Source organism: Microbacterium sp. NPDC059771 (assembly GCF_042732495.1).
GTDB lineage: Bacteria > Actinomycetota > Actinomycetes > Actinomycetales > Microbacteriaceae > Microbacterium > Microbacterium sufflavum.
Window position 1 is genome coordinate 1,802,542 of the sequence record NZ_JBHWHK010000001.1, and the last position, 56,674, is coordinate 1,859,215.

Here is a 56,674-nt window from a genome sequence, read left to right on the forward strand (position 1 = left end):
TCCGCCGGGTCGCGGAGGCCGGGACGGTCGTGACGCAGCTGCTGGCGGCGCGAGCGACCCCCGGTTCGCGCACCCGGTTCGCCGACCGCGTGCGCGAGCGGTTCACCGCCGCCGGCGTCCTGGCGGAGGAGGAGCTGACGCACCGCGAGCGCATCGTGCTGGCCGCCCTGTGCCGCAACGCCACGCTGCGGGAGATCGCCGCGCAGGAGTACATCTCCCCGAACACGGTCAAGACGCACGTGCGCAACATCTACCGCAAGCTCGGCGTGTCCGACCGCGAGGGGGTGACGGCGGCCGCCCACGCGCTCGGCATCGGGTGATCCCCGACTCGTCGCGAGGCGGTCACAGCGGTCCCGCGTCGTTCCCGTTCCCGCGCTCCGGCTGCGGCGACTCAGAACGCGGCGATGCCCTTGCCGATCATCGACACGCCGATGACGAGGAGGAGCACGGCCATGATGACCGCGTTCTCCTGGGCGAGCCAGCCGCGCAGGGCGTCGAGCGGGCCCCGCAGCCGCTCGGCCGCGACCAGGTACCCCACCACCGGTACGAGGACCGTCGACGCGGCGATCAGCGTGAACACGCCGATCACCACGACCAGGGCCCCGCCGTCCAGGCCGGCCGCGCCGATGTCCACCCCCGCTCCCGCCGCCATCAGCAGGTTCTTCGGGTTCACGGCGGAGAGCAGGAATCCGAGCCCGAGTGCCATCGGGAACCGCATCGTGTCGATCGCCTTCATCCACGCCGGCATGCTGGCGGTGCGACCGGCGCCGGGGCGACGGCGCCACTGTCCCACCGCGAGCAGCAGCAGGCCGACGCCGAGCAGCAGCTGCACCGTGCCGCGGATGGGTCGCGAGGCGTCGGGGTCCTGCTCGGGGAGCACGGCGGACAGCAGCGTGAACACGCTCACGGCGACCACGATGCCCGCGATCCAGCCCAGGAGGAAGCCCACGCTCGTGACGCGCGCCTTGGGCGACAGCAGCATCAGGATCGCCGCGATGATGGGGATCGGGCTGATCGCGATGCCGAGCGCGAGGGGGAGGACACTTCCGATGGCGGCTCCCATGGGTCTACCTCTCGTCGGGCGCCGGCTCGGGGGCCGACGCGGTCAGGGCGGCGATCGCCGCGCGGTTGGTGGCGTGCAGCGGCTCGCCGTCGAGCAGGTCCAGCTCGGACAGCCGCCGCCAGGTGTTCGCGCGCACGCGGCTGAACGACAGCGAGATCGAGCGGTCGGCGAGCCAGCGTTTGAGAGCGGCGAACGACTCGGCGCCCGTGACGTCGACGTCGGTCACGGCCTCCATGTCGACGACGAGGTGCTGCACCGCGCCGTCGCCCGCGGCCCGGATCGCCTCCTTCACCGCGGACGTGAACACCGTGCCGTTGGCGAAGAAGAGCGGCGCGGCCAGGCGCACCACGATGATGCCCGGTGCCGTCGTCGTTCCGGACGGCGCGTCCTCCAGCAGCGACTCCGCCGGATCGCCCGAGGCCTCCAGCACGTCGATCGCGGGGGAGGCCGCGCGCTTGGCGAGGTTGATGAGGGCCAGCACGAACGCGACGAGGATCCCGGGGATCGAGCCGATCAGGAGCGTGACGAGGAAGCAGACCGCGCCGATCAGGAACTCGAACCGGTCCTTGCGCCACAGGTCGATGAACTCCCGCACGCCCAGCAGCGGGATGATCGCGACGCCCACGATCGCCCCGATCGCCGGTGAGGGGATGTCCTCCAGCAGCGCCGTCCCGAACAGCAGCAGCAGCAGGGTGCCGACGGCGAGCACGACCGAGGGCAGCTGCGTGCGCGAGCCCGCCTGGTCCATCGCGGCCGTGCGCGACGTGGACGAGCCGACCGCGAAGCTGCCCTGCGCGCCGGCTGCGACGTTCGCGACCCCGAACGCGAGCAGGTCGCGGTTGGCTCGGAACGGGTACCCGTGCTTCTCCGCGTACGACCGCGACACCAGCAGGCCCTCGGCCGTGGTGACCAGGGTGAGCGCGATCGCGGACGGCACGAGCGCCAGCCACGTGCCCCAGTCCAGCACGGGCCACGTCAGCGCGGGGGGACCGGCGGGGACGGCGCCCAGCACGTCGACCCCGCGGTCGTCGAGTCCCGCCAGCAGCACGAGCACGGTCGTGAGGATCAGGACGACGAGTGCCCACGGGACCGCGCGCAGGAAGGCCTTCCCGATCAGAAGGACCGCGACCGAGCCGGCGGCGATCAGCAGGGACCAACCGTTGAGCGTGGGCAGTCCGCCGATCAGCGCAACTGCCTTCTCGGGGAACTCGGCACCGGAGTCGATCTTCACGCCCAGCATCTTGGCGATCTGGCTCACCATGATGTCCAGCGCGAGGCCGCCCAAGAAGCCGACCAGGATCGGTTTCGACAGGAAGTCGGCGAGGAAGCCGAGCCGGAACACCGCCAGGAGCACGAACATCAGCCCGGACAGCACGGCCTGCGCGAGTGCGAGCGTGGCGTAGTCGGCGCTCCCGGCCACGGCCAGCCCGCCGACGGACGAGGCGACGAGCGCGGCCGCCGCCGCGTCGGGAGAGGCGACGAGCTGCCGCGACGACACGACCAGCGCGTACAGCACGGTGGGGACGATCAGCGCGTAAAGCCCGGCGGTCGCGGGCAGCCCGGCGATCTGGGCGTATCCGATGTTCAACGGGATGGCGATCGCGAGCAGGGTGACGCCCGCCGTCAGCTCCGTGAGGGCGTTGCGCGCCGTCAGACCGGCGAGCGGTCGTTGCATCCCCGCCTCCTCTCGCCGCGGCACCGAGCGCCGCGCGTCCACCCTTCCACCGCGGCGTGTGCCCTCGCCAGCGGGATCGGTCAAGCTCCCCCTGGTGATTTCCGGTCGGGCTCTGCGGCGGCGTCGGGCTCCGGTCGTGCGGGAACGGTCGGGGGCGGAGCGGCCGAGCGGTCGCCGGACAGCCAGCGCAGCCAGGTGCTGCCGGGGTCGACCTCCAGCACCAGGGTGCGTACGACCAGCGTGAGCGGCACGGCGAGGATCGCCCCGAGCGGACCGATCACGAACGTCCAGAACACCACCGAGAAGAAGCTCAGCGTCAGGCTCAGGTCGACCGCGTCGCTCACGAACTTCGGCTGCACGAGAACCTGCAGCACGACGTTGACGACGCAGTACACCGCGACGACGGCGAGAAGGAGGGGCCAGCCGCCCACCACGAGCGCCAGCACCGCGGGCGGGATGAGGCCGAGCACAAACCCGATGTTCGGCACGAAGTTCGTCACGAACGCGAGGATCGCCCAGACGAGCGGCGCTGGCACGCCCATCCACCACAGGGCGAGCCCGTCGATCACGGCGACGATCGCGCCGAAGATCGCGTTGACGACGAAGTAGCGGCGCACGCCGCGGTTCAGTCGGGTGATGCGCTCGATCGACGCCCGACGCGTCGTCCCGAACACCTCGCCCGCCCGCTGGTATCGGGCCGCGTCGACCGCGAGGAACACGATGTACGCGCACACGAAGAACAGTGCGGTCGCGACGCCGACCACGGTGCCGCCCACCCGGCTCGCGGCGGCGAGGAGCGTCTCGGGGTCGAGGACGGAGGCCGCGGTGTCGGTCGCGGCGTCCTCGAGCCCGAGCGACTGCAGCAGTGCGACCAGGTCGTCGGCCGTGCGACGGAGGCTGCCGTCCGTCGCGAGGTCGCCGATCAGCCCGGCGAACTGGATCCCGGCGAGCCACAGCAGGGCGCCCATCGCCACGAGGATCGCGATCGACACCACGATCACGGCGGTGGATCCCGTCCACGCCGGCCAGCCGCGCCGCCCGAAGGGACGGCGCACGGGATCGCACACCACGACGATGACGACGGCGAGGGCGAGGGGGCTGAACACGTCCCGCGCGACGGAGAGGCCCGCGAGCGCGACGGCACCGGCGGCGAGGGCCAGCAGGACGCGCAGGGAGGGGGACAGGGAGCCGTCGATGACGCGTTCGGGGGAGGTGGGGGAGGTGGTCACGCGGTCAGCGTAGCCGCGCGCGGGGGCGTGCGCCGTGGCCCGTCCTTCTCATCCGGGTGAGAATCCTCGCGGTCCGCATGCGGTCGCGCGGCCGTCACTAGGGTGACTGCCATGTCGTCCCCCCTGCGTCAGACGAGTCCAGGGCCGACCATGCGGTTCCGGCCGCCGGGCCCGCAGCCCGGCGTGCTGCGACGCGACCGGGTGACCGAGGCACTGCACGCGGCGGTCGCCGGCGCGCCGGTCACCGTCGTGAGTGCTCCCTCCGGTTTCGGCAAGACCACGGCCGTGGCGCAGTGGGCGACGAGCGTGGACCGGGTGGCGTGGCTCGCGCTGAGCCCGTTCGACGTCGACCCCGCGCGGCTGACTCGCGGCGTCGTCGAGGCGCTGCGGGCGACCAGCGGCGACGCCTCCGAGCGCGACCTGCCCGCCCTCACGAACCCGGAGCGTGCGTACGAGGAGATCTGCCGGGTCTTCGGCGACCGCGACGCGCGGGTGCACCTGGTGGTGGACGACGCGCACCAGGCGGGGGAGCGGTGGCGCCACGGCCTTCTCGGCATGCTCGCGGAGCAGCCGCCGGACGGTCTGCGGCTGGTGCTGGTGGGGACGACGCTGCTCGAGCTGACCCTGAGCCGCCAGCGCGTGACCGCCCCGGAGGGGTTCCTCGGGGCCGACCTTCTGAGCTTCACGCGCGAGGAGGTGGCGCGGCTCGCTCCCGCCGCGCGAGAGGGCCTCGGCGCGGACGCGATCGTGGAGGAGACGGGCGGGTGGCCGATCGCCGTCCGGCTCATGATGATCGGTGGTGCCCGCCCGGAGCGGAGCGCCCCGAGCGCGTCGAGCTTCCTCGGCGAGTACGTGCGCGAGCACGTGCTGGGTGCCCTGCCGCCGGAGGTCGCCCGTTTCGTGCTCGACGCCACCGTCTGCGCCGAGCTCACGCCCGAGCTCGCCGCGCAGGTGACGCAGCGCGAGGACGCCGCGGAGCTGCTGGAGGCATGCGTGCGACTGGGGCTGTTCCTCGACCGGTTCGACGGACCGCACGGCCCGGTCTATCGCTGGCACCGCACGTTCGCCCGCCGCTGCGGTGAGATCGCGGCGGGCGATCGCGACCGGCTCGCCGGCGTGCACCGTCGAGCGGCCGCGACACTGGCCGAGTCCGATCCGGTCGCCGCGATCGGGCACGCCCTGCGGGGCGGTGAGCCCGACGTCGCGCGCACCATCCTGGATCGACACTGGCTCGGGCTCGTCGTGGGCGGGAGCGCCGCCGAGGTCGAGCACGCGGTGACGGAGCTACGGCGGCACGACCCCGACGACCCCGACCTCCTCCTCGTGCAGGCGTGCGCGTGCGATGCGCTCGGCGAGCGCCACGTGGCACGCGAGCTGTTCCAGCGGGCGCACGCGCTGCGGGACCGCGACGGGGTGCCGACGTCGACGGTCGTGCCGGTCGCGCGGCTGCTGCTCGCGGACGACAGCGCCGACGTGGTGGAGGCCAGCGCGCAGGTGCACGCGCTGCTGCACGACGCCACGGCGGTGGAGGTCGCAGACCGCACCGCGCTCGACTACCTGCTGGGCTGGAGCGAGATCCGTCATCGCGGCGACCCCGCACTGCCGGTCGAGTACTTCGCCGCCGCGGCGCGGGAGGCCGAGCGCTCGGCCGACCCCGAGCGCGTGCGTTGGTCGCTCGCCCAACTCGCGTTCGGACAGGTCTGGGCCGGTCGCGTGGTCGACGCTCGCGACACGCTCGCCAGCATCGCCCCGCACGTCTCCGATGAACGGCATCGGGGAGGGACCGAGGCTGCCGCGGCCGGGTTCGTCGCCTACTGGTCGGGCGACAGTGCGGACGCGACGGAGTCGTTCTCCGCGGTCCTCGACGGCGGAGAAGCCGATCGGGTGGTCGCCGGGCTGTCGAGGATGATGATCGCCTACGCGGCGGCCGAGACCGGCGACGTGGCCGCGTGCCGTCGCGCGGCGATCGCGGTGCAGGAGATCCCGCTGGAGGTGATCCGCGGGTTCAGCTGGGCGGCGCTGCGGGAATCGGCCGTGGCGCTGCTCGACGAGGCCGTAGGCAGTGGCGAGCGCGCCCGCCGGATCGCGGCACGCTCGGTGCAGCGTCCCGACCTTCCGCTGGTGAACGTCGCGCTCGCCGGCGTGCTTCGTCGCGCGGAGGAGTACCCCGCGGCGCTGGAGTCGCTGCGCTCGCTGCGGGGGTACGCCGAGGTGTCGTACGTCAAGGCGTCGACGCTGATCACGGCCGCCGTGATGCGGCGGCACGCGGGGCGGCACGAGGAGGCGCACGAGCTGTGCGAGGCGGCCGTCGCTGTCGCGTCCGGCGAGGGGATCCGCGTGCTGTTCGGGCCGCGCGAGGTGGCCGTGCGGCGGCTGCTGCACGAGCACGTGCACTTCGGCACGCAGTTCGAGGACTTCATCGGCCGCTGCCTCGCGATGGACGCGGCGGGCTCGCTCGCGGATCGGCTGTCCGAGCGGGAGCGCGAGGTGTTCCAGCAGTTGCAGACCGCACGGACGCTGCCCGAGATCGCACGGGAGCTGTCGGTGTCCGTCAACACGGTCAAGACGCATCAGCGGGCGATCTACCGCAAGCTCGGGGTGTCGTCGCGCCGGGAGGCCGTGCGCTCAACGGTGTGAACGGGGGCGCCGCGTTCGACGGCCCCGTCCACCCGGGTCAGGCGAGGGCGCGCGCCTTGATCGCGGCAAACTCGGCGTCGGTGATGGTGCCGGCCGCGAGCAGTTTCGAGGCCTTCTCGATCTCGTCGGTCGCGCTGGTCCCTGCGACGCTGCGGATGTACGTATCGGCGGCGTCCTGCTGCTGTCGGTAGGAGGCGGCCGCACGTTCGGCCATTCCCCGCCCGCGCGCGATCAGGTAGATGAGCGCGGTGAGGAAGGGCACGAAGATCAGGAAGATGATCCACACGGCCTTCCACCAGCCGTTCAGCGCGTGGTCGCGGAACAGGTCGGCGACGATGTTGAACAGCACCATGAGGTAGGAGACGAATACGAACACCCAGAAGAACCACCAGATGATGTCCCAGAAGCTTTCCCAGAACGACACGTCGGACCCCTTTCGTCGATGAGCAGGTGAGGTGATCGTGGCAGCGACCACGGTGCCGGCCGTGGCGGTGGTCACCCGATCCGGGCGAGTCGCCGTCGTCGCAGCTCACCCCGCCCGGGTGATCCCCTCGTGAGGGCCACGCGACGATGGTGCGAGCATGACGCCGTTGATCCGCGCGAGGAAGGCGGTGCCATGAATGATTTCCGGTTCGGCCCGGTCGAGCTCTATCTGGTGGGGTTCGAGGGCGATCGACCCGACCCCGGCACCTTCCGTGCTCTCGCCGACGTCGCCGAGAGCGGCGTCGTCCGGATCCTGGACATCGTGCTCGTCGGCAAGACGACCGACGGGGACATCGAGATCCTGGAGCTGGAGGACGACGCCGAGCAGCTCGGGCTCGCCGGGTTCGCCCCCATCGTCTCCGGTCTCGCGGGGGAGGAAGACGTGGAGCTGTTGGCCGGCGAGCTCGATCCGGGTCGTTCGGCGGCGGTCGTGGTCCTGGAACTCGCGTTCGCCCGCGTGCTCGCGCACGACCTCGCGGCCGCGGGTGGACGGGTGCTGCGCACGGAGCGCGTCCCCGCACCCGTGGTGAATGCGCTCATCGACATCCTCGACCAGGAGGGGGACTGACATGCCTCTGCGGAGATTCGGACGGCCGGGACTGCTGGGCCTCGCCGCGCGCACGGCCGTGGTCGCCGGCACGGCGACGGCCGTCACCGGGGCGGCGCAGCGGCACCAGGCCCGCCGGGCGCAGGAGGAGTACGAGCAGCAGCAGTACGAGGCCGCGCAGCAGCAGGCGCAGGTCGAGGCGACCGTGCGCGACGCCACGGCCCCCGCCACGCCACCCGCGCCACCGACGGCTCCCGCCGGCGACGACCTGATCGCGAAGTTGCAGCAGCTCGCGGCGATGCAGCAGGCCGGCGTGCTGTCGGCGGAGGAGTTCGCGGCGGCGAAGCAGCGGCTGCTCGGCACCTAGCCGCCGGTGCACCACGACGACGATCGAGGAGGACCGATGGGCGAGCTCGACGAGCTGCGGGCGCGGGTCGAGCTGCTCGAGCGCGAGAACGAGGCCCTGCGCACGCCGCGCCGTCGGCCCGCCGCGCGCAGCATCCTCGCCGGGGTCGTGCTCGCGGTGGCGGTGCTGCTCGCGCCCGTCGCCGTGCTCGGAACCTGGGCCCGCCTCCAGCTCGTGGACGCGGACCGCTTCGTCGCCACGTTCGGGCCGCTCGCAGACGACCCCGACGTGCAGGACTTCGTCGCCGACCAGGTGAGCGCCGCGATCGACGAGCAGGTCGACCTCGACGCCGTCGTCGGCGAGCTGTTCGACGGGCTGCGCTCGCTCGACCTGCCGCCCCGCGCCGAGTCCGCGCTCGCGCTCCTCCAGGCTCCGGCGGCGTCGGGGCTGTCGTCCCTGATCGACGGCGTGGTGCACGACGTCGTGTCGTCCGCGCAGTTCGCCGACATCTGGGCGCAGTCGCTGCGGGTCGCGCACGAGCGTGCGGTCGCCGTGCTGCAGGACGAGCCGGGGACCGCGCTGCAGCTGGCCGACGACGGGGTGCTGTCGCTCGACCTCGGTGTGGTGATCGAGCGCGTGAAAGATGCACTGGCGGAGCGCGGTGTCGGCGTGGCAGACCTGATCCCGGTGATCGACCGCTCCATCCCGATCGCCCAGGCCGATGCCCTCGTGCTCGTCCGGGCGCTGTACCAGGTCGCGGTCGCGGCGGGTTTCTGGTTGCCGTGGGTGTTGGCGGGGCTCGTGGTGCTGGGGGTGCTGCTGGCCCGCGACCGACCACGGGCGCTGCTGTGGACGAGTGTCGCGCTCGCCGCGGCCTTCCTGTTGCTGGCTGCCGGCCTGGGCATCGGCCGCTCGTTCTTCCTGGGCGCGGTGAGCCCGTCGATCATGACCGCTGCGGCGGCGGCGTCGCTGTTCGATGAGGTGACGGCGCTGCTGTCCTCGACGGTCGCGGCGCTCGCCCTGTCGGCGGTGCTGGTCGCGCTGTGGGCCTGGGTCGCCGGGTCGTCCCGCGCCGCGGTGCGCACGCGGACGGCCGTGGAGAGCGGTGTCGCCGCGCTCCGGGGCGTCGCGGAGCGTCACGGTGTCTCCACGGGGCGGTTCGGTGTGGCGGTCGACCGGTACCGCGGGCCGATCCTGGTCGCGGGGCTCGTCGTCGCGCTCCTCCTGCTGATCGTCCTGCGGCCGGTGTCGTTCGGTGCCGTGGTGGGCGTCGCGGCGGGCGTACTGGTGCTCGTCGTGCTGGTGGAGCTGCTGCGTCGCCCGCCCATCGCGCCGATGGCACCGGAGGAACACCCATGAGAGAAGGAGTGGACATGTCGGACTTCAACGCGGACTTCACCGGAGAGATCCGGCTCGATGTGCGGGACTCGACGCCGGACTGGTCGCCGTACGAGCTGCGGACCGCTCCGGACGGCGCGCCGAACGTGCTGGTGGTGCTGTACGACGACACGGGCCTCGCGTCCTGGTCGCCGTACGGCGGACGCATCAGCATGCCGACCATGGACCGGCTCGCGCAGAACGGACTCACCTACACGCAGTGGCACACCACGGCGCTGTGCTCGCCGACGCGGTCGACCATGCTCACCGGCCGCAACCACCACGTCAACCGCGCCGGGGTGATCATGGAGGGCACCACGGGGTTCCCGGGCTTCGCGGGACGGCTGCCCGCCGAGTGCGCGACGATCGGGCAGGTGCTGCAGGACAACGGCTACTCCACGTTCTGGGTCGGCAAGAACCACAACGTGCCGGAGGAGGACATCGCCCCGGGTGGCAACCGCTCGATGTGGCCGCTGCAGCTCGGCTTCGACCGGTTCTACGGCTTCCTCGGCGGCGAGACGAACAACTGGTACCCGGATCTCGTCGAGGACAACCATTTCATCGACGCCCCCGCGACGCCGGAGGAGGGGTACCACCTGTCGAAGGACCTCGCCGACCAGGCGCTCACGATGATCCGCAACCAGCAGGCGTCGAACCCGTCGAAGCCCTGGTACCTCTGGTTCTGTCCCGGTGCGAACCACGCCCCGCATCACGCGCCGCAGGAGTACATCGACAAGTACAGGGGGATGTTCGACGACGGCTACGACGCGTACCGGGAGTGGGTGCTCGCGCGCATGATCGACAGGGGCGTGCTGCCCGAGGGCACCGCGCTCACCCCGTTCAACCCGATGCCGGACGACGTCGCGAACCCGGCCGATCACGTGCGGCCGTGGTCGGAGCTGAACGACGACGAACGGCGCCTGTTCTCCCGCATGGCCGAGGTGTTCGCCGGGTTCAGCGAGTACACCGATGCGCAGGTCGGCCGCATCATCGACTATCTGGAGGAGACCGGACAGCTCGACAACACCCTCGTGTTCTACTGTGCCGACAACGGCGCATCGGGGGAGGGCTCGCCCGACGGCTCGGTCAACGAGAACAAGTTCTTCAACGGCTTCCCCGACGACCTCGCCGAGAACCTGGCGATGATCGACCACCTCGGCTCCGCGGACACCTACAACCACTATCCGACCGGGTGGGCAGCGGCGTTCTCGACGCCCTTCCCGATGTTCAAGCGCTACTCCCAGTACTCGGGCGGCACGTGCGACCCGATGGTGATCCACTGGCCCCAGGGCATCGCGGCGAAGGGAGAGCTGCGCCACCAGTACCACCACTCGGTCGACATCGTGGCGACCGTGCTCGACGTGATCGGCGTCGAGATGCCGGAGACCTACCGCGGGGTGACGCAGCGTCCGCTCGACGGCGTCTCGATGAGGTACAGCTTCGACGCGGCTCCCGACGGCCCGAGCGAGAAGCACGTCCAGTACTACGCGATGCTCGGCACGCGCGGCATCTGGAAGGACGGGTGGAAGGCCGCCGCCGTGCACGCACCGCTCACGGGCACGGGGCACTTCGAGGACGACGCGTGGGAGCTGTTCCACGTGGCCGAGGATCGCGCGGAGGCGCACGACCTCGCCGCCACGCATCCGGAGAAGCTCCGCGAGCTCATCGACGCGTGGTTCGCGGAGGCCGATGCGAACTTCGCGCTGCCGCTGGACGACCGGTCCGCCAGGGAACTGCTGACCGTGCAGCGCCCGCAGGCCGAACGGCCCCGCGAGCGGTACGTGTACTACCCGGGCACGGCCGCGGTGCCCGAGAGCGTCGCGGTGAACGTGCGCGGCCGGTCGTTCAAGATCATCGCCGACGCGGTGCTCGAGGACGGGGCGCAGGGCGTGCTGTTCGCGCACGGCTCCCGGTTCGGCGGGCACTCGCTGTTCGTGAAGGACGGCCGGCTCACCTACGTGTACAACTTCCTGGGCATCCCGCCCGAGCAGACCTTCACGTCGGAGCCGCTCACGCCGGGCCCGCACACGCTCGGCGTGGAGTTCGTGCGGGAGGGGGCGGGTGAGCACGGGGAGTCCGTGGGCACCGCGACGCTGTACGTCGACGACCGGGCGGTGGCGTCCGGGCCGATGCGGGCGCAGGTGGGCAAGTTCACCCTGTGCGGGGACGGCCTCTGCGTCGGCTGGGACAGCGCCGACCCGGTGAGCCGCCAGTACGGCAGCGCGTTCCCGTTCACGGGCGGCAAGCTGCTGGGCGTGGGGATCGACGTGAGCGCCGAGCAGTACCTCGACCTGGAGCTGGAGGCGGCCGCGATGCTCTCCCGCGAGTAGCGGCCGCCGGAGTCGCCCGGCACGGCCCGGCCCCGCGGACGGCCCCTACGATGAAGGCATGGTGGCGATGATCGAGGTTCCCGGTGGCACGCTGCGCATGGGTTCCGACGAGTTCTACCCCGAGGAGGGCCCGGTTCACGAGCGCGAGGTGGCGTCGTTCCGTCTCGACGAGCACCCCGTCACCAACCGCGACTATGCGGAGTTCGTCGACGAGACCGGCTATGTGACGGTCGCCGAGAGGCCGATGGACCCGGCCGACTATCCCGGCGTGCACCCCGACGACCTCGTTCCCGGCGCCATGGTGTTCACACCGACGTCGGGCCCGGTCGACCTGCGCGACTGGCGGCAGTGGTGGCGGTGGGAGCCTGGTGCGTTCTGGCGGCGTCCGTTCGGGCCGGACTCGTCCATCGACGACCGTCTCGACCACCCGGTGGTGCACATCGCCTATCCGGATGCGGCCGCGTTCGCCGCGTGGGCGGGCAAGCGGCTGCCCACCGAGGCCGAGTGGGAGTGGGCGGCGCGCGGCGGACTGGTCGGCGCGCGCTTCGCCTGGGGCGACGAGACGAAGCCGGACGGCGTGCTGATGGCCGACACCTGGCAGGGTGCCTTCCCCTACCGCAACGACGGGGCGGACGGCTGGGTGGGCACGGCGCCCGTGCGCAGCTTCGCCGCCAACGGCTACGGCCTGTTCGACATGATCGGCAACGTGTGGGAGTGGACGGCGGACTACTGGACCCACCGGCACGTGCCGCCCGGCACGGTCGCGGTGGATCCCGGTCGCCGGGCGAGCCTGCTGTCGGCCGAGCCGGGTTCGCCCATCCCGCGGCGCGTGCTCAAGGGCGGCTCGCACCTGTGCGCCCCCGAGTACTGCCTGCGGTATCGCCCGGCCGCGCGGTCGGCACAGGCGGAGGACACCGCCATGACCCACATCGGCTTCCGCTGCGCCCTCTGAGCGCCGGGGGCTGAGCGCCGGGGGCTGAGCGCCGGGGGCTGAGCGGTCAGGAGGGCGCGGGGAACACGCTCGCCCAGTCGTCGCGCACGCTCACGACCGTATACCCGCGCTCGCGTGCGGCGGCGAGGGCCTTGTCGGCGCCCGCGTCGTACGGGGCGTCGTCGCGGTCGTGGTCGTCGTGGTGGATCAGCAGCGCGAGACCCCGGCGGGGGCCGCGCCGTGCGTGGTCGAGCATCGGCATGTCGCCGTTGGAGTTGCCCGCGGCGAGGAGAGGGCGCCGGCCGATGCGGCTCCAGATGCGCACCGGCTTCTCGGGTCCGTCGTCGAAGAACGCGAGCGCGGGGGAGTAGCGCACCGATCCGGTCGCCTCGTCGTACGTGAGCCCCAGCGCCGAACCCACGACGCGTTCGGGCGGGATGCCGTAGATGGACTGCGTCAGGGGGCGCAGGAAGTCGCGCTCGCCGCCCGAGACGATGTAGCACGTGAAGCCGTGCCGTTCGAGGTAGCGCAGCAGCTCGACCATCGGCTGGTACACCAGCTCGGTGTAGGGGCGGTGGAGCACGGGGTGGCGCGCGGTGCGGAAGAACGCCGACACGGCGGCGGCGTACTGCTCGACGTCGAGTCCGTCGGTGAGGCCGACGAGGGCGGCGATGATGGTGCCGAGGTCGGAGTCGTCCCCGGCGTAGTGCTTCTCGACGGCCGCGCCGAGCCACGCCAGGTCGCCCGTGACGGCCGCGCGGTAGGGCTGCGTGTCGGCCAGGGAGGGATCCGCCAGGGCCACCTCCCGCCAACGCTCCACCACGTAGTGGAGCTGCGTGGGCATCGGCTTCTCGGTCCACAGCGTTCCGTCGTTGTCGAACACGGCGACGCGCTCCTCCGCGGGCACCGCATCCGGTCCGGTCGCCACGCCCGTCACGAACGCCTCGATGGCGCGTCGGGTAGGGGTGTCCCTCCAGGAGGGGAGCGTCGTGTCGTCCATCTGTTCAGGGTGCCAGGCGGGCCGGGCGCCGGGGGCGGACGCTCACCCCGCCGGGGCGAGCGTGGTCCGAGCGGGGCGTTCGGCGGTGTCGGGAATACCCGTGATGGGTATAGGGTTGTCGCCAGGGAGTACCCCAGGGGGGTATCCTGACAGCGGAGAGGAACGACGATGAACACGAGCGAGTACCAGGTGACCGGGATGACGTGCGGGCACTGCGAGATGGCCGTCCGCGGCGAGGTCTCCCGCATCCCCGGGGTCGACGGCGTCGACGTCAGCGCGCAGACCGGACGCCTGGTGGTCCACAGCTCCGCCCCGGTCGATGACGCCGCGGTGCTGGCCGCCGTCGACGAGGCGGGCTACGAGGCGGTGCGGTCATGACCGATACGCGATCCGTGCCCGACGAGACCAGCGTCGAGCTGGAGATCGGGGGCATGACCTGCGCGTCGTGCGCGATGCGGATCGAGAAGAAGCTCAACCGCATCGACGGCGTGACCGCGAGCGTCAACTACGCGACCGAGAAGGCCACGGTCACCGCGCCGGCCGGCCTCGACGCGGCGGTGCTCATCGCCGAGGTCGAGAAGACGGGCTACACCGCCGCTGTCCCCGCGCCTCCGGCCCCGACCACCGAGGACGCGACGCCGGAACGGGCCGACGACGGGCTGGCCGCACTGCGCCAGCGGCTGATCGTGTCGATCGTGCTCACCGTCCCGGTGATCGCGATGGCGATGATCCCGGCGCTCCAGTTCACGTACTGGCAGTGGCTGTCGCTCGCGCTCGCCGGACCGGTGATCGTGTGGGCGGCGTGGCCGTTCCACCGCGCCGCGTGGACCAACCTGCGCCATGGGACGGCGACCATGGACACGCTCATCTCGATGGGCACGCTCGCGGCGCTGCTCTGGTCGCTCTACGCCCTCTTCTTCGGCACGGCCGGGATGCCGGGCATGACGCACCTGTTCGAGCTGACCGTGGCACCGAGCGACGGGGCGGGCAACATCTACCTGGAGGTGGGCGCCGGGGTGACGACGTTCATCCTCGCCGGACGCTACTTCGAGAAGCGCTCCAAGCGGCAGGCGGGGGCGGCGCTGCGCGCGCTGCTCGAGCTCGGCGCAAAGGAGGTCGCGGTGCTGCGCGGCGGTGTGGAGACCCGGATCCCCACGACCGAGCTGGCGGTGGGCGACGAGTTCGTCGTCCGTCCGGGGGAGAAGATCGCCACGGACGGCGTCGTCGTCTCGGGAACCTCCGCCATCGACGCCTCCCTGCTCACGGGCGAGTCCGTCCCGGTGGAGGTGCGCGAGGGCGACGCCGTGACCGGGGCGACCGTGAACGCGGGCGGACGTCTCGTGGTGCGGGCGACCCGCGTCGGCTCCGACACGCAGCTGGCGCAGATGGCCCGGCTCGTGGAGCAGGCGCAGACGGGGAAGGCCGAGGTGCAGCGCCTCGCCGACCGGGTATCCGGCATCTTCGTGCCGATCGTGATCGTGGTGGCGCTCGGCACGCTGGGCGTGTGGCTCGGCCTGGGGTTCCCGGCCGCCGCGGCCTTCACCGCGGCCGTCGCCGTGCTCATCATCGCCTGCCCGTGCGCGCTCGGACTCGCCACGCCCACCGCGCTGCTCGTCGGCACGGGTCGCGGCGCTCAGCTCGGCATCCTGATCAAGGGCCCCGAGATCCTGGAGTCCACGCGCCGGGTCGACACGGTCGTACTCGACAAGACCGGCACCGTCACCACGGGGCGCATGACTCTCACGGCCGTGCACACCGCGGAGGGCGTGGAGCGCGCCGAGCTGCTGCGCCTCGCGGGAGCGCTGGAGGACGCCTCGGAGCACCCGATCGCCCAGGCCGTCGCCACCGCGGCGACGAGGGAGCTGGGCGCGCTGCCCGCGCCGGAGGACTTCACGAACATCGAGGGCCGCGGCGTGCAGGGCGTGGTCGACGGTCACGCCGTGATAGTGGGTCGAGCGTCCCTGCTCGCGGACTGGTCGCAGCATCTGCCGTCCGCGCTCGCCGAGGCGAAGGCGGAGGCGGAGCGCCAGGGCAAGACCGCGATCGCTGTCGGCTGGGACGGCGCGGCGCGTGGCGTGCTCGTGGTGGCCGATACGGTCAAGGCGACGAGCGCACAGGCCGTGGCCCAGCTCGTCGGGCTCGGGCTCACCCCCGTCCTGCTCACGGGCGACAACCGCGCGGTCGCGGAGCAGATCGCCGCTGAGGTCGGCATCGACGAGGTGATCGCCGAGGTGCTTCCGGCCGACAAGGTCGCGGTGGTGCGCCGGCTGCAGGACGAGGGCCGGGTGGTCGCGATGGTGGGCGACGGCGTGAACGACGCCGCGGCCCTCGCACAGGCCGACCTGGGGCTCGCGATGGGAACAGGGACCGATGCGGCGATCGAGGCGAGCGACATCACCCTCGTGCGCGGCGACCTGCGCAGCGCGGCCGACGCGATCCGTCTCTCCCGCCGCACGCTCGGCACCATCAAGGGCAACCTGTTCTGGGCGTTCGCCTACAACGTCGCGGCCATCCCGCTCGCGGCGCTCGGCCTGCTCAACCCCATGCTCGCCGGCGCGGCGATGGCGTTCTCCAGCGTCTTCGTGGTCGGCAACAGCCTCCGCCTGCGGTCGTTCCGCAGCACGGCGGTGGACGCCCAGTGACCCCGAGAAAGAGGAGTACCGACATGTCCGATTCCCCCGCAGGATCCTGCTGCAGCGTCCCGGCCGCCGGCGGTGTCGCCGCCGAGGGGCGCCCCGACCTGCTGGCGTCGAACGCCGAGGGCATGACCACGTGCCCGGTGATGGCCGGCAGTCCCGTGGTCATCGCGCAGGCCGAGGCCGCAGGGCTGTTCCGCGACTACGAGGGCACCCGCTACCACTTCTGCTGCGCGGGCTGCGGTCCGGCGTTCGACGCCGACCCCGCGAAGTACATCGCGGCCGCCTGAGCGGCCGCACCGTGCGGGGCTGCCCGACGGCGGCCCCGCACGGCATCATCGACGTTGGAGGGAACACCATGAGCACCCCGCACCACGACCCCGCCCCCGCGGACGCCCGTCACGACGCGCACGATGAGCACGCACGTCACGACGCGCACGCGGCTCACGAGGCCCACGCCGGTCACGCGGACCACGGCGGTCATGACGCGCACGCGGGTCACGACGCGCACGAGGCCCATGCGGGTCACGAGGCCCACGGCGGTCAGGATGCGCACGCGGGTCACGAGGCCCACGCCGGTCACGACGCGCACGCGGGCCACGGCGGTCACGGCGGTCACGGGGACCACGTCGGGCAGTTCCGGCGGCTGTTCTGGATCATGCTCGTGCTGGCGGTTCCGACGGTTGCGCTGTCCGGCATGTTCGCGATGATCCTCGGCTACTCGCTGCCGGATGTCCCGGGTCTGGCGTGGGTGTCTCCCGTGCTCGGCACCGTCATGTACGTGTGGGGCGGGCGGCCGTTCCTGGTGGGCGCCGTCAGCGAGCTGCGGGCGCGCAAGCCCGGGATGATGCTGCTGATCGCGCTCGCGATCACGGTGGCCTTCGTGGCGTCGTGGGGTGCGAGCCTGGGGCTGCTGCACCACGAGCTCGACTTCTGGTGGGAGCTCGCGCTGCTGATCGTGATCATGCTGCTCGGGCATTGGATCGAGATGCGGTCGCTCGCGCAGACGACGTCCGCGCTCGACTCGCTGGCGGCCCTGCTGCCGGACGAGGCCGAGCGCGTGGAGGGCGACCAGGTGGTGCGGGTGTCTCCGGCCGACCTGCGGGTGGGCGACGTGGTGGTGGTGCGGCCGGGCGGCAGCATCCCCGCCGATGGTCGCATCGTCGACGGTCGTGCCTCGATGGACGAGTCGATGGTGACGGGGGAGTCGCGGACGGTGTCGCGCGGTGCGGGCGACCCGGTCACGGCGGGCACCGTGGCGACCGACTCGGGGCTGCGCGTCGAGATCACCGCGACCGGAGACGACACGACCCTCGCGGGGATCGAGCGGCTCGTGACGGAAGCGCAGAACTCGTCCTCGCGGGCGCAGCGCCTCGCCGACACGGCCGCGGGCTGGCTGTTCTGGTTCGCGCTCGGAGCGGCGGCGATCACCGCGGTCGTGTGGACGCTGGTCGGTCTGCCCGACGACGCGGTCGTCCGCACCATCACGGTGCTCGTGATCGCCTGCCCGCACGCGCTGGGGCTCGCGATCCCGCTGGTGGTGTCGATCGCCACCGAGCGCGCGGCCCGCGGCGGCGTGCTGGTGAAGGACCGCCTGGCCCTGGAGAGCATGCGCACGGTCGACACGGTCCTTTTCGACAAGACGGGCACGCTCACGAAGGGCGAGCCGGTGGTGTCGGAGGTGTCGACGGTCGGCGGGGACGACGCCGATGCGGTGCTCGCCCTGGCTGCTGCGGCCGAGGCGGACAGCGAGCACCCGCTGGCGAAGGCGATCGTGCGGGCCGCGCGCGACCGTGGGCTGACGGTGCCGGCGAGCCGCGACTTCTCGTCGTCGCCCGCGGTGGGCGTCACAGCGACGGTCGACGGTGCCACGGTGCGCGTCGGCGGCCCGCACCTGCTGACCGAGGAAGGCGCGGAGGAGCTGCCGGCGGCCGAGGGGTGGCGCGCGCACGGCGCGATCATCCTGCACGTGCTGCGCGACGGCCGTGTGATCGGTGCGCTGGCGCTCGCCGACGAGGTGCGGCCGGAGTCGCGGGAGGCGGTCGACGCGCTGCACGCCCGCGGGGTGCAGGTCGTGATGATCACGGGCGACGCGGAGGCGGTGGCGCAGACCGTCGCGTCCGACCTCGGCATCGACCGGGTGTTCGCCGGGGTGCGACCCGAGGACAAGGCCGCGAAGGTGCAGGAGTTGCAGCGCGAGGGTCGCCGGGTGGCGATGGTGGGCGACGGCGTGAACGATGCCCCCGCCCTGGCGCAGGCCGACGTGGGGCTCGCGATCGGCGCGGGCACCGACGTCGCGATCGCATCGGCCGGGGTGATCCTGGCGGGCGACGATCCGCGGTCGGTGCTGTCGGTGATCGAGCTGTCGCGGGCGTCGTATCGCAAGATGAAGCAGAACCTGTGGTGGGCCGCCGGCTACAACCTGCTGTCGGTGCCGCTGGCCGCCGGGGTGCTCGCCCCGATCGGCTTCGTGCTGCCGATGTCGGTCGGCGCGGTGCTCATGTCGCTGTCGACGATCGTGGTCGCCCTCAACGCGCAGCTGCTGCGCCGACTCGACCTGCGCCCCGAGGTCACGACCCGCGAGATCCTCGACCGCTGACCGCCCGCAGACCCCGGCCCGACGCCCGTGCGCTCAGGCCGGGGTCTGCTGGTGCACGGCGAGCAGCCACCGTCCGCCCTCGCGCACGTACGTCGACACCATGTCCGCCGTGTAGGTCTGTGCGCCGCGGCGTCCCTCGAAGCGATACGCGATGGCGGCGGCGTCGGTGCCAAGCTCGCGCACCTGCACCGCGCTCAGGTCGAACGAGTCCCACGGGTCGGCGTGCTCGAGTCCGGCGATCGCCTCCTCCCGTGTCGCGACCATGCCCGGCATCACGAACAGGGCGTCGTCGCGGCAGATGTCCCGGTAGTACGCGAGGTCGCCCCGGGAGAGTCGTTCCTCGCTCGTGCGCAGGTCCTCGATCAGCGTCATGCCCCGCACCCTACTCCGGCGTCGCTTCCCGCGGAACGCCCTGGCTCACGGCTCGGACGGCGAGCCCGTCGCCCTCTCGGACGTTCCGCAACCCCGTATGGTTGCCCTTGTGCCTCTGCAGCCCCCCACGCTGAAGCCCATCGTCGGCGACCCGAGCCGTATGCGGGTCGAGCGCTTCCCCGTCACGATCCTGCTGGGTATCCAGCTGGCGGCGATGGTGGTCATTCCTGCTGCCCTGAAGGGGACACAGCCGTTCGGGCTGATCCTCGCGATCTGTGCCGTCACGATCGCCGTCGCCCTGTTCATCGAGCTGATGGTGCAACCGCTGAAGATGCCGGAAGCCACCGCGAAGCCGATCACCGCTCGCGCGGCGTTCACCGTATTCGCCGTGGGCGTGGCCGCCACCGTGATCTCCACGCTCGGGGGACGCGGCTCGTATGCGGTGCAGATCGGTGTCGCCTCCGAATCGCCGATCGTCTCGATCGCAGCGCCCTTCACGCTCTGGGTGCTGTTCGGAGTGTCTCTCGTCCTCTGGCTCTTCCGGCAGGGGCAGGTGACGCGCGCGACCGCGCTCTGGGTGTGTGCGATCGCCGCGGTGGTGTTCCTGTGGGAGGGGCTCATGCGCGCCATCCTCGGGCAGTCCGCAGCGCTGATCCTCACCGTGGTGATCCTGGCCCTGTTCGCCAAGCTGATCCGCCTGCGGACGCTCGTGATCGTGCTCGCAGCCATCCCGATCCTCTGGCCGCCGATCTACGACTTCCGCGACTCCCTGCGTCGAGCATCCGTCTCGGGCCCGGGCGCGGTGAGTGCGGATGCGCCGCTGGAGCGCCTTCAGCTGGACACGCAGATGGCTCTCATCGCCCGATTCGTCCCCAGGCCGGCAGGTCTTGAGGTCCTCGACATCCCGACGCTGTTCCGCATCGGTCTGATTCCTGGGTTCCTCGACCCGGATCGCCCACCACTGGACACGGGCTCGCAGATGAGCATCGCGCTCGGCGGTGCGCCGACCAGCTCGCAGTCGGCCACCATGCTCGGCAACGTCTACATCTTCGAGGGCTGGATAGGGATCGTCGTGTTCGCCGTGGTGCTGACGCTCGTCATGGGCTTCCTCACCCGCCGGGACAACCCGTGGGCGCTCGCGGGAATCGGCCTCGTGTACTCCTACGGCATCTCGTTCAACGCGTCGTATCCGGACGTGATCCCGCGCATGCTGCAAGCGCTGATCTCGCTCGCCGTCGCCTACGTCCTGGTGCGGATCCTGTCGGGCCCGAAGGCCCGCGCCGCGTCCGAGGCGCGGGTGCTCCGGCGCGCGGAGGAGCGTCAGCGGAAGCAGCCGAAACGCCCCGGACGCGCCTCCGCGCGCCGCTAGGCCGTCATACCTCCGCTCGCCGCGAGGCCGTCATGCCTCCGCCCGGTCCCGCGCAGCGCTCCGGGCCCGCCGACCGCGCAGCGCCAGGACCACACCGCCGAGCACTGCCGCGACGAGGGACCCGACCAGCACCCCGATCTTCACGTGATCGTCGGCGACGCTGCTGCTGCCGTAAGCCAGCTCGCCGACCAGGAGAGACACGGTGAAGCCGATCCCGGCGAGCAGCGACATGCCGGCCAGGTCGGGCCAGCGCAGCGTCTCGTCGAGACGCAGCGCCCGAACGCGGCTGAGGAGGAAGGTCGTCAGCAGGATGCCCACCGGCTTGCCGACGACGAGTCCCACGACGATGCCGACCGTGATCGGGTCGGTCAGCGCGGAGACGAGGCCGTCCATTCCACCGACGTCGACTCCCGCGGCGAAGAACGCGAACACCGGCACGGCGAACAGCGTGGCCACGACACCCCAGCGGTCGGCGAAGTGCGCCGCCAGCCCGTCGTACACCGGGGCGCCGTCCGCATCGGTACCGGTCTGCACGCGCGTGCGTGCGGTGGCTCGCACGGGCACGAGGAACCCGAGCAGCACACCGGCGACCGTGGCGTGCACCCCCGAGGCGTGCACGCACACCCACACGGCCACCGCGAGGGGGAGCAGCAGCCACCAGGAGCGCACGCCGTTCTGCACCGCGAGCGCGAACCCGGCGAGCGGCAGCAGCGCGAGGATGAGCCACGGCGCCTGGATCGTCTCGGTGTAGAACGTCGCGATGATCGTGATGGCGATGAGGTCGTCGATGATGGCGAGGGTCAGCAGGAACACGCGCAGCGCCGGAGGGAGGAACCGGCCGACGACGGCGAGCACGGCCACCGCGAACGCGATGTCGGTCGCGGTGGGGATCGCCCAGCCGCGCAGCACCTCGGGGCCGGCCGCGGCGTTGACCGCGAGGAACAGCAGCGCGGGCACGACCACCCCGCCGACGGCTGCCGCGATGGGAAGCGCGGCGCGGCGCGGGTCACGGAGTCGCCCGGCGACGAACTCCTCCTTGAGCTCCAGCCCGACGACGAAGAAGAACACGGCGAGCAGCCCGTCGGCGGCCCACGCGCCGACGCTCAGCTCCAGGTGAAGCTCGGGGATGCCGAAGCGCACGTCGCGCACGGCCTCGTACCAGGGCGCGGCGGGGGAGTTGGCGAGGATCAGGGCCGCGACGGTCGCCGCGAGCAGCAGCGCACCACCGAGCACCTCGCTGCGGGCGGTGGAGCGGATACCGCGCCACAGCTCATGGGGCGCGAGACGGAAACGGGCAGGGGACGACGAAGACACAGGGGTACCTCACGGGAGAGATGGGCGGTCGATGCGAGGAGGCCGCGCCATCCGGCGCGGCTAGCCGCGTGGCGGCGGGCAGCCCGCGATCTCACCGTGCGAGAGGGTGCCCCACACGCTCGTCCACCCGTTCGTCCCCGGGTGCAGCACGACGCGCATCCACTCCGTCATCGGCGTCGCCGACGACAGGCGCTGCGGGGCGCGCGTCGAACCGGCGGAGACGAGGGAGGGCACCCGTCCAGGCTACCGTCTGTCATCCGTACTGCCCCGAGACGTCTCGCCGGAGGTGTCGCCGGAAGGCCTCAGCTGTCGGATTCGATGGCCAGCGTGTTCCCGTCCGGGTCCTCGACCCAGGCGATCCGCCCACCGCCCGCCCGAGGGCCGATGCCGTCCGCGTTCTGGCCGAAACCGTCGTAGCGGACGAACTCGGCTCCCGCAGCCGTCAGCTCCGCCACGACCGCATCGAGGTCGTCGACGTACCACGTGGCGACTGTCGAGCGCGTCGACCCCGCGGTCGGCGTCTCGAACACGTTGAGCATGGTCCCGTCGCCGCAGGCGTAGAACCGAGCGCCCTCCGCGATGCCGGCGCTCGGTCCGCTCCGCCCGGCGGCGAGGCCCAGCACCCCTTCATAGAAGGCGGCCGCTCGTCCGATATCGGTGACGCCGATGGAAGCCCTCACCGGGTAGTCCGCTAGTCCCATGTCAGACATCGTGCTCTCGAACCGCCGGCACGGCAATCGCCGACGTCCGCGCGACGCAGGCCGGCGAGCTCTCGCCGACCAACGACGAAGGCCGCTCCGAAGAGCGGCCTTCTGCTGATGTGGGTTGTACGCGGAAGGTGTTTTGCCGCGTGATTCCGGGGAACTTCACGGCCCTCCGAGGTGTCAATCCTCTGCTGTCTGTTCGGTAATCCTCTACTCCGGTGCGCTGATCATGTCGCAGCGGGGTGCGCTGCAGAGTGCACGATACGAAGCGGTCCCGCGACTCAAGCGTCGGGCCGAGTGCCGTTGATGGCTCTAGCCGAGTACCGGGCGGACACGCACTCGGCTTAGCTCATCCCCACAGTGCGAAACGGAGAGCTTCGAAACCTGGAATCGCACTCGTCTTGACCGGGTTCGCAGTAGCTGCCTGTACCGCGGCGCTGACCACCATCTTGGCCTTCGTCAAGTTTTCGGCATCTGGGCCAACTACCCCCAGGGCGCTGGCGGCGAGGGTAAAGCTCTGACTCCACTTCTTGTGAGGGTCGGCAAAGTGAGTTTCCTTGAACTGCCGCCCGAATTCTTGTTGCAGGGCGTCTAGATAGACGGACGGCTGGATGAGGTCCTCTATCTCCGATGGCTTGTGGGTAGGCTCGCGCAGGATGAAGATGCTCTTCGGGTCTAGGAAACCGCCGGTGTTCAGATTCTTCGCTTCGAGCTCGCCCGCATCGTCGTTGTCGAGCACCACGATGATGCGGCAACCTGTCGACTTCTCGCGTTGCAGATAAGCGCGGAGCTTTCCGGTTCCCCTCGTCGGTTTCAGGACGATGCGCCCGGTAGAGAGGTCTTCCGCAGCCCCCGCATGCATGTGCTTCATTACCGCGCCGATGATATCGGCGTCCGTAACGCCTTCGGTGAGTACCACCGTCTCTGCTGAGTCGAGATTGTCAGCGAGTTGCACGCCTAGTGTCTCTCGGATGTTGCTCACCGACCTGGCAGGCGACGCACTGTTCTGTTGAACGAGAACGTTGGCGCCAACTACTTCGCGGTTCACGAAAACGGGATTGTGTGTCGCCAATACCACTTGCTGTCGCTGCGACAGCTTCGTGAACAGCATTTGTAGGTCATGAACCGCCCGTGAGTGCAGATGTGCTTCGGGCTCGTCGACGAGCAGGATGAAGCTGTCCTTCGCGTCGTCCATTCGTTCGCGCGCTAGGTGCTGAATCAGAGCGAGCGCGAACAAGCTCTTGACACCATCTCCCTTCTGAGAGAGTGGTGTCGCTGAGCCGTCGTCGATCACAATCTCACCGATGGCGTCGGACTGCAGCACGCTGCGGGTCTGAACCTCTACCGCCTCGATACTCGGTAGATAAGTTGAGATCGACTGCTGAAGATCGTTCTGAACCTCCTTGACTGCTTCATTTCGCAGCTCATTCACCTGTTGTAGTGCGAGTTTGTAGGCGTCTGACTCCGCGAGCGCGGACAGCCGTATGCTGGCCAACTCATTCAGCAGAGAACGCGCCTGTTCCATAGTTCGCACGGCTGGAACGAGTACGTGCGTAACGCGGTCGGCGATGAACTTCGTGATGCGGTGCGCGTTCGCTTGATACTTCGAGCCGCTCGGACCCTGCTTGAGAATGCCGATGGATGTCGTTGTTCGGGAAAGTTGCAGGAGAACTGGTAGATCCCCGTTGATCTGGAGTCCCGTCTGCGACTTGAACTCGTCACGCTCATGATCATCAAGCTGAAACTTGAGCCGCAATTCGGTCGGGCGTGCGGACTTCGTGGACTGCTTACTCAACGGGTAATCTTGCTGCCACTCGAACGGCACATCGACATTGGGGTCGCCGCGGCGACGCGATGGGTGGGCTTGATAGACGAGCGCGACCCTGGGACCAGACAGTTCACCGGTCTTCGTCGTTTCCTCCGGCAGCTCACTCCAGGTTCGGATCATCCGCATGCCAAGTGCCAGAGCGCGAAGAAGGTTCGTCTTGCCCTCGTTGTTGGGGCCAATGAGGGTGGTCAGCTCATGCAGGCGAAACGTAGTTTTCTTGCCAATGGATCGGTAGTTGGATACCGACACTTCTTCGAGCCGCATCCGTGCCTCTTTCCTCGCTCGACTTGGTTCATGATCACACATGCGAGTAAAGCGGCGAACCAGAGGTGCCTCCTCGCTACGTCGAGATTGCGGGATCTGACCGCGCTCGCTGGTGCGCTACGTTGAGCCAATGACTAGCGACACGGTGCAGGCCGGTTGGCATCCCGATCCCTCCGGGCAGTTCGAGCAGCGTTACTGGGACGGTGCGACGTGGACGGAGCACGTTTTCGCCGGCGGCGTGCAGCTTGTCGCTCCGATGGCTCGCAGTCGCGCCGAGGCTCGCGCGTTCGCTGCTCAAGTCGCCGTCGACCCGCGCACGGATCGTGAGCCCTCGGCGAATACGGCAGCAGTCGCGCCGCTGTCGGTGAGTTCCGGAACTCAGAACGCGTTGGTGCTGGAGAACATCCCGCTGGTCGGCGCGCGCAAACACGCGGAGAAGCTGCGCTCGGAGGTCGCGCGGCTCCAAGGGCTCATCGACCAGTACGGGCTCCAGGACGTGGCCGCCCTCGATGACCTGAAGCGCCACCTGAATCAGGAAGTCGATGGCGCGCGCGGGCAAGTAGCAGCCGCCGCGGCGGAGCTGGCTTCTCGTCAAGCGGAGATCGCGTCGACCGAAGCGTCTCTCCTCGACCTGCGCGGCGCCGTCGAGGTCCAGGAACTTGGCCTCTACGACTACGAGCACCCCGCCGAAGACTCCGTCGCTCTGGCCACGCAGCTCGAGGCGCTGCGTGCAGACATCAAGACGGCCGTCCGCACCGGTCGCGCGACACAGGCGACGAGCAACTTCACCTTCAACAACAGCACGGCCAAAGGTGCGAAGTTCGTTCGAGACATGTCGAAGCTCATGCTCCGCTCGTACAACGCCGAAGCCGAGAACTGCGTCAAGGCTGTCCGCGCCGGGAACCTGGCCACGGCGCAGAAGCGTCTCACCACGGCACAGGAGCAGATCGCTCGTCTCGGCACGATGATCGACCTGAGCATCACGTCGTACTTCCATCAGCTCCGGCTGCGTGAGCTCGAGCTCGCCAACCGTCATCTCCGCGCTGTCCAGGCGGAGAAGGAAGCTGACCGTGCACACCGCGAGGAACTCCGCGAGCAGCGCAAGGCGGAGAAGGAGCTGGCGGCCGAGAAGGCGCGCCTGGAGAAGGAGCGGGGACACTACGCGAACACCATCGCGGCCCTCGAAGCCAATGGTGACCTCGAAGGTGCAGAGCGCATGCGGGCGCGGCTCGCTGATGTCGAGCATGCAATCGAGAACGTCGACTACCGCGCGGCGAACATCCGTGCGGGATATGTGTACGTCATCAGCAACGTCGGATCGTTTGGACCCGACGTCGTGAAAATCGGGCTTACCCGACGTCTCGAACCGATGGACCGCGTGAACGAGCTCGGCGACGCGTCCGTGCCGTTCCGGTTCGATGTTCACGCCCTGTTCTTCGCGGATGACGCCGTCAGCATCGAAGCGATGCTTCACCAGCACTTCGCCGATCGCCGCATCAACCGCGTGAATATGCGGCGCGAGTACTTCCGAACGACTCCGACCGAGGTCCGAGAAGTACTGAAGGCGCACTCCGTCGAGCTCCTCGACTTCAAGCTGGAGCCGGCCGCTGAGGAGTACATGGCTACCCGCGCGATGCAGGGCGCGGTGTAGCCGGACTACCTGGGCCCTGCGCGCAATCCCTGTGTAACGCCGCTCGCTGAGGTGGGAGTTGCAGCGAGCGGGCGTAGGGCCCATGGCGCGGGAATAGCATGCTGTCTGCGAGTACACGAAAAGCCGTCTGGATCAGACGGCTTTTCGTGAACTTCTAGTGCCCCCGACAGGAGTCGAACCTGCGACCTACGGTACCGGAAACCGGCGCTCTATCCACTGAGCTACGGAGGCGTACCGATCGACCTTATCACTCGTCCGGGGTGGTCTCCGACCCGCCCGCTTCGGTGACCGGGGCGGCCCGCAGCTCGTCGAGCGCGGCGGCCAGCTTCTCGGCGAGGTAGCGGTGGCCCGCGGTCGACGGATGCTTGCGTCCGACCTCCACGTCGATCACGGAGAGGTAGTTCTGCTCGGTGATCCAGTGCTGCTGCACGGGGGAGATGTACCACCAGCCGCGGGCGGCCGCGAGCTCGGACAGGTCGTGGTCGATGCGGGCGGTCTGCGTGCCGACGGGGAGCTCGTGCGGGGCGGGGCCGAGCACGACGATCGCGGCCTCCGGGTACAGCGCGGTGAGCGCGTCCCAGGCGGCGGTCACGGCGTCGCGGTAGCCCACCTCGCCCTGGGCGCGGTCGTTGATGGAGCCCTGCACGATCACCAGGTCGGGGTCGATCGCGGGGTCGAGGGCGGCGATCCGCTCCCCGAACGTGGGGCCGTCGAGGCCCGGCTTGAGGTAGCCGCTGCCGCGCACGCCGTTGACGACCGTGTGCCCGTGGATCAGGTCGGCGAGCACGTACGCGTACCCGAGCGTGGGATCCGTGGCCGCCGAGCCGTAGGTCCACGAGTCGCCGAAGACCAGCACGGTGGGGTCGTCGGGGAGCGTGAGGGGAGCCGGAGCGATGGCCGCGGTGGCGGTGTCGTCACCGGCGGCGACGGGCGCGGCGGAGGGAGCGGGAGTCCATGGCCGCCACACACCCAGAACGCCCGCCGTGACGGCGAGCACCAGTGCGGTGGCGACCCCGGCGGCACGCAGTCGGCGGCGGGTGGCGGGGGCCTTCATGGCATGAGAGTAGATCACGGTCGGCCGAACGCAAATTCGGCGCGACGCACGGGGGCGGAGATCACCCGTCCGCGCCCGTAAACTGGGGAGTCTATGAACCCCGAAACGCTCGCCTCCGCCATCCTCGCCGTCCTCGCACCGATCGCCGAGGCTCGACGTCCCGGCGAGCCGCTCGGGGTCACCGCCGCCGACGTGGTGCTGGAGCGTCCGCGCAACCGCGACCACGGCGACTGGGCCTCCAACATCGCGATGCGCCTGGCGAAGCCGCTCGGCACCAACCCGCGCGAGCTGGCGCAGGAGATCGCCGACGGACTCGTCCGCGTCGACGGGGTCGCGAGCGCCGAGGTCGCCGGTCCCGGGTTCCTCAACATCCGTCTCGACGCAGCCGCGGCCGGCGCGCTCGCGAAGGTCATCGTCGATGCCGGTCCCGCGTACGGCACCAACTCCTCGCAGGAGGGCGTGAGCGTCAACGTCGAGTTCGTCTCGGCCAACCCCACGGGTCCGCTGCACATCGCGCACACGCGCTGGGCCGCGCTGGGCGACGCGATCGTGCGCCTGCTGCTGGCGAGCGGCGCCCATGCGGTGCGCGAGTACTACATCAACGACGCCGGCGTGCAGATGGACCGCTTCGCGGGCTCGGTGCTCGCCGCCGCGAAGGGCGAGCCGACCCCCGAGGGCGGCTACCCCGGCGAGTACATCACCACGCTCGCCGGCCGCGTGCTCGAGGCCCGCCCCGACCTGCTCGACCTCCCCGAGGCCGAGCAGCTCGACGTCGCCCGCGAGCTCGCGTACGAGTACCAGCTCGCCGAGATCACGCACTCGCTCGACCGCTTCAACGTGCCGTTCGACGTGTGGTTCTCCGAGCGCACGCTGCACGCGAAGGACGCGTCGGGCCTGAGCCTGATCGACCGTGCCGTCGACCGCCTCCGCGAGCAGGGGCACGTGTTCGACCAGGACGGCGCGGTGTGGGTGCGCACGACCGACTTCGGCGACGACAAGGACCGCGTGATCCGCCGCTCGAACGGCGAGTACACGTACTTCGCCGCCGATGCCGCGTACTACCTCGACAAGGGCGACCGCGGCTTCCGCGACAAGATCTACCTGCTCGGCGCCGACCACCACGGCTACGTGCACCGCCTCAAGGCGGTTGCCGGTGCCGCGGGGGAGGACCCGGAGAAGAACGTCGAGGTGCTGATCGGCCAGATGGTGTCGATCAACGGCGCCCGCCTGAGCAAGCGCGCGGGCAACATCATCGAGATGGACGACCTGCTCGACTGGCTCGGCACCGACGCGCTGCGCTACTCGCTGGAGCGCTCGCCCGCCGACTCGCCGCTCGACCTCGACCCCGAGCTGCTGCAGAAGCGCACCAACGACAACCCGGTGTTCTACGTGCAGTACGCCCACGCGCGCACGCACAACGTGGCCCGCAACGCCGCCGACTCCGGTGTCGACCGCTCCGAGTTCGCGCCGGAGACGCTGACGCACGAGAGCGAGGCCGCCCTGCTGGGCGCGCTGCAGGAGTTCCCGCGCATCGTGGCGTTCGCCGCTCAGGTGCGCGAACCCCATCGCGTGGCCCGCTACCTGGAGGAGCTCGCGGGCCTGTACCACCGCTGGTACGACAACTGCCGCGTGATCCCGCTCAGCGACGACCCGGTCGAGAGCGTGCACCGCACCCGCCTGTGGCTGAACGACGCCGCCGGTCAGGTGTTCCGCAACGGCCTCGGCCTGCTGGGCGTCTCGGCTCCCGAGCGCATGTGACCGGCCGCCCGTGCGGCAGGATGACACCATGAGCGACGACAACCACACGCTGCCGTACCCCGAGCCGTCGCGGGAGCACCCGACGCTGGTGATCCCCGACGCGGCGGCGCCGCAGCCGGAGAAGGCCAGGCGACGGCCGCGGTGGCCGTGGGTCGTGCTGATCGTGGTCGTGGTGCTCGCGGTGCTCGTCGTGGCGGCGGAGCTCATCGCCCGCGCCGTGCTTCCCGGCGTGGTGCGGTCGATCGTGATCGAGCAGCTCGACCTCCCGGCGGATCAGCAGCTCGACGTGGAGACCACGGGCCTGCTCCTGCCGCAGCTCATCGGCGGACGCCTCGAGACGTTGCACCTGTCCACCGACGCGGTGACCCTGGAGGGCATCACCGGCGCGGCCGACGTGACCGCGACCGGCGTGCCCCTGCGCGGCGGCGACCTCGGCGGCGCCGACGGCACGATCCGCATCGACCAGGAGCAGTTCACGGCGCTGCTGGCCACGACCGACCTCCCGGTGGATTCCGTCGAGCTGGACGAGCCGAATGCCACGCTGGGCGGCTCCTTCGACGTGCTGGGCACCGCGGTGCCGGTGTCGATCACGCTCACCCCGGGCGCGGTCGACGGCGATCTGGAGCTGACCCCCGTGGCGGCGAGCGTCGGCGGGATCGACATCGACCTGTCCCGCGTCGGCTCGTCCCTGGGCGGACTGGGCGAGGGCCTCACGGAGCCGCGTCGCGTCTGCATCGCGGATCAGCTGCCGGCCGGGCTCACCCTCACCGGGCTGCAGATCTCCGGTGATGCCGCCGTGATCGACGTGGATGTCGACGGCGCGATCGTCACCGACGAGGCGCTGCAGGAGAAGGGCACCTGCCCGCGCTGACCGGCTACCCGGTCTCGGCGCGCGGTCCGTCCATCCGGGCCCGCAGGAGCTCGGCGAGCCACTGGGGCCGCTGCAGCGGGATGCCGTGGCCACAGCCGTCGACCGTGACCAACGTGCTGCCGGGGAGCGCGCGGTGCAGTGCCGCGGCGGAACGGTGCATGAGCTTCTTCTCGTTCTGTCCGACGAGGACGAGCGCCGAGCCGGGGAACTGCGACCACGCGGGCGGCGGAGCGAAGCGCAGGTTCTCCGCCACCGCGGTCACCAGGGTCTCGCGCGAGATGCCGGCCGAGGTGCGCAGGTAGGCGGGGAGCAGGTCGTCCGGCACGAACAGCTCCCGCGCCTGCAGCCGGGCGAAGTGCTCGTTCTTCGCCAGCCCGGCGGTCGCCCGCAGGAGCGCGAGGGTCGGGCCGATCGCGCGCGCCGGTTCCGCCTGGGCGCTGATGACCACCGCGTCGGAGACCAGGTCGGGGCGCTGCGCCGCGAGCAGCACGGTCAACTGCGCGCCGAGCGAGAACCCGACCACGGTCGCGGGGGCGGACTCGTGCTCCAGGAGCCGGGTGAGCGCGTCGACGGTCGCGGCGTGCGACACGTACGGCTCGGTCGCACTCGCGCCGTGGCCGGGCAGGTCGGGCACGATCACCCGCTGCTGCTCGCCGAGCCGGGCGCGCACCGGGTCCCACATCCACCCGGCGACCCCGCCACCGTGCAGCAGGAGAAGGGGTCGTGGGCCGGCGGGGCCGGAAGTCTCGTGGTGCACGTCACTGCCTCTCGAACGTGGCTGCCATGCGGCCGATGGTGTCGATCGTGCTCTCCAGTCGATCGCGATTGAGGGGGCCGAGCAGCCGCGCGGCCGACAGCAGGCCGAGCGTGGCGCTCGACAGGGCGAGGGCGAGCGACTCCGGCGCCACGTCGGCGACGACGAGCCCGCGTCGCTGCAGGTCGTGCACCCACGCGATCACGCGCTCGTGTCGTTCCCGGTACCGTCCGTCCTGCTCCTCCGCGACGTGCGCCCCGAGCACGCCGGTGTCGTCGAGGAACGCCGCGGTCATCAGCTCGTCGTCGAGCAGCGCGCGGGCGGTCGCACGATATGCGGCGGCGAGCGAGGGGTGCGCGCCGAGCTCCTGCTCCACGCGCGCGGCGATGCGGGCGTTGCCGCGCTGGAGCAGGGCGTCGCGCACGTCGCGCTTCGACGTGAACTCCCGGTACACGGCGCCCTTCGCGATCCCCGCGTCCTCCGCGACGGCGGCGATGCTCATGGCGTCGAAGCCGCGGGCGAGCACGAGCCGCTCGGCCGCGTCGAGGATGCGGTCGCGGCGGTGGGGGATGAGCGGTCTAGGCATCCGCCCGCCCGTCGAGGTGTTCGAGCAGCGCCGCGGTGACGACGTCGGGACGATCGCGCTGCACCCAGTGGCCGGCGCCGGGGACCACGACCAGACGGGCGTCGGGCAGCAGGCGCGCAGCGGTGCGGATGCGGTCGAGGGGCACACCGGAGTCGCGGTCGCCGTGCACCAGCAGCGTCGGCGTGTGCACGGACGGCAGCCGGTCGGTGTACACCGTGCGCAGTCGGTTCCACCGCACCTGGTCGCGCTGCCACTCGCCGAACGTCGCGAGCCCGGTGCCCGTGGCGGCCTCGGAGAGCACGGCTTCGACGAGCTCGGGCGTGCGCGCCTCCGGGCTGCGCACCAGGTCGGCGAGACCCTTCTCCATCGCGGTGGCGTTGCGCGCGTACGAGCGCGTCATCGCGGAGAGCAGGCCGGAGCGCAGCAGCAGGAAGGTGGAGAAGTGGGTGAGGGCGCCGAGCGGACCGTCGGCCAGCCGCGGCATCAGCCCGTAGCAGCCGAGCAGGGCGGCCGCGCGTGCCTGCCCGGGGCGGTCGAGGAGGTGCCCGACGGTCAGACCACCGCCGAGGGAGAGCCCGGCGACGGCGTAGTCGCTCAGGCGCAGCGCGTCGACGAGCTCGCCCACGTAGTGCACCAGCCGCTCCTGCGTGAGCCTCCACTCCGGACGGGGACTGTGCCCGAAGCCGGGGTGGTCCGGCGCGAGGACCCGGTGCCCGGCGGCGGCGAGCTGCGGGCCGATGCCGCCCCAGGAGAGCTCGGCGCTGTCGGCTCCGCCGCCGTGCAGCAGCAGGAGGGGCGAGCCGGATTCGTGCGTCGGGGTCCATTCGCACAGTGAGACCTCGGCGCCGGGGAGGCTGATGCGCGTCCGCGTGGGAGTCATGCGTGTCCTCTCGTTGTGACCAAACTAGCAGTTCTGGTCACAACGAGGGTCGCGCGGTCAGCGGTCCTCGTGTGCGGCGCCGGTCCCGGCCTCCTCTGCGGCGGCGCGCTGGGCCTCGCGCAGCTCCGCGGTCGCCACCTGCACGTCCACCTCGGCGCGCTGCAGCCGGCGTTGCACGAACGTCCGAGCGCCGAACCGCTCGTGCAGCCGGTCCTTGCGCTCCTCCTCGGCGGTGACGATGTACGCGCAGGCCACGAGGATCACCTGCGTCGACAGGTTGAGCCAGATCAGCAGGGCCAGCAGCGAGGCGAACGACGCCAGCAGCGGGTTGCTCGTGGCACCGCCGACGAACAGGCCGGACAGCTCCTGCAGCACGATGAGACCGAATGCCCCGAGCAGCGCCCCCGCCCACAGCGACCGCGCCGCGGGGCGCACCCCGGACAGCAGGAGGAACGCGCCGACGATGAGCGCGGCGTCGAGCGCGAACACCACCACGAGCGACAGCAGCCGCACCGTCACGGCGACCGCGGGGGAGTCCGACGGCAGACCGAGGAGGTCAGCGACCCACGTGGCGCCGAGCTGCCCGATGAACGTCAGCGCGGCCGCGAGCACGAATGCCACGCCGATGCCGAGTCCGAGGAGCAGGTTGCGCACGATCACCCAGATCCACAGGATGTCGGACTGCACGGTCCCGGCGATCACGCGGATGGCGGTGCGCAGCGAACCGATGGCCCCGAGCGCCGCGCCGATCAGCGCGACCAGGGAGACCAGCCCGGCGACGGAGAGCGATGCCGGGGCGCGGAGGTCCTTCGCATCGATCACGCCGTCGTCGCCGATCAGTCCGGGCACGGCGGCCTGCACCGCGTCGATGATCGCGCGCCACGCGTCGGGGTTGCCCGCGAGCCACAGCGCCGCGATCGAGAACCCGAGCAGCACGCCAGCGAACACGCTGAACAGTGCACGGTAGGTGACGCTGTCGGCCAGCATCGGGCCGCGGCGCTCGGAGTACAGCAGGGCCGCGCGGACGGGGCGACGCGCGAGGGCCCAGGCGATGACGGGTCCTGTGATGCGCGCGACGAGTCCGGGCCGCGACGGCCCGTCGGATCGGGTGTGAGCGTCTGTTGCGTCGGTGTCTGCCACGCCCCCACCCTAGGAGAGCCGCGACGGGGGTCCCCAGGGGCTTGACGCGGGCTGTCACCGTGCGCAGGCGGATCGGGGCGTTGCCCTAGAATCGGGGGCAACTCGATGTGCGCCCTCCGCCCGAGACCCGACCCACGATTGGTGCTCCGTGCTTGCTCCTGCCGACTCGCTCGCCCCGGAATGGCTCCTCGTCCCCGATGACCCGAACGATCTCGCGAGCGGTGTGTGGCCGGCGTCGGCCCGCCGTGACGACGACGGAGCCCTCGTGCTCGCCGGCGTGCGCGCCACCGAGCTCGCCCGCACCTACGGCACCCCGGTCCTGGTGCTCGACGAGGACGAGGTCCGCACCAGGGCGCGCGCCTTCCGGGTGGCGTTCGACCGGGCCGCGGCGGAGCACGGCACCACGGCGCAGGTGTACTACGCGGGCAAGGCGTTCCTGAGCACGACCGTCGCCCGGTGGGTCGTCGACGAGGGGCTCCGCGTCGACGTGTGCACGGGCGGCGAGCTCGCGGTGGCCCTGGCCGCCGGGGTCGCGCCCGCGTCGCTCGGCTTCCACGGCAACAACAAGTCGGTCGCCGAGCTGGAGCGCGCGGTGCAGGTGGGCGTCGGCACGATCGTGGTCGACAGTGCGATCGAGATCGAGCGGCTGGCCGCGATCACGGCCCGCACCGATGCGGTGCAGCGGGTCATGGTGCGCGTCATCAGCGGCGTGCACGCCGAGACCCACGACTTCCTCGCGACCGCCCACGAAGACCAGAAGTTCGGCTTCCCCCTCGCCGAGGCGGAGACCGCCGTCGCCCGCATCCGCGAGATCCCCGGGCTGGAGTTCGCCGGTCTGCACTGTCACATCGGTTCGCAGATCTTCGGCGTCGCCGGGTTCCGCGAGTCGGCGTCGCGCGTGCTCGAGCTGCATGCGGCGCTCCTGGAGCACGGACCGGTGCCGCAGCTCAACCTCGGCGGCGGCTTCGGCATCGCGTACACCCGGGTCGACGACCCCACGCCGATCGACGAGCTCGCTGCCGCCATCGTGGCCGCGGTCGCCGAGGGCTGCGCGGCCAGGGGCATCCCCGTGCCCGCGCTGTCGTTCGAGCCGGGCAGGGCCATCATCGGCACGGCCGGAGTGACCCTCTACGAGGTCGGCACCACGAAGGACGTGACGATCGCCTCCGGGGCGACCCGCCGCTACGTCAGCGTGGACGGCGGGATGAGCGACAACGCCCGCACCGCCCTGTACGGCGCCAGCTACTCGGCGCGGCTGGCATCGCGCACGGGGGAGGGCGAGCCGCAGCTGAGCCGCGTCGTCGGCAAGCACTGCGAGTCGGGCGACATCGTGGTCGACCACGAGTACCTTCCCGCCGACCTCGCACCGGGCGACCTGCTGGCCGTTCCCGCGACGGGCGCCTACTGCGCCTCGCTGTCGAGCAACTACAACCACGTCCCGCGACCGCCGATCGTGGCGGTGCGCGACGGCCGTTCGCGGGTGATCGTCCGCGGCGAGACCGTCGACGACCTGCTGGCCCGCGATGCGGGCATCGACGGGGCCGACGCCCCCGAGGGAGACCGATGACCCACCCCCTGAAGGAGCACGCATGACTGACTACCGACGACTTCGCGTGGCGCTGCTGGGCGCCGGAGCGGTCGGCTCCCAGGTGGCGGCGCTGCTGCTGCGTCACGGCGACGAGCTCGCCGATCGCGCGGGAGCCGCCCTCGAGCTCGCGGGCATCGCGGTGCGCGATGTGGACGCCCCGCGCGACGTGGAGCTGCCGAAGGAGCTGTTCACGACCGACGCCGAGTCGCTCATCCTCGGCGCCGACATCGTGATCGAGCTGATCGGCGGGATCGAGCCGGCGCGCTCCAACATCCTGCAGGCGATCGGCTCCGGTGCCGACGTCGTCACCGCGAACAAGGCGCTGCTGGCGACGCACGGGCCCGAGCTGTTCGAGGCGGCCGACCGCGTGGGCGCCTCGGTGTACTACGAGGCCGCCGCGGCCGGTGCCATCCCGATCATCCGGCCGCTGCGCGACTCGCTCGCGGGCGACCGCGTGGTGCGGATCATGGGCATCGTGAACGGCACCACGAACTACATCCTCGACCGGATGGACACCGAGGGGGCCGACTTCGCCGACGTGCTCGCCGATGCGCAGCGCCTAGGATACGCCGAAGCCGACCCCACCGCCGACGTCGAGGGCTACGACGCGGCACAGAAGGCCGCCATCCTCGCGAGCCTCGCCTTCCACACCGCCGTCCCGCTCGACGCGGTGCACCGCGAGGGCATCACCTCGATCACGCCGTCGATGATCGAGGAGGCGCGCGCGGCGGGCTTCGTGATCAAGCTGCTCGCGGTGTGCGAGCGCATCGAGGCGAACGGTGCCGAGTCGATCTCGGTGCGCGTGTATCCGGCGCTGGTCCCCGCGACCCACCCGCTGGCCTCCGTGCACGGCGCGAACAACGCCGTGTTCGTCGAGGCGGAGGCCGCCGGCTCGCTCATGTTCTACGGCGCGGGCGCCGGCGGCGTGCAGACGGCCTCTGCCGTGCTGGGCGACGTGGTCTCGGCCGCGCGGCGCCACATCGCGGGCGGCGTCGGGGTGGGGGAGTCGACCAGGGCGAACCTCCCCATCGTGCCGATCGGTCACGTCACCACCCGCTACCAGATCACGCTCGAGGTCTCCGATGCGCCGGGCGTGCTCGCGACGGTCGCGGGCATCCTCAGCGACGGCGGCGTCTCGGTCGCGACGGTCGTGCAGACCGTCGAGGGTGAGGACGAGCCGACCGCCCGCCTCATCATCGGCACGCACCGCGCGACGGAGCAGGCACTGAGCGACACGGTCGCGGTCCTCGCGGGCAGCGACGTCGTCGCCCGCGTCGTGTCCGTGCTGCGGGTGGAAGGCGAGTGAGCACCGTGGCCGCCCTGGCGCCGGAGGAGCAGCGCTCGATCCTCGGCCGCACGGTCGAGGTCACGGTGCCAGCGACCAGTGCCAACCTGGGCCCCGGCTTCGACACGCTCGGCCTGGCGCTCAGCGTGTACGACCACCTCGAGGTCACCGCCCTGCCGGCCGGACAGCTGGAGATCGAGGTCACGGGGTCGGGCGCGGACGACATCCCGCGCGATGCGTCGAACCTGATCGTCCGCACGGTCGCCTACGTGTTCCAGGACGTCGGGCGCCCGGTCCCCGGGCTGCGCATCGTCGCGGAGAACGGCGTGCCGCACGGCCGCGGACTCGGGTCGTCGGGTGCCGCTGTCGCCGCGGGCGTCCTGGCCGCGAAGGGTCTGCTGGCGGGCGACGTGGATCTGTCCGACACCGACCTGCTGCGTCTGGCGACCGAGATCGAGGGTCACCCCGACAACGTCGCCCCCGCGCTGTTCGGCGGGCTCACGATCGCGTGGATGGGCGAGCGCGGACCGCAGCACAAGAAGCTGCTCGTGCACCGGGGCGTCTCGCCGCTCGTGCTCGTCCCCGCCTACACGATGTCGACGTCGCAGGCGCGGTCGCTGCAGCCGCCGCACGTGTCGACGGCCGATGCGGTGTTCAACCTGTCGCGCTCCGCCCTGCTGGTCGCGGCGCTCATGCAGAGCCCTGAGCTGCTGCTCGATGCGACGGCCGACCGGCTGCACCAGGACTACCGCGCCGAGGCGATGCCCGAGACGCAGCGGCTCGTGCAGGCGCTGCGCGCGGCCGGGTTCGCCGCGGTCGTGTCGGGTGCGGGCCCCAGCGTGCTCGTGCTCGCCGACGGCCCGGGCAGCCGTCAGGACGCGGTGGAACTCGCCGATCGTGTGACCGACACCCCGTGGGAGGCGCTGCTGCTCGCCGTCGACGTTCGTGGTGGTACAGTGGGGGATCGAGCGGAGGGCTCCACGTAACGTCGTGAATCTGGCCCCATTGCAACTCTTGCAAGACCCGCACGCAAACCCTTGAGGCACAAGTGCCGAGGCTGGCTGACGCCGAGCGTCAGCCCGTGCGATCGTGCGCAGCACCCGTTGTGCGCGTTCACGCTCATATCCCATGACCTATAAGGGAGTACTCGTGGAGAACCTCTCCGAGACCCAGAACGATCAGGCTGCTCCGGTGGCCGACGCCGTCCAGACCGCGGAGTCCGCGCCGGTGCGCAAGCGCGCTCCGCGCCGGGCGACCACGGCGACCGCCGCCGCGAAGGCCGAGAAGTCGGCCGAGGAGTCGGCCGCGGCACCCGCCGAGGCCGAGTCCGGCGAGGCAGCGCCCAAGGCGAAGGCCCCGCGCCGCTCGCGGGCGAAGAAGACCGATGCCGATGCCCCGGCCGCCGAGGCGACGGAGGCTCCCGCGGCGAGCGAGGCTCCGGCTGCCGCCGAGGCGCCCGCCGAGGCGCCCAAGACGGGTCGCGGTCGTCGCACCAAGAAGACCGAGGCCGAGGCGCCCGCCGCCGAGCAGGGTGAGGGCGCCGCCGCACCGGCATCCGCCGACGCCCCGAGCGGCGCCGCGGAGACCGCTCCGCAGGCTGACGACGCCAAGGGCGACGACGCTCGCGCCGAGCGCCCCAAGAACAACGGTCGCGGCAACCGCCGTGCCGAGGCGGCCGAGGGTGGCGACGACGCCGGCCAGGATGCGCCGTCGAAGGACTCCTCCTCCGATGCCGACGGCGGCGAGGAGCAGGGCGGCCGTGGGCGCAGCCGGAGCCGCAACCGCAACCGTGGCCGCGGTCAGGGCGGCGGCGGCCAGGAGCAGCAGCCCGCCGCGTCGGACGACGACCAGGCGAACGGCAACGGCCGCAACCGCCAGCGCAACAAGCGCCGCGGGGGCACGCCGGTCGACGAGTTCGAGACCGAGATCGGCGAGGACGACGTCCTGATCCCGATCGCGGGCATCCTCGACGTGCTCGACAACTACGCGTTCGTGCGCACCACCGGCTACCTCGCCGGCCCGAGCGACGTCTACGTCTCGCTCGGCCAGGTCAAGAAGTACAACCTGCGCAAGGGTGACGCCGTCGTCGGCTCCATCAAGCAACCGCGCGAGGGCGAGCAGCAGGGGCGCCAGAAGTACAACGCGCTCGTGAAGGTCGACTCGATCAACGGCCTCTCGGTCGACGACGCCGCGACCCGCGTGGAGTTCGGCAAGCTCACGCCGCTCTACCCGCAGGAGCGCCTGCGCCTGGAGACCGCGCCCGAGAAGCTGACGCAGCGCATCATCGACCTCGTCGCGCCGATCGGCAAGGGCCAGCGCGGCCTGATCGTCGCGCCGCCCAAGGCCGGCAAGACGATCGTCCTGCAGCAGATCGCCAACGCGATCGCGCAGAACAACCCCGAGGTGCACCTGATGGTCGTGCTCGTTGACGAGCGCCCCGAAGAGGTCACCGACATGGAGCGCACCGTGAAGGGCGAGGTCATCGCCTCGACCTTCGACCGCCCCGCGGAAGACCACACCACGGTCGCCGAGCTCGCGATCGAGCGCGCCAAGCGCCTGGTCGAGCTGGGCCGCGACGTGGTCGTGCTGCTCGACTCCATCACGCGCCTCGGCCGTGCCTACAACCTGGCCGCCCCCGCGTCGGGTCGCGTGCTCACGGGTGGGGTCGACGCGTCGGCGCTGTACCCGCCGAAGCGCTTCTTCGGCGCGGCGCGCAACATCGAGAACGGCGGATCCCTCACGATCCTCGCCACCGCTCTCGTCGAGACCGGCTCCAAGATGGACGAGGTCATCTTCGAGGAGTTCAAGGGCACCGGCAACAGCGAGCTGCGGCTGTCGCGTGCTCTCGCCGACAAGCGCATCTTCCCGGCGGTCGACGTGAACGCGTCGAGCACCCGCCGCGAGGAGATGCTGCTGTCGGCCGACGAGGTCAAGATCACCTGGAAGCTGCGTCGCGCCCTCGCCGGCCTCGACCAGCAGCAGGCTCTCGAGGTCGTGCTCGGCAAGCTCAAGGAGACCCACTCCAACGTGGAGTTCCTGGTCCAGATGCAGAAGTCGATCCCGACGCTGCCCTCGGGCGCGCACGGGCACGACAACAACATCCGCTGAGACGCGACGTGTTCGAGTCCGTCCAGACTCTGATCGACGAGCATCGCCGGGTGCAGGAGGAGCTCTCCGACCCGGCGGTGCACGCCGACGCCGCCCGCGCCAAGCGCGTCAACCGCCGCTACGCCGAGCTGTCGCGCATCGTCGCGGCGCACGAGGCGTGGACGGCGGCGGTCGACGACCTGGAGGCGGCGAGGGAGCTGGCGCGCGAGGACGAGGCGTTCGCCGCCGAGGTCCCCGCGCTGGAGGAGGGCGTGCAGGCCGCGCAGGAACGCCTGCGCCGACTGCTCATCCCGCGCGACCCCGACGACGCCCGCGACGTGATCATGGAGATCAAGGCGGGGGAGGGCGGTGCCGAGTCGGCGCTGTTCGCCGCCGACCTGCTGCGCATGTACATCCAGTACGCCGCGTCGAAGGGCTGGAAGACCGAGCTGCTGGAGCGCAACGAGTCCGACCTCGGCGGCTACAAGGATGTGCAGGTCGCGATCAAGGGCTCCTCGTCCGATCCGGCCCAGGGCGTGTGGGCGCACCTCAAGTACGAGGGCGGCGTGCACCGCGTGCAGCGGGTACCGGCGACGGAGTCCCAGGGCCGCATCCACACCTCCACCACCGGGGTGCTGGTCTTCCCGGAGGTCGATGAGCCGGAGGAGATCCACATCGACCAGAACGACCTGAAGATCGACGTGTTCCGCTCTTCGGGCCCCGGGGGGCAGTCCGTCAACACGACCGACTCGGCGGTGCGCATCACCCACGTGCCGACCGGCATCGTCGTGTCGATGCAGAACGAGAAGTCGCAGCTGCAGAACCGCGAGGCCGCGATGCGGGTGCTCCGCGCGCGGCTGCTGGCGAAGCAGCAGGAGGAGCTCGACGCGGCGGCCTCGGATGCGCGCAAGTCGCAGATCCGCGGCATGGACCGCTCCGAGCGGATCCGCACGTACAACTTCCCGGAGAACCGGATCGCCGACCACCGCACCGGCTTCAAGGCATACAACCTCGACCAGGTGATGGACGGCGCGCTCGATCCGATCATCGAGAGCGCGATCGCGGCCGATGAGGAGGCGCGGCTCGCCGCGGTGGGATCCGATTCCTGAGTGCGGCCTCTCGGTGCCGCTATGCTCGGCCCCGTGATCACCCTCCTGTTCCGCGCTCTCCTGTATCTGGTGTCGGCGGGCCTCGGTCTGCTCGCGGCCGACGTGCTGCTCGACGGTTTCCAGATCCAGTGGAGCCAGTGGTGGGGCTTCGTGGTGTGCATCCTCGTGTTCGCGGTGCTGCAGACGGTGCTGTCACCGTGGGTCAGCAGGCTCGCGGATCGCTACGCGCCGGTGCTGATGGGCGGCATCGGGATCGTGTCGACCTTCATCGCGCTCCTGGTCGTCGTGCTGCTCCCGATCGGCGGTCTGCGCATCACCGATCTGACCGGGTGGCTGCTGGGGTCGGTGATCGTGTGGCTGGTCACGGCCGTCGGCAGCGTGCTGCTCCCGTGGCTGTTCCTGCGGCGCCGACTCGAGGCGCGCGGCGCGAGGCGTGCGCCCCGTGCCGGGCGTCAGATGGAGTAGTCGGGGGCGGTCAGCAGGGCCCTGGTGTCCTCGCCCGCGGTGCGCTGACGCGGCTTCGCCGGCACACCCACCAGCACGCTATCCGCGGGGGCGTCCTTCGTGACGACCGCGTTCGCCCCGATGACGCAGCGGTCGCCGACCGTCACCGGGCCGAGGATCTTCGCGCCGGCTCCGACCGCGACGCCGTCGCCGAGCGTCGGGTGCCGCTTGCCGACGTCGCGGGTGCGTCCGCCCAGGGTGACCCCGTGGTACATCAGCACGTCGTCGCCGATCTCCGCGGTCTCGCCGATCACGATGCCCATGCCGTGGTCGATGAAGAAGCGCCTGCCGATGCGCGCGCCGGGGTGGATCTCCACGCCGGTGAGCCAGCGCGACAGCTGCGACCCCGCGCGGGCGAGCAGTCGCAGCCGTCGACGCCACAGCGCGTGCGAGACCCGGTGCGCCCAGATGGCGTGCAGGCCGGGGTAGAGCAGGGCCACTTCGAGCGACGTGCGCGCGGCGGGGTCGCGGAGGCGTGCGGCGGCGATGTCCTCGCGCATTCGCGCGATCAGTCCCATCGGCGGTCTCAGTCTTCGCGCAGGTCCTCGAACAGCGCGGTGGAGAGGTAGCGCTCACCGGTGTCGGGGATGATCACGACGATCGTCTTGCCGGCGTTCTCTGGTCGCGCGGCGACCGTCAGCGCGGCCGCGACCGCGGCACCGGACGACATGCCGACCAGCAGGCCCTCCTTCGCCGCGAGCTCGCGCGCGACCCGCAGCGACTCGTCGAACTCCGCCGTGATGATCTCGTCGAGCACGTCGCGGTCGAGCACGTCGGGGACGAAGTTCGGGCCGATGCCCTGGATCTTGTGGGGGCCGGGGTGCCCCTCGGTCAGCACGGGGGAGTCCTTGGGCTCGACGGCGATGACCTGCACGCCGGGCTTCGCGGCCTTGAGCGCCTGCCCGGTGCCGGTCACCGTGCCTCCCGTGCCGACGCCGGCGATGAAGATGTCGACCGCGCCGTCGGTGTCGCGGAGGATCTCCTGCGCCGTCGTCTCGCGGTGGATCTGCGGGTTGGCGGGGTTCTCGAACTGGCGGATCCAGATCGCGCCGGGGGTCTCGTCGACGATGCGCTTGACCTCTTCGATCGCCCCCTTCATGCCCTTCGTGGGGTCGGTGAGCACGATCTCGGCGCCGAACGCCTTGAGCAGCACCCGGCGCTCCTTCGACATCGACGCGGGCATCGTGAGGATCACGCGGTAGCCGCGGGCCGCGCCGACCATGGCGAGGGCGATGCCGGTGTTGCCGCTGGTGGACTCGACGATCGTGCCGCCCGGCTTCAGCTCTCCCGACGCCTCGGCCGCGTTGATCATGGCGATGCCGATGCGGTCCTTGACGCTGGAGGCCGGGTTGTAGAACTCGAGCTTCGCGAGCACGGTGGCCCCGAGTCCCTCGGTCACCCGATTCAGGCGCACGAGCGGGGTGTTGCCGAAAGCGGTGGTGATGTCGGAGTGGATACCGGGCATGGGTGAGGCCTTCCTTCACGGGTCGCTGCGGCTCCCAGACTACGGGAGCGGCCTGTGGGGGAGGGCAATGTGACGGGTGCGGGCGCTCTACGCTGGAGGCATGCCCGACTCCTCGCTCGCTGCCGTCGTGCGCGCCGCCGCGCAGAGCCTCGCCGATGCCGGTGTCCCCGACCCGCTCGTGGACGCGGAGCTCCTGGCCGCGCACGTGCTCGACCGGCGGCGGGGCGAGGTGCAGGCGGCGATCGTGCGGGGCGACCGCATCGACGAGGAGCAGCAGGCCGCGCTGACCCGCCTGGTGTCCCGTCGCGCCGGGCGGGAGCCGCTGCAGCACCTCACGGGTGTCGCGCCGTTCCGGCACCTGGAGCTGTCGGTGGGCCCCGGGGTGTTCATCCCGCGGCCGGAGACCGAGACCGTCGCCCAGTTCGCGATCGACGCCCTGCTGAACTCGGGCGAGGCCGCCCCGGTCGGCGTCGACCTGGGCACGGGCAGCGGCGCGATCGCCCTGGCGATGGCGACCGAGGTGCCGCACGCGCGGATCTTCGCCGCGGAGCTGTCCGAGGAGGCCCACGCCTGGGCGGCACGCAACGTCGCCGGCACCGGCAACCTCACGCTCGTGCTGTCCGACCTGGCCGAGGCGTTCCCCGAGCTCGACGGCACCGCCAGCGTGGTCATCTCGAATCCGCCGTACGTCCCGGATGCCGCGGTGCCGCGCGACCCCGAGGTGCGCCTGTTCGATCCGGCGCTCGCGCTGTACGGCGGCGCGGACGGGCTCGACGTCGTGCGGGTGCTGAGCGACCGGGCGCTGCGTCTGCTCCGCCCGGGGGGCGTGCTGGTGATCGAGCACGGGGAGCTGCAGGGCGCGGAGATCCGCGAGCTGCTCACGGCGGACGGCTGGCGCGCCGCGGCCACGCACCGCGATCTGACGTTGCGCGACCGTGCGACCACCGCGATCCGGCCCTGATCAGGGGTCTCCGAGCATCTCCGACGTCCGTCCCGCATAGAATCGAACCGTCATGTCCCCCTTCTTCGACTGCCGCGACGAGGCGCAGCTGCTCGCCGGAATGCGCAACGCGCGCCAGGCGATCGGCCGCGGCGACCTCATCGTCATCCCCACCGACACCGTGTACGGCGTCGCCGCCGACGCGTTCTCGCCGACGGCGGTGCAGCGTCTGCTCGACGCGAAGGGTCGAGGGCGCGATCAGCCGCCGCCCGTGCTGATCGGCAGCAAGGAGACCCTGACGGCCCTGGCCGAGTCGGTTCCGGAGCCGGTGCAGCGCCTCGTCGACGCGTTCTGGCCCGGCGGGCTGACCATCGTGCTCCCCGCGCAGCCGTCGCTGGTGTGGGACCTGGGGGAGACCCAGGGGACCGTCGCCGTGCGCATGCCGGAGGGCCGGGTGGTCCTGGAGCTGCTGGCCGAGACCGGGCCGCTCGCCGTGTCCAGTGCGAACCTCACGGGACGGGACGCGGCGATCTCCGCGCTCGACGCCGAGAAGATGCTCGGCGACAGCGTGGCGGTGTACCTCGCCGACGGCATGAGCGCGAACGGCATCGCCTCGACCATCGTCGACGCGACCTCGCTCGTGCGTCGCGGCGCCGACGACGGCGAGGGGGTCGTGCGGATCCTGCGGCACGGCGTCGTCACGCGCGAGCAGCTGCACGAGGTCCTGGGCGAGCTGCTCGAGCCGGAGCAGCAGCAGGAGCAGGACGGGGATTCGTGAAGCAGTACCTCTTCACGATCATCGTCACCGCCGCCATCACCTTCGTGCTGACGTGGGCGGTGTGGCGGCTGAGCCTCCGCTTCAAGCTGTACCCGGGCATCCGCGAGCGCGACGTGCACACCACGCCCACCCCGCGGCTGGGCGGCGTGGCCATCTTCCTCGGCATCGTCGCGGCGTTCGCGGTGTCGGCCGCCAACCCGTTCTTCCAGAGCATCTGGACGCCTCCGCAGACCATGTGGGCGATCCTCGCGGCCTCGCTGCTGATCGCGGTGATCGGCGTCGTCGACGACCTGTGGGACCTCGACTGGATGATCAAGCTCGGTGCGCAGTTCCTGGCCGCAGGCATCATCACCGTGGGCGGGGGACTGCAGATCCTGTCGCTGCCCTTCGGCGACCTGATCGTCGTGTCGAGCTGGCTGAGCATCACCATCACGATGTTCGCGATCGTGATCGTGATGAACGCGGTCAACTTCATCGACGGGCTGGACGGCCTGGTCGCGGGCGTGTGCCTGATCTCGAACGGCGTGTTCTTCGCGTACTCCTACATCTTCACGCGCGACTCCGGCGCCTCCAGCTACTTCAACCTCTCCACGTTCCTCGCGGCGGTGCTGATCGGGGCGTGCCTGGGCTTCCTCCCGCTGAACTGGAGCCCGGCGAAGCTCTTCATGGGCGACTCCGGTGCGCTGGTGCTCGGCCTGCTCATGGCGACGTCCGCGATCGCGATCACCGGGCAGATGGATCCGTCGGCGCTGGAGCCGGATCGCCTCGGCCGGTCGCAGCTCGTCGGCGCGTTCCTGCCGATCCTGCTGCCGCTGCTGGTCGTGCTGCTGCCGCTGCTCGACTTCGGGCTCGCGGTGCTGCGGCGGATGAGCGCGGGTCGGTCGCCGTTCTCGCCCGACCGCAAGCACCTGCACCACCGGATGCTCGACCTCGGCCACCGCGACCGCGACGCCGTCCTCATCTTCTACGCGTGGACGGCTGTGATCTCCCTCGCCGTCCTCCTCATGTACGTCGGTGCGCGAGAGGACTGGCCCGGCCAGTACCTTCCCGGTGTCGGCTTCGGCGTGGTCGGCATCGCCGCCTGCCTCGTCATCACCCTGAGTCCCACCCGCCGCCGCAAGGCGCCGGCGGCCGCTGAACCCGACCCGACCCCCGTGGAGCCCCGATGAGCCCGAGTCCCGTTTCCAGCACGCCGATCCTGCGTCGCACCCTCGTCTGGTCGGCGGTGGCGACCGTCGTGCTGGCGCTGCTCGCCGGCGGCATCGGCTTCGCCGTCGCCCAGGGGGAGGGGCTGGTCAGCGGCCTTCTCGGCGTGCTGCTGGCGGCGCTGTTCCTCGCGATCACGGGTATCAGCATCCTGATCGCGAACCGGTGGTACGGCGACCCGCTGTACGTGCAGCTGTTCTTCGCGATCGTCCTGGGCGGCTGGCTGCTCAAGCTCGGCGTGTTCGTGCTGGTGATGATCCTGCTGTCGGGGCAGCCGTGGCTCGACCCGATGGTGTTCTTCCTCTCGATCGTCGCGGGGGTGGTGATGTCGCTGGTGATCGATGTGGTGGTGCTCACCCAGATGCGCCTGCCGAACGTGAGCGACACCACGCTGCCGACCGAGGTGCCGGAGGACCGCGCGCCCGGCGCCGCGAACGGCGGCTCCACCGGCCCGGCGGACGACGCTCCGCGGTCTTAGGGCACCCTTGGATTCTGATAGTGTTGGGGAGTGCCCGCCGCTCGCCCGCGAGCGCTTGCGCTTGAAGCACACCGACCATCGTCGCCCCGGTTCTGACCGGTGCCCCGAAGCTGGAGCCCGCGCTGTTTAATCTTGCTGCGACCCTGACCCCCCGACTCGCGTCTTCCGATGGCGAGTTCCACGGCCCTTCGATCGACGAGTTCTTCCCGCCGATCCTCTTCCAGGTCGGGCCTCTGCCGGTGACCCGCATCCAGTTGATCCAGCTCCTCTCGGTGATCGCCGTGGTCCTGATCCTCTGGCTGGGCACGCGCCGTATGAAGGTCGTGCCTGGGCGGTTCCAGAGCCTGGTCGAGATGGGCCTCGGCTTCGTCCGCGGCGGCATCGCGCACGACCTGCTCGGCCGCAAGGACGGCGACCGGTTCCTGCCGATCCTCACCACGATCTTCTTCATGGTGCTGTTCATGAACGTCACGGGCATCATCCCGGGGTTGAACATGCCGGGCACCGCGATCATCGCTGTCCCGCTCACCCTCGCCGTGGTCAGCTACGTCACCTTCATCTACGCCGGCATCAAGAAGAGCCCGAAGAACTTCTTCAAGAACGCGCTCTTCCCGTCGGGTGTCCCGTGGCCGGTCTACTTCATCGTCACGCCGATCGAGCTCATCTCGACGTTCATCATCCGCCCGGTGACCCTCACCCTGCGACTGCTGATGAACCTGGTCGTCGGCCACATGATCCTGGTGCTGTGCTTCGCGGCCACCCAGTTCTTCTTCTTCACCGCGGGTGGCGGCTGGGCCGTCCTCGGTATCGGAACCCTCGCCTTCGGCGGCGCCTTCACTCTCTTCGAGATCCTGGTGGCCGTCCTGCAGGCCTACGTCTTCACCGTCCTCACCGCGGTCTACATCCAGCTCGCGGTCGCAGAAGAGCACTGAGCGGGCGGGCAACAGCCCTCCCACCCAACGAAAGGAAAAACCCGTGGACGCAACTACGGTTCTCGCTGAAATCAACGGCCACCTCGCGGCGGTCGGCTACGGCCTCGCAGCCATCGGTCCGGCCATCGGTGTGGGCATCGTCGTCGGCAAGACCATCGAGGGCGTCGCCCGTCAGCCCGAGCTGGCCGGTCGCCTGCAGGTCCTCATGTGGATCGGTATCGCCTTCACCGAGGCGCTTGCGTTCGTCGGCATCGCCGTCGGATTCATCCCCTTCCCGTAATCCCCACCGACTTCTGAAGGAGACAGGATGCTGAACGCTCTTGTCACGAACCTCGCGGCAGCGGAGGGGGAGTCCCCCAATCCGCTGCTCCCCGCGGGGTACGACATCATCTGGTCGGGCCTCTGGTTCCTCATCATCCTCGTCGTCGTGTGGAAGGTCGCCCTTCCCCGTCTGACGAAGATGCTCGACGAGCGGTCCGCCGCCATCGAGGGCAACATCGCCAAGGCCGATGAGGCGCAGAAGCAGGCGGAGGCCGCCCTCGAGGAGTACACCCGCCAGCTCGCCGAGGCGCGCACCGAGGCCGGGGAGATCCGCGAGGCCGCCCGTGAGGACGGCAAGAAGATCATCGCCGAGGCGAAGGAGACCGCAGCCAGCGAGGCTGCGCGTCTGACCGCCACCGCGCACTCGCAGATCGAGGCGGAGCGCCAGACGGCTCTCGTCTCCCTGCGCAGCGAGGTCGGCTCGCTCGCACTCGACCTCGCCGGTGGCGTGGTCGGCGAGACGCTGTCCGACGACGCTCGCGCGGCCGCCGTGGTCGACCGCTTCCTCGCCGATCTCGAAGCATCCGAGAAGGCGGCTCAGTAATGGGCAGCGCGACCGCTCAGGCACTCGCGGCATCCACTCAGGCGCTTGCCGCAGCGAAGGACGTCACCCTCGACACCGCGCGGGAGCTGTTCGTCGCCGCGCGCACCGTGGGCGATTCGTCTCAGCTGAGCGGCGCGCTGGCCGACCCGTCGGCGTCCGTGGAGTCGCGGCAGAACGTCGTCTCCGCGGTGTTCGGCGGGCTCTCGGCCGCGTCTCAGAGCGTTCTGAGCGCAGCCGTGGCGCAACGCTGGTCGAACGCCGACGAGCTCGTCGACGGCATCGAGGAGCTCGCGATCCGGTCCGCCGCGATCGCCGAGCCCGGTGTCGACATCGAGGGTGAGCTCTTCGCCTTCGCCCGGCTCGTCGCCGCGAACCCGGAGCTCGAACTCGCTCTGGGCAGCCGCCTCGGGGGAGAGGACGCGAAGGGGGAGCTCGTCGAGCGCCTCCTCGCCGGATCCTCCGCCGGTGCGGCCACCACGCTGATCGTCTCGTCCCTCGTGCGTCGTCCGCGCGAGCGGCGTGTCCGCCAGCTCCTGAGCAGGGCCATCCGCTTCGTGTCCGCCCAGCGCGGTCTCGTCGTGGCCACGGTGTACACCGCGACCCCGCTCAGCGATGCGCAGCGCACCCGTCTGAGCGACGCCCTCTCGCGTCGCTACGACGGCGAGGTCTCGCTCAACGTCGTCATCGATCCCGCCGTCGTCGGGGGTCTGCGCGTGCAGATCGCCGATGACGTCATCGACGGCAGCATCTCCGCACGACTCGCCGACCTTCGCCAGAAGCTCGCGGGCTAACACGACTTCGCGCGGGGAACCGCGCACCCAGATACAAAGGGAAGACAATGGCAGAACTATCGATCAGCCCCGACGTCATCCGTGACGCGCTGAAGGACTTCGCCGCCGCATACGAGCCCACCGGCGCCGCTGCGACCGAGGTCGGCACCGTCATCGACGCCGCCGACGGCATCGCGCACGTCGAGGGTCTGCCCGGCGTGATGGCGAACGAGCTCGTCACGTTCGCGGACGGCACCAAGGGCCTGGCCCTGAACCTCGACGAGCACGAGATCGGCGTGGTCGTCCTCGGCGACTTCACCGGCATCGAGGCCGGCCAGGAGGTCACCCGCACGGGTGAGGTCCTCTCGGTCCCGGTCGGCGACGGCTACCTCGGCCGCGTGGTCGACCCGCTCGGCAACCCGATCGACGGTCTCGGCGCGATCGCGACGGAGGGCGTCCGCGAGCTCGAGCTCCAGGCCCCCGGCGTCATGCAGCGCAAGTCGGTGCACGAGCCGATGCAGACGGGCATCAAGGCGATCGACGCCATGATCCCGGTCGGCCGTGGTCAGCGTCAGCTCATCATCGGCGACCGCCAGACCGGCAAGACGGCGATCGCGCTCGACACGATCATCAACCAGAAGGCCAACTGGGAGTCCGGCGACGTCACCAAGCAGGTGCGCTGCATCTACGTCGCGATCGGCCAGAAGGGCTCGACGATCGCCTCGGTGAAGGGCGCGCTCGAGGAGGCCGGCGCCCTGGAGTACACCACGATCGTGGCCGCTCCCGCGTCCGACCCCGCCGGCTTCAAGTACCTGGCTCCGTACACCGGCTCGGCCATCGGCCAGCACTGGATGTACGGCGGCAAGCACGTCCTGATCATCTTCGACGACCTGTCGAAGCAGGCCGAGGCCTACCGCGCCGTGTCGCTGCTGCTCCGCCGTCCGCCGGGCCGCGAGGCGTACCCCGGCGACGTGTTCTACCTGCACTCGCGCCTGCTCGAGCGGTGCGCGAAGCTGTCCGACGAGCTGGGCGCCGGTTCGATGACGGGTCTTCCGATCATCGAGACGAAGGCCAACGACGTCTCGGCGTACATCCCGACCAACGTGATCTCGATCACCGACGGCCAGATCTTCCTCCAGTCCGACCTCTTCAACGCCAACCAGCGTCCGGCGGTCGACGTGGGTATCTCGGTCTCGCGAGTCGGTGGTGACGCCCAGGTCAAGTCGATCAAGAAGGTCTCCGGAACGCTGAAGCTGGAGCTGTCGCAGTACCGCTCCCTCGAGGCGTTCGCGATGTTCGCGTCCGACCTCGACCAGGCGTCGCGTCGTCAGCTCGAGCGCGGTGCCCGTCTGACCGAGCTGCTCAAGCAGCCGCAGTACTCGCCGTACCCCGTGGAGGAGCAGGTCGTCTCGATCTGGGCCGGCACGAACGGCAAGCTCGACAAGATCGAGGTCGAAGACGTGCTGCGCTTCGAGCGCGAGCTGCTCGACTACCTGCGCCGCAACACCAAGGTGCTCGACACGCTGCGCGAGACGAACGTGCTGGACGACGACACGGTCGCCGAGCTCGACAAGCAGACCGACAACTTCCTCCTGGAGTTCCAGGGCGGCAAGGGCCACGCCATCGGCGCCCCCGGCCACGAGGAGCACGCTGCGGCCGAGGCCGACGACGTCAACCAGGAGAAGATCGTCAAGGGTCGTCGCGCGTAATCGCGTGAGGTACTGATTCATGGGCGCTCAACTCAGGGTCTACAAGCAGAAGATCTCTTCTGCTCAGACGACCAAGAAGATCACGAAGGCGATGGAACTCATCGCGGCTTCGCGCATCCAGAAGGCGATGGCACGCGTCAAGGCGTCCACCCCCTTCGCGCGAGCCGTGACGAGGGCCGTGTCCGCCGTCGCGACGCACTCGAACGTCGACCACCCGCTCACGCGTGAGCCCGAGACGATCCGCCGCTCCGCGGTCGTGATCTTCTCGTCCGATCGCGGTCTCGCCGGTGCCTTCAACTCGCAGATCCTCCGTGAGGGTCTCGAGGTGGCGGAGCTGCTGCGCGAGCAGGGCAAGGAGCCGGTGTTCTACCTCATCGGACGCAAGGCGGTGGGCTACTTCCAGTTCCGTCGCATCGAGGCGGCCGCGGAGTGGACCGGCGACACCGACACCCCGTCCTTCCACACCGCGGAGGAGATCTCGCAGACGCTTCTCGAGGCCTTCAACCGCGGTGGCGAGGACGGCGGCGTCGACGAGATCACCCTCGTCTACAACCGCTTCGTCAGCATGATGACGCAGTCGCCGGAGTCCGTGCGCCTGCTGCCGCTGGAGATCGCGGAGGCCGACGACTCGGAGGCGGGCAGCACGGTCTACCCGCTGTACGAGTTCGAGCCGGATGCCGAGACGGTGCTCGACGCGATCCTGCCGGTGTACATCCAGAGCCGCGTCTTCAACGCCCTCCTGCAGTCGTCCGCCGCCAAGCAGGCGGCCACGCAGAAGGCGATGAAGTCGGCCAGCGACAACGCCGACAAGCTCATCACCGACTACACCCGTCTGCGCAACAACGCGCGTCAGGCGGAGATCACGCAGCAGATCGCGGAGATCGTCGGCGGCGCCGACGCCCTCTCGTCGAGCAAATAGACCATCAGGAAAGAGACGAAGAAATGACCACCACCGCCACGGCTGACCAGCCGGCGACCGCGGTCGTCGGGCGCGTCGCGCGCGTCAACGGTCCGGTTGTCGACATCGAGTTCCCGCACGACTCGATCCCCGACATCTACAACGCGCTGAAGACCACCATCGTGATCGGCGAGGAGTCGACCGAGATCACGCTCGAGGTCGCACAGCACCTCGGCGACGACCTGGTGCGCGCCATCGCCCTCAAGCCGACCGACGGCATCGTCCGCGGTCAGGAGGTGCGTGACACCGGTGAGGCCATCTCGGTCCCCGTCGGTGACATCACCAAGGGCAAGGTCTTCAACGTGATCGGCGAGGTCCTCAACGGCGAGCCCGGTGAGACCATCGAGGTCACGGAGCGCTGGCCCATCCACCGCAAGGCCCCGAACTTCGACCAGCTCGAGTCGAAGACCACGATGTTCGAGACGGGCATCAAGTCGATCGACCTCCTCACCCCGTACGTGCAGGGCGGAAAGATCGGTCTGTTCGGTGGCGCCGGCGTCGGCAAGACCGTCCTCATCCAGGAGATGATCCAGCGCGTCGCGCAGGACCACGGTGGTGTGTCGGTGTTCGCCGGTGTCGGTGAGCGCACCCGTGAGGGCAACGACCTCATCCACGAGATGGAGGAGGCGGGCGTCTTCGACAAGACCGCGCTCGTGTTCGGCCAGATGGACGAGCCGCCGGGGACGCGTCTGCGCGTCGCGCTCTCGGCTCTGACGATGGCGGAGTACTTCCGTGACGTGCAGAAGCAGGACGTGCTGCTCTTCATCGACAACATCTTCCGCTTCACGCAGGCCGGTTCCGAGGTCTCCACGCTGCTGGGCCGCATGCCCTCCGCCGTGGGGTACCAGCCGAACCTCGCCGACGAGATGGGCCTCCTGCAGGAGCGCATCACCTCGACGCGTGGTCACTCGATCACCTCGCTGCAGGCGATCTACGTGCCGGCCGACGACTACACCGACCCGGCTCCGGCCACGACCTTCGCGCACCTCGACGCGACGACCGAGCTCTCCCGTGAGATCGCGTCGAAGGGTCTGTACCCGGCCATCGACCCGCTGACCTCGACGTCGCGCATCATGGACCCCCGCTACCTGGGCGAGGACCACTACCGCGTGGCGACCACGGTCAAGCAGATCCTCCAGAAGAACAAGGAGCTGCAGGAGATCATCGCGATCCTCGGTGTCGACGAGCTCTCCGAGGAAGACAAGATCGTCGTGTCGCGCGCACGTCGCATCCAGCAGTTCCTCTCGCAGAACACCTACATGGCGAAGAAGTTCACGGGTGTCGAGGGTTCGACGGTTCCGCTCAAGGAGACCATCGAGTCGTTCGACGCGATCACCCGCGGTGACTTCGACCACGTCGCCGAGCAGGCCTTCTTCAACGTCGGTGGCATCTCCGACGTGGAGGAGCGCTGGGCGCAGATCCAGAAGGAGAACGCCTGATCATGGCGCTCAACGTCAGCCTCGTCTCCGCCGACGCGGAGGTCTGGACGGGTGAGGCGAGCCTCGTGGTCGCCAAGACCGTCGAGGGCGAGATCGGCTTCATGTCCGGTCACGAGCCGGTGCTGGCCATCCTCGCCGAGGGCCAGGTCCGGATCACCCAGACCGACGGCGCCAAGGTGCTCGCCAACGCGCAGGACGGCTTCCTCTCCATGGAGGGCGACGTTCTGACCATCGTGGCGGGCAACGCGGCTCTCATCGCCTGACAGTCCTGAACATCGCGTCCGCCTCGGCACCCTGGGTGTCGAGGCGGACGCGTCTGCGTTACGAGGTGCCATGAAGATCCTGCTTCCGCCGTCCGAGACCAAGCGTCCCGGAGGCACGGGCGCGCCGCTCGACCTCGGTGTCCTGCCGCTGCCGTCTCTCGCTGAGCATCGCGCGGCCGTGCTCGACGCCCTGGTCGAGCTCGCGGCCGACGAGGAGGCCGCCCGCCGTGTTCTCAAACTGAGCGAGCGGCAGCTCGACGACATCGCGCACAACCGCGCTCTCCGCAGCGCGCCGACCATGCCGGCGATCGACCGCTACACCGGCGTGCTGTTCGACGCCCTCGACGCGGCCTCGCTCTCCCCGGCGTCACGGCGGTGGGCGGACGCCCACGTGTGGATCCAGAGCGCGCCGTTCGGTCCGGTCGGCGCGCTCGACCCGATCCCGACCTACCGCCTCGCCGCGGGAACGTCGCTTCCCGGGGTGCCGCCGCTCCGGCGTCACTGGGCGGAAGCCACGACCTCGGCGATCGCGGACGAGGCGCCGTCGTTCGTCCTCGACCTGCGCAGCGAGGCGTACGTGGGTCTCGGACCCGTGCCCGCATCGGTGCCCTCGGCGTATGTGCGCGTGGTCACCGAGCAGGGCAGAGCGCTGAACCACTTCAACAAGAAGTCGAAGGGCCTCCTGGTGCGTGCACTCACGGAGGACCGACCGCGCATCGGCTCCCGCCGGGCACTGCTGCGGTGGGCGGAGGGGCGAGGCATCGTGCTGCGCGAGACCGACCATCCCGGCGAGCTGAAACTCGTCGTCGCGGAGTGAGACCGGTTCGCGGCGCGGGACGTCAGCGAGGGTCCTGCGCGCGGCGGCGGTGACGCGCTAGTGTAAGCAGCGCATCACCCGGGAATATCAGCCTTCTGGAGGGGAACCTTGGACGACTACTACGATTACGGCATCTCAGGCGGCGCACTCGTCGCGCTGACGCTGCTGTACACGATCCTGCCGCTCATCGTGTACGCGATCTACGCCTGGTTCTACATGAAGGTCTTCGAGAAGGCCGGTGTCCAGGGCAAGTGGCGCGCCTGGGTCCCGGTCTACAACTCGATGATCTTCTACAAGCTCGGCGACCTCAGCCCGTGGCTCGTGCTGTACCTCATCGGCGCCGGCGTGGTCGGGGCGATCATCCCGGTCCTGGGCTGGTTCCTCATCCTCCCGCTCGTCGGCATCGCCGGCCGTGTCCTCGACCTCATCGCCGCGTGGCGGGTCGGACTGAAGCTGCAGAAGGATGCGGTCTGGGTCATCCTGTACTTCTTCCTCCCGCCGGTGTGGCTGGGTATCAACGCCTTCGACAAGTCGCGGTGGAACCCCAACATCCAGCCCGCCTCGTGGGCCGGGAACGGCTTCCTCGGCGATCGCACGGTGTGGGACGGCATCCCGGTCCAGCCCTCCGCGACCGCGGCGCCGCAGGGGTACGGTGCCCCGCAGGGCTACGGTCAGCAGCCCCAGGGCTACCCGCAGCAGCCCCAGGGCTATGCGCCGCCGCAGCCCGGGTTCACGGCTCCGCCGGCTCCCGGCTACGCCCCGCCGGCCGCGCCCTCCGCCGCTCCCTCGACGAGCGCGCCTGTGCCGCCGACCACGCCGCCCGCTCCGCCCGCGGCTCCGCCGACCACGCCGCCGGCTCCGCCCGCGGCCCCGCCGGCCGCACCGCCGGCTCCTCCCACTACCCCGAACGATCCCACGCAGCCCCCTGCGTGACCGTCGTCGCGAAACCCCCGGCCCACCGCCGGGGGTTTCGTGGTGTGAACGGTGTTCTCGCGGGCGATGCGCCCGCTAACGTGGAGGTCATGGTCTTGTCGCAGCGCCCGATCGGCGTCTCCGTTCCGCTCTGCCCCTCGAAGGGCCCCGGTGCGAGCGAGGGGATCGTGTTCCACTACGATGTGTGAGTATCCTGCGACCGCCCTTTCCGCCGCAGGTCCATCGGAGGCAGCACGTGGCTGAGACGAAGACGCACACCGTCACGGTTGCGGGACGCCCGCTGCTGCTCTCGTGGTCGGGTGTCACGGATCAGGGCCGTCGCCGTGAGACCAACCAGGACGCGTTCCTCGCGGAGTTCCCCCTCTTCATCGTCGCCGACGGAATGGGCGGGCACGCGGGAGGCGAGATCGCAAGCCAAAGCACCGTGTCCCGCCTGCAGGCCGCGGTCGTCGCGGGCGACATCTCGCATCGCACGATCGAAGAGGCTCTCGCCCGCGCCGTCGACGACATCGCGGAGCACCCGGAGACCACCGACGAGGGAACCGGGACCACGCTCACGGGCGTCTACCTGGACGACGGCGGAGACCAGGCGCAGTGGGTCGCGCTGAACATCGGCGACTCGCGGGTCTATCTCCTGCGCGATGACCGGCTCGTGCAGGTGACCACGGACCACTCGGTGGTGCAGGAGCTGATCGCAGCGGGGAAGCTCAGCCCGGAGGAGGCCGAGGGCCACCCCTACAGCAACGTCATCACGCGCGCGGTGGGCGCCAGCGAGCTCACCGCTCCGGACTATGTCACCATCGACCTGCGTCCGGGCGACCGGTTCGTGATCTGCTCCGACGGACTCACCAAGGAGCTGACCGACTACGGCATCCAGCATTTCCTGCGGGAGAACTCCGATCCGGCCGCGTGCGTCGACGCCATGCTCGCTGCGGCTCTCGACAACGGTGGTCGCGACAACGTGACGCTCATCGTGTTGCAGGTGAGCGACCCCCAGTCCTCCTCCCCAGAGGGGGACACCGCGGAGTAGTCACTCCGACGCTGTGGACAGCAGGCTCTCTGCTGTCACGGAGCGGTGCACTGGGGAGATGGACCCGTCTCCCCTCGTCATTCCTTCCGCGCCCGCGCCGCCGCGCCGTACCTCGCTGCCTTATCTCGCGGGAATCGTCCCGGTTGGGATGGGGGTGGCGCTGTGGCTCACCACAGGGTCGGTGCAGTCGCTGTGGTTCGCCGCACTCGGTCCCCTCATGATGCTCGCTTCGGTGGCCGACGCCGCGAGGACGCGACGGCACGATCGACGGCGTGAGGCGGACAGGGTGGAGGCCGAGTGGCGCGCGGTCGAGGATGCGCTCGCCCGTCGTCACGCCGAGGAGCGGGCCCAGCTCGAGTCGCGCCACCCGGACGTCGCCGCGTGCGTCGCAGAACCGCCGCTTCGTGGGACGGATCCGATCGCTGCCGACACCGAGATGACCGTGGGTCGCGGTGTGCGTGTCAGCGCCGTGCGCACGACGGGTGGGGAGGGCGATCGAGCAGAGGCGTTCCGCGCGCGATGCGCCGAGCTCGATGACGCACCGGTCGTGGTGCGGCTCGGCGGGGGCGTCTGCGTCCGAGGCCAGGCCCCGGTCGCAGCCGCGGCGGCACGAGCTCTGGTCGCGCAGCTCTGCCTCCGCTTCGGGCCGGCGCAACTGGCGCTCGTCGGCGAGGAGCTGGCGTCGTCCGGCCTGACCACGGCGGCTCACGCGGTGCGGGCGCGCCGGGGAGCCTTCCGGGTGGGGTGGGGCACGCTCGGAGCGCCCGTCGCGGCAGATGCGGTGATCTGGACGGCGGCTCCCGACGCCGAGGTGCCGTCGGGGATCACGACCGTGCTCGACGTGGTCGAGCCGGGGGCCGCATCGCTGCGTACGCCGGAGGGCGTGACCGAGGTCGCGGTCGAGTGCCTGTCGCGACCGCAGGCAGAACTGGTCGCCTCGGCGACGGGCGAGCCGTCGGACACGCATGCGGAGCTCCCGCTCAGCGTGCCGCTGGCTGACGTGATCGTCTCAGAGGCAGGTGATGGTCTCGCGGTCGTGGTGGGCCGTGACGCCCGGGGTACCGACATCGCGGTCGATCTGGTGGAGCACGGACCGCACGCGATCGTCACCGGCATGACC

The 56,674-nt window shown here is 70.7% G+C and carries 54 protein-coding genes and 1 tRNA gene (2 of these 55 running past the window's edge); 37 read left to right on the top strand and 18 right to left on the bottom strand.

The window, feature by feature from the left end:
* Positions 1-320, top strand: partial view of a LuxR C-terminal-related transcriptional regulator gene (locus ACFV3I_RS08530; protein WP_378822709.1) — the final stretch only. 2,185 nt of this gene lie to the left of the window's left edge; the window shows 320 of its 2,505 coding nt (coding positions 2,186-2,505); the start codon falls outside the window, past its left edge; the stop codon is at positions 318-320.
* Positions 321-391: 71 nt separating this feature from the next.
* On the opposite strand, the gene ACFV3I_RS08535 is transcribed toward ACFV3I_RS08530, so the two are convergent.
* The 3 genes from ACFV3I_RS08535 to ACFV3I_RS08545 all read right to left on the bottom strand — a co-directional run bounded on the left by ACFV3I_RS08535 (position 392) and on the right by ACFV3I_RS08545 (position 3,967).
* Positions 392-1,063 carry a GAP family protein gene (locus ACFV3I_RS08535; protein WP_378803607.1) on the bottom strand — a complete coding sequence of 224 codons (672 nt, stop codon included), beginning with the start codon at positions 1,061-1,063 and terminating at the stop codon, positions 392-394.
* A 4-nt stretch (positions 1,064-1,067) separates the two neighbouring features.
* Positions 1,068-2,738, bottom strand: a complete 1,671-nt coding sequence (locus ACFV3I_RS08540; protein WP_378822710.1) for a SulP family inorganic anion transporter — start codon at positions 2,736-2,738, stop codon at positions 1,068-1,070.
* A gap of 80 nt (positions 2,739-2,818) precedes the next feature.
* Positions 2,819-3,967 carry an AI-2E family transporter gene (locus ACFV3I_RS08545; protein WP_378822711.1) on the bottom strand — a complete coding sequence of 383 codons (1,149 nt, stop codon included), beginning with the start codon at positions 3,965-3,967 and terminating at the stop codon, positions 2,819-2,821.
* Positions 3,968-4,078: 111 nt separating this feature from the next.
* On the opposite strand from ACFV3I_RS08545, the gene ACFV3I_RS08550 reads away from it, so the two are divergent.
* Positions 4,079-6,604 carry a LuxR C-terminal-related transcriptional regulator gene (locus ACFV3I_RS08550; RefSeq protein ID WP_378803611.1) on the top strand — a complete coding sequence of 842 codons (2,526 nt, stop codon included), beginning with the start codon at positions 4,079-4,081 and terminating at the stop codon, positions 6,602-6,604.
* Between the two features lie 37 nt (positions 6,605-6,641).
* Here the strand turns inward: ACFV3I_RS08550 and ACFV3I_RS08555 are convergent, their stop codons facing one another.
* Positions 6,642-7,028 carry an SHOCT domain-containing protein gene (locus tag ACFV3I_RS08555; RefSeq protein WP_136032573.1) on the bottom strand — a complete coding sequence of 129 codons (387 nt, stop codon included), beginning with the start codon at positions 7,026-7,028 and terminating at the stop codon, positions 6,642-6,644.
* Positions 7,029-7,220: 192 nt separating this feature from the next.
* Between ACFV3I_RS08555 and ACFV3I_RS08560 the strand changes: the two genes are divergently transcribed.
* The 5 genes from ACFV3I_RS08560 to ACFV3I_RS08580 all read left to right on the top strand — a co-directional run bounded on the left by ACFV3I_RS08560 (position 7,221) and on the right by ACFV3I_RS08580 (position 12,639).
* On the top strand, positions 7,221-7,655 hold the full coding sequence (locus ACFV3I_RS08560; RefSeq protein WP_136032571.1) for a DUF6325 family protein: 435 nt from the start codon (positions 7,221-7,223) through the stop codon (positions 7,653-7,655).
* Position 7,656: 1 nt separating this feature from the next.
* The gene (locus ACFV3I_RS08565; RefSeq protein WP_136032569.1) at positions 7,657-8,001 is read left to right on the top strand and encodes an SHOCT domain-containing protein; all 345 of its coding nucleotides are present in this window, start codon (positions 7,657-7,659) and stop codon (positions 7,999-8,001) included.
* A gap of 36 nt (positions 8,002-8,037) precedes the next feature.
* Positions 8,038-9,339 carry a hypothetical protein gene (locus ACFV3I_RS08570; protein WP_378822712.1) on the top strand — a complete coding sequence of 434 codons (1,302 nt, stop codon included), beginning with the start codon at positions 8,038-8,040 and terminating at the stop codon, positions 9,337-9,339.
* Complete coding sequence (locus tag ACFV3I_RS08575; protein ID WP_378822713.1) at positions 9,336-11,687, top strand: sulfatase-like hydrolase/transferase; 2,352 nt, start codon at positions 9,336-9,338, stop codon at positions 11,685-11,687. Before ACFV3I_RS08570 ends, ACFV3I_RS08575 begins: the two co-directional genes overlap by 4 nt.
* A gap of 67 nt (positions 11,688-11,754) precedes the next feature.
* On the top strand, positions 11,755-12,639 hold the full coding sequence (locus tag ACFV3I_RS08580) for a formylglycine-generating enzyme family protein (RefSeq protein WP_378803858.1): 885 nt from the start codon (positions 11,755-11,757) through the stop codon (positions 12,637-12,639).
* A gap of 46 nt (positions 12,640-12,685) precedes the next feature.
* Here the strand turns inward: ACFV3I_RS08580 and ACFV3I_RS08585 are convergent, their stop codons facing one another.
* Positions 12,686-13,618, bottom strand: coding sequence for an HAD family hydrolase (locus ACFV3I_RS08585; protein WP_378803614.1), 933 nt, complete (start codon positions 13,616-13,618; stop codon positions 12,686-12,688).
* Positions 13,619-13,786: 168 nt separating this feature from the next.
* Between ACFV3I_RS08585 and ACFV3I_RS08590 the strand changes: the two genes are divergently transcribed.
* The 4 genes from ACFV3I_RS08590 to ACFV3I_RS08605 all read left to right on the top strand — a co-directional run bounded on the left by ACFV3I_RS08590 (position 13,787) and on the right by ACFV3I_RS08605 (position 18,853).
* On the top strand, positions 13,787-13,996 hold the full coding sequence (locus tag ACFV3I_RS08590) for a heavy-metal-associated domain-containing protein (protein WP_136032558.1): 210 nt from the start codon (positions 13,787-13,789) through the stop codon (positions 13,994-13,996).
* Positions 13,993-16,260 carry a heavy metal translocating P-type ATPase gene (locus ACFV3I_RS08595; protein ID WP_378822714.1) on the top strand — a complete coding sequence of 756 codons (2,268 nt, stop codon included), beginning with the start codon at positions 13,993-13,995 and terminating at the stop codon, positions 16,258-16,260. Before ACFV3I_RS08590 ends, ACFV3I_RS08595 begins: the two co-directional genes overlap by 4 nt.
* A gap of 23 nt (positions 16,261-16,283) precedes the next feature.
* Complete coding sequence (locus ACFV3I_RS08600; protein ID WP_136032554.1) at positions 16,284-16,544, top strand: YHS domain-containing protein; 261 nt, start codon at positions 16,284-16,286, stop codon at positions 16,542-16,544.
* A 68-nt stretch (positions 16,545-16,612) separates the two neighbouring features.
* Complete coding sequence (locus tag ACFV3I_RS08605; protein WP_378822715.1) at positions 16,613-18,853, top strand: heavy metal translocating P-type ATPase; 2,241 nt, start codon at positions 16,613-16,615, stop codon at positions 18,851-18,853.
* A gap of 33 nt (positions 18,854-18,886) precedes the next feature.
* Here ACFV3I_RS08605 and ACFV3I_RS08610 read toward each other — a convergent pair whose 3' ends face one another.
* Entirely contained in the window at positions 18,887-19,225 is a 339-nt protein-coding gene (locus tag ACFV3I_RS08610; protein WP_136032551.1) for a nuclear transport factor 2 family protein, read from the bottom strand.
* Between the two features lie 109 nt (positions 19,226-19,334).
* Here ACFV3I_RS08610 and ACFV3I_RS08615 point away from each other — a divergent pair, with 109 nt between their 5' ends.
* The gene (locus ACFV3I_RS08615) at positions 19,335-20,594 is read left to right on the top strand and encodes a hypothetical protein (protein WP_136032549.1); all 1,260 of its coding nucleotides are present in this window, start codon (positions 19,335-19,337) and stop codon (positions 20,592-20,594) included.
* A 30-nt stretch (positions 20,595-20,624) separates the two neighbouring features.
* Here the strand turns inward: ACFV3I_RS08615 and nhaA are convergent, their stop codons facing one another.
* The 4 genes from nhaA to ACFV3I_RS08635 form a co-directional block, all read right to left on the bottom strand.
* Positions 20,625-21,908 carry a Na+/H+ antiporter NhaA gene (nhaA, locus tag ACFV3I_RS08620; protein ID WP_378803617.1) on the bottom strand — a complete coding sequence of 428 codons (1,284 nt, stop codon included), beginning with the start codon at positions 21,906-21,908 and terminating at the stop codon, positions 20,625-20,627.
* 60 nt (positions 21,909-21,968) lie between these two features.
* On the bottom strand, positions 21,969-22,142 hold the full coding sequence (locus tag ACFV3I_RS08625) for a hypothetical protein (protein WP_168387297.1): 174 nt from the start codon (positions 22,140-22,142) through the stop codon (positions 21,969-21,971).
* A gap of 68 nt (positions 22,143-22,210) precedes the next feature.
* Entirely contained in the window at positions 22,211-22,588 is a 378-nt protein-coding gene (locus tag ACFV3I_RS08630; RefSeq protein ID WP_378822716.1) for a VOC family protein, read from the bottom strand.
* A gap of 373 nt (positions 22,589-22,961) precedes the next feature.
* Entirely contained in the window at positions 22,962-24,704 is a 1,743-nt protein-coding gene (locus tag ACFV3I_RS08635; RefSeq protein WP_378822717.1) for an ATP-dependent endonuclease, read from the bottom strand.
* Between the two features lie 130 nt (positions 24,705-24,834).
* Here ACFV3I_RS08635 and ACFV3I_RS08640 point away from each other — a divergent pair, with 130 nt between their 5' ends.
* Positions 24,835-26,355, top strand: coding sequence for a DUF4041 domain-containing protein (locus ACFV3I_RS08640; RefSeq protein WP_378803620.1), 1,521 nt, complete (start codon positions 24,835-24,837; stop codon positions 26,353-26,355).
* A 158-nt stretch (positions 26,356-26,513) separates the two neighbouring features.
* Here ACFV3I_RS08640 and ACFV3I_RS08645 read toward each other — a convergent pair.
* Both ACFV3I_RS08645 and ACFV3I_RS08650 read right to left on the bottom strand, forming a co-directional pair.
* Positions 26,514-26,586: transfer RNA gene (locus ACFV3I_RS08645), tRNA-Arg, on the bottom strand.
* A gap of 16 nt (positions 26,587-26,602) precedes the next feature.
* The gene (locus ACFV3I_RS08650) at positions 26,603-27,409 is read right to left on the bottom strand and encodes an SGNH/GDSL hydrolase family protein (protein ID WP_136029247.1); all 807 of its coding nucleotides are present in this window, start codon (positions 27,407-27,409) and stop codon (positions 26,603-26,605) included.
* A gap of 93 nt (positions 27,410-27,502) precedes the next feature.
* On the opposite strand from ACFV3I_RS08650, the gene argS reads away from it, so the two are divergent.
* Together argS and ACFV3I_RS08660 are read left to right on the top strand one after the other, a co-directional pair.
* Entirely contained in the window at positions 27,503-29,167 is a 1,665-nt protein-coding gene (gene argS, locus ACFV3I_RS08655; RefSeq protein WP_136029249.1) for an arginine--tRNA ligase, read from the top strand.
* A 28-nt stretch (positions 29,168-29,195) separates the two neighbouring features.
* Entirely contained in the window at positions 29,196-30,038 is an 843-nt protein-coding gene (locus tag ACFV3I_RS08660; RefSeq protein ID WP_247638643.1) for a DUF2993 domain-containing protein, read from the top strand.
* Positions 30,039-30,042: 4 nt separating this feature from the next.
* Here the strand turns inward: ACFV3I_RS08660 and ACFV3I_RS08665 are convergent, their stop codons facing one another.
* The 4 genes from ACFV3I_RS08665 to ACFV3I_RS08680 are packed head-to-tail and all read right to left on the bottom strand — an operon-like array spanning position 30,043 to position 33,398.
* Positions 30,043-30,795 (bottom strand): alpha/beta fold hydrolase, encoded by a 753-nt coding sequence (locus tag ACFV3I_RS08665; RefSeq protein ID WP_247638644.1) that lies wholly within the window; start codon positions 30,793-30,795, stop codon positions 30,043-30,045.
* A gap of 1 nt (position 30,796) precedes the next feature.
* Positions 30,797-31,378 carry a TetR/AcrR family transcriptional regulator gene (locus tag ACFV3I_RS08670; RefSeq protein WP_136029255.1) on the bottom strand — a complete coding sequence of 194 codons (582 nt, stop codon included), beginning with the start codon at positions 31,376-31,378 and terminating at the stop codon, positions 30,797-30,799.
* A complete protein-coding gene (locus tag ACFV3I_RS08675; protein WP_247638645.1) occupies positions 31,371-32,258 on the bottom strand; it encodes an alpha/beta fold hydrolase in 888 nt (295 codons plus the stop codon). The genes ACFV3I_RS08670 and ACFV3I_RS08675 overlap by 8 nt, the downstream gene beginning before the upstream one ends.
* Positions 32,259-32,315: 57 nt before the next feature.
* Entirely contained in the window at positions 32,316-33,398 is a 1,083-nt protein-coding gene (locus ACFV3I_RS08680) for a YihY/virulence factor BrkB family protein (RefSeq protein WP_247638646.1), read from the bottom strand.
* 148 nt (positions 33,399-33,546) lie between these two features.
* On the opposite strand from ACFV3I_RS08680, the gene lysA reads away from it, so the two are divergent.
* The 6 genes from lysA to ACFV3I_RS08710 all read left to right on the top strand — a co-directional run bounded on the left by lysA (position 33,547) and on the right by ACFV3I_RS08710 (position 40,932).
* Positions 33,547-34,965, top strand: a complete 1,419-nt coding sequence (gene lysA, locus ACFV3I_RS08685) for a diaminopimelate decarboxylase (RefSeq protein ID WP_247638647.1) — start codon at positions 33,547-33,549, stop codon at positions 34,963-34,965.
* Positions 34,966-34,987: 22 nt separating this feature from the next.
* On the top strand, positions 34,988-36,292 hold the full coding sequence (locus ACFV3I_RS08690) for a homoserine dehydrogenase (RefSeq protein WP_247638648.1): 1,305 nt from the start codon (positions 34,988-34,990) through the stop codon (positions 36,290-36,292).
* Entirely contained in the window at positions 36,289-37,257 is a 969-nt protein-coding gene (gene thrB / locus ACFV3I_RS08695) for a homoserine kinase (RefSeq protein ID WP_247638649.1), read from the top strand. Before ACFV3I_RS08690 ends, thrB begins: the two co-directional genes overlap by 4 nt.
* A 142-nt stretch (positions 37,258-37,399) precedes the next feature.
* Complete coding sequence (rho, locus tag ACFV3I_RS08700; RefSeq protein ID WP_168442780.1) at positions 37,400-39,379, top strand: transcription termination factor Rho; 1,980 nt, start codon at positions 37,400-37,402, stop codon at positions 39,377-39,379.
* 8 nt (positions 39,380-39,387) lie between these two features.
* Positions 39,388-40,467, top strand: coding sequence for a peptide chain release factor 1 (gene prfA / locus ACFV3I_RS08705; RefSeq protein ID WP_136029266.1), 1,080 nt, complete (start codon positions 39,388-39,390; stop codon positions 40,465-40,467).
* 33 nt (positions 40,468-40,500) lie between these two features.
* Complete coding sequence (locus tag ACFV3I_RS08710; protein WP_136029269.1) at positions 40,501-40,932, top strand: phage holin family protein; 432 nt, start codon at positions 40,501-40,503, stop codon at positions 40,930-40,932.
* On the opposite strand, the gene epsC is transcribed toward ACFV3I_RS08710, so the two are convergent.
* On the bottom strand, positions 40,920-41,489 hold the full coding sequence (epsC, locus tag ACFV3I_RS08715) for a serine O-acetyltransferase EpsC (RefSeq protein ID WP_136029271.1): 570 nt from the start codon (positions 41,487-41,489) through the stop codon (positions 40,920-40,922). The genes ACFV3I_RS08710 and epsC overlap by 13 nt on opposite strands.
* Positions 41,490-41,497: 8 nt before the next feature.
* Complete coding sequence (gene cysK / locus ACFV3I_RS08720) at positions 41,498-42,436, bottom strand: cysteine synthase A (protein WP_136029273.1); 939 nt, start codon at positions 42,434-42,436, stop codon at positions 41,498-41,500.
* A gap of 100 nt (positions 42,437-42,536) precedes the next feature.
* Here cysK and prmC point away from each other — a divergent pair, with 100 nt between their 5' ends.
* The 16 genes from prmC to ACFV3I_RS08800 all read left to right on the top strand — a co-directional run.
* Positions 42,537-43,397, top strand: coding sequence for a peptide chain release factor N(5)-glutamine methyltransferase (gene prmC, locus ACFV3I_RS08725; protein ID WP_136035258.1), 861 nt, complete (start codon positions 42,537-42,539; stop codon positions 43,395-43,397).
* 52 nt (positions 43,398-43,449) lie between these two features.
* The gene (locus ACFV3I_RS08730; protein WP_378822718.1) at positions 43,450-44,154 is read left to right on the top strand and encodes an L-threonylcarbamoyladenylate synthase; all 705 of its coding nucleotides are present in this window, start codon (positions 43,450-43,452) and stop codon (positions 44,152-44,154) included.
* On the top strand, positions 44,151-45,323 hold the full coding sequence (locus tag ACFV3I_RS08735; protein ID WP_136029279.1) for an MraY family glycosyltransferase: 1,173 nt from the start codon (positions 44,151-44,153) through the stop codon (positions 45,321-45,323). The genes ACFV3I_RS08730 and ACFV3I_RS08735 overlap by 4 nt, the downstream gene beginning before the upstream one ends.
* Positions 45,320-45,838: a hypothetical protein gene (locus tag ACFV3I_RS08740; protein WP_136029281.1), complete on the top strand. Its 519-nt coding sequence runs from the start codon at positions 45,320-45,322 to the stop codon at positions 45,836-45,838. The genes ACFV3I_RS08735 and ACFV3I_RS08740 overlap by 4 nt, the downstream gene beginning before the upstream one ends.
* 143 nt (positions 45,839-45,981) lie before the next feature.
* Entirely contained in the window at positions 45,982-46,770 is a 789-nt protein-coding gene (atpB, locus tag ACFV3I_RS08745) for a F0F1 ATP synthase subunit A (protein WP_205828218.1), read from the top strand.
* A 43-nt stretch (positions 46,771-46,813) separates the two neighbouring features.
* Entirely contained in the window at positions 46,814-47,050 is a 237-nt protein-coding gene (atpE, locus tag ACFV3I_RS08750) for an ATP synthase F0 subunit C (RefSeq protein ID WP_025103147.1), read from the top strand.
* 27 nt (positions 47,051-47,077) lie between these two features.
* Complete coding sequence (locus ACFV3I_RS08755) at positions 47,078-47,635, top strand: F0F1 ATP synthase subunit B (RefSeq protein WP_247638651.1); 558 nt, start codon at positions 47,078-47,080, stop codon at positions 47,633-47,635.
* Positions 47,635-48,426, top strand: a complete 792-nt coding sequence (locus ACFV3I_RS08760; protein WP_247638652.1) for a F0F1 ATP synthase subunit delta — start codon at positions 47,635-47,637, stop codon at positions 48,424-48,426. Before ACFV3I_RS08755 ends, ACFV3I_RS08760 begins: the two co-directional genes overlap by 1 nt.
* A gap of 47 nt (positions 48,427-48,473) precedes the next feature.
* Positions 48,474-50,114, top strand: a complete 1,641-nt coding sequence (gene atpA, locus ACFV3I_RS08765; protein WP_247638653.1) for a F0F1 ATP synthase subunit alpha — start codon at positions 48,474-48,476, stop codon at positions 50,112-50,114.
* 19 nt (positions 50,115-50,133) lie between these two features.
* Positions 50,134-51,033: a F0F1 ATP synthase subunit gamma gene (locus ACFV3I_RS08770; protein ID WP_136029291.1), complete on the top strand. Its 900-nt coding sequence runs from the start codon at positions 50,134-50,136 to the stop codon at positions 51,031-51,033.
* Between the two features lie 23 nt (positions 51,034-51,056).
* Complete coding sequence (gene atpD, locus ACFV3I_RS08775) at positions 51,057-52,511, top strand: F0F1 ATP synthase subunit beta (protein WP_136029293.1); 1,455 nt, start codon at positions 51,057-51,059, stop codon at positions 52,509-52,511.
* Positions 52,512-52,513: 2 nt separating this feature from the next.
* Complete coding sequence (locus ACFV3I_RS08780; RefSeq protein WP_136029295.1) at positions 52,514-52,774, top strand: F0F1 ATP synthase subunit epsilon; 261 nt, start codon at positions 52,514-52,516, stop codon at positions 52,772-52,774.
* 70 nt (positions 52,775-52,844) lie between these two features.
* Entirely contained in the window at positions 52,845-53,591 is a 747-nt protein-coding gene (locus tag ACFV3I_RS08785) for a YaaA family protein (protein ID WP_247638654.1), read from the top strand.
* A gap of 108 nt (positions 53,592-53,699) precedes the next feature.
* Positions 53,700-54,524, top strand: a complete 825-nt coding sequence (locus ACFV3I_RS08790) for a DUF5684 domain-containing protein (protein ID WP_206251403.1) — start codon at positions 53,700-53,702, stop codon at positions 54,522-54,524.
* 235 nt (positions 54,525-54,759) lie between these two features.
* A complete protein-coding gene (locus ACFV3I_RS08795) occupies positions 54,760-55,554 on the top strand; it encodes a PP2C family serine/threonine-protein phosphatase (protein WP_136030030.1) in 795 nt (264 codons plus the stop codon).
* Between the two features lie 154 nt (positions 55,555-55,708).
* Positions 55,709-56,674, top strand: the beginning of a protein-coding gene (locus ACFV3I_RS08800; RefSeq protein WP_247638655.1) for an FtsK/SpoIIIE domain-containing protein. 1,689 nt of this gene lie beyond the right edge of the window; 966 of the gene's 2,655 nt are visible here — the first part of the coding sequence; the start codon lies at positions 55,709-55,711; its stop codon lies off the right edge, out of view.

Excerpts from the sequence above, each read along its gene's own strand:
- ACFV3I_RS08535 (WP_378803607.1), bottom strand. The coding sequence starts at position 1,063 with ATGGGAGCCGCCATCGGAAGTGTCCTCCCCCTCGCGCTCGGCATCGCG.
- ACFV3I_RS08540 (WP_378822710.1), bottom strand. The coding sequence starts at position 2,738 with ATGCAACGACCGCTCGCCGGTCTGACGGCGCGCAACGCCCTCACGGAG.
- ACFV3I_RS08550 (WP_378803611.1), top strand. The coding sequence starts at position 4,079 with ATGTCGTCCCCCCTGCGTCAGACGAGTCCAGGGCCGACCATGCGGTTC.
- ACFV3I_RS08560 (WP_136032571.1), top strand. The coding sequence starts at position 7,221 with ATGAATGATTTCCGGTTCGGCCCGGTCGAGCTCTATCTGGTGGGGTTC.
- ACFV3I_RS08565 (WP_136032569.1), top strand. The coding sequence starts at position 7,657 with ATGCCTCTGCGGAGATTCGGACGGCCGGGACTGCTGGGCCTCGCCGCG.
- ACFV3I_RS08570 (WP_378822712.1), top strand. The coding sequence starts at position 8,038 with ATGGGCGAGCTCGACGAGCTGCGGGCGCGGGTCGAGCTGCTCGAGCGC.
- ACFV3I_RS08575 (WP_378822713.1), top strand. The coding sequence starts at position 9,336 with ATGAGAGAAGGAGTGGACATGTCGGACTTCAACGCGGACTTCACCGGA.
- ACFV3I_RS08580 (WP_378803858.1), top strand. The coding sequence starts at position 11,755 with ATGATCGAGGTTCCCGGTGGCACGCTGCGCATGGGTTCCGACGAGTTC.
- ACFV3I_RS08585 (WP_378803614.1), bottom strand. The coding sequence starts at position 13,618 with ATGGACGACACGACGCTCCCCTCCTGGAGGGACACCCCTACCCGACGC.
- ACFV3I_RS08590 (WP_136032558.1), top strand. The coding sequence starts at position 13,787 with ATGAACACGAGCGAGTACCAGGTGACCGGGATGACGTGCGGGCACTGC.
- ACFV3I_RS08595 (WP_378822714.1), top strand. The coding sequence starts at position 13,993 with ATGACCGATACGCGATCCGTGCCCGACGAGACCAGCGTCGAGCTGGAG.
- ACFV3I_RS08600 (WP_136032554.1), top strand. The coding sequence starts at position 16,284 with ATGTCCGATTCCCCCGCAGGATCCTGCTGCAGCGTCCCGGCCGCCGGC.
- ACFV3I_RS08605 (WP_378822715.1), top strand. The coding sequence starts at position 16,613 with ATGAGCACCCCGCACCACGACCCCGCCCCCGCGGACGCCCGTCACGAC.
- ACFV3I_RS08610 (WP_136032551.1), bottom strand. The coding sequence starts at position 19,225 with ATGACGCTGATCGAGGACCTGCGCACGAGCGAGGAACGACTCTCCCGG.
- ACFV3I_RS08635 (WP_378822717.1), bottom strand. The coding sequence starts at position 24,704 with ATGCGGCTCGAAGAAGTGTCGGTATCCAACTACCGATCCATTGGCAAG.
- ACFV3I_RS08640 (WP_378803620.1), top strand. The coding sequence starts at position 24,835 with ATGACTAGCGACACGGTGCAGGCCGGTTGGCATCCCGATCCCTCCGGG.
- ACFV3I_RS08650 (WP_136029247.1), bottom strand. The coding sequence starts at position 27,409 with ATGAAGGCCCCCGCCACCCGCCGCCGACTGCGTGCCGCCGGGGTCGCC.
- argS (WP_136029249.1), top strand. The coding sequence starts at position 27,503 with ATGAACCCCGAAACGCTCGCCTCCGCCATCCTCGCCGTCCTCGCACCG.
- ACFV3I_RS08660 (WP_247638643.1), top strand. The coding sequence starts at position 29,196 with ATGAGCGACGACAACCACACGCTGCCGTACCCCGAGCCGTCGCGGGAG.
- ACFV3I_RS08670 (WP_136029255.1), bottom strand. The coding sequence starts at position 31,378 with ATGCCTAGACCGCTCATCCCCCACCGCCGCGACCGCATCCTCGACGCG.
- ACFV3I_RS08675 (WP_247638645.1), bottom strand. The coding sequence starts at position 32,258 with ATGACTCCCACGCGGACGCGCATCAGCCTCCCCGGCGCCGAGGTCTCA.
- ACFV3I_RS08690 (WP_247638648.1), top strand. The coding sequence starts at position 34,988 with ATGACTGACTACCGACGACTTCGCGTGGCGCTGCTGGGCGCCGGAGCG.
- rho (WP_168442780.1), top strand. The coding sequence starts at position 37,400 with ATGACCTATAAGGGAGTACTCGTGGAGAACCTCTCCGAGACCCAGAAC.
- epsC (WP_136029271.1), bottom strand. The coding sequence starts at position 41,489 with ATGGGACTGATCGCGCGAATGCGCGAGGACATCGCCGCCGCACGCCTC.
- cysK (WP_136029273.1), bottom strand. The coding sequence starts at position 42,436 with ATGCCCGGTATCCACTCCGACATCACCACCGCTTTCGGCAACACCCCG.
- prmC (WP_136035258.1), top strand. The coding sequence starts at position 42,537 with ATGCCCGACTCCTCGCTCGCTGCCGTCGTGCGCGCCGCCGCGCAGAGC.
- ACFV3I_RS08730 (WP_378822718.1), top strand. The coding sequence starts at position 43,450 with ATGTCCCCCTTCTTCGACTGCCGCGACGAGGCGCAGCTGCTCGCCGGA.
- ACFV3I_RS08740 (WP_136029281.1), top strand. The coding sequence starts at position 45,320 with ATGAGCCCGAGTCCCGTTTCCAGCACGCCGATCCTGCGTCGCACCCTC.
- ACFV3I_RS08755 (WP_247638651.1), top strand. The coding sequence starts at position 47,078 with ATGCTGAACGCTCTTGTCACGAACCTCGCGGCAGCGGAGGGGGAGTCC.
- ACFV3I_RS08760 (WP_247638652.1), top strand. The coding sequence starts at position 47,635 with ATGGGCAGCGCGACCGCTCAGGCACTCGCGGCATCCACTCAGGCGCTT.
- atpA (WP_247638653.1), top strand. The coding sequence starts at position 48,474 with ATGGCAGAACTATCGATCAGCCCCGACGTCATCCGTGACGCGCTGAAG.
- ACFV3I_RS08770 (WP_136029291.1), top strand. The coding sequence starts at position 50,134 with ATGGGCGCTCAACTCAGGGTCTACAAGCAGAAGATCTCTTCTGCTCAG.
- atpD (WP_136029293.1), top strand. The coding sequence starts at position 51,057 with ATGACCACCACCGCCACGGCTGACCAGCCGGCGACCGCGGTCGTCGGG.
- ACFV3I_RS08780 (WP_136029295.1), top strand. The coding sequence starts at position 52,514 with ATGGCGCTCAACGTCAGCCTCGTCTCCGCCGACGCGGAGGTCTGGACG.
- ACFV3I_RS08785 (WP_247638654.1), top strand. The coding sequence starts at position 52,845 with ATGAAGATCCTGCTTCCGCCGTCCGAGACCAAGCGTCCCGGAGGCACG.